Origin of the sequence: Legionella fallonii LLAP-10 (assembly GCF_000953135.1) — a bacterium.
In the GTDB taxonomy this organism is placed as follows: domain Bacteria; phylum Pseudomonadota; class Gammaproteobacteria; order Legionellales; family Legionellaceae; genus Legionella; species Legionella fallonii.
This window is the reverse complement of record NZ_LN614827.1, coordinates 230,687-288,357: the sequence shown is the minus strand read 5'-3', so window position 1 is coordinate 288,357 and position 57,671 is coordinate 230,687. Positions and strand designations below refer to the sequence as shown.

The following is a 57,671-nucleotide window of genomic DNA, read 5'->3' as shown; positions in this document are numbered from 1 at the left end:
ATTAGCGGCCTTAAATAAATTTAAGCAACTTTATGATGAAAATGCTTCTGTCAAAACATTACTACCCAAGCTTTATCAAGAACATCCTGAGTTTTATGAGCGTATGTCCATTCAAACATTAACCCAAAAGATGCATGACTTAATTAAAAAGCATAATCTACCCAGCATGATGTATCACGCCTTTGATTCTCTACCTCAAGTGATTATGACTCCACATCGCGCGTATCAAAAACTCATACGTAAAGAGATTAAACTGGTTCCTTTAGAGCAATTAAAGGGTGAGGTCTGCGCTGCCATGGTATTACCCTACCCACCAGGCATTCCCTTAATTATGCCGGGCGAACAAATTACTGACGCTTGCCATCCTATTCTGGATTTTCTACTCATGCTAGATGACATTGGCCAAGCTTTACCTGGTTTTTCAACGGAAATCCATGGTGTGATAACAGGAAAAGACGGTAAAAGATATGTGCAAGTGATTGATGGTCTATACTCATCTTAAAATTGCTAACTGTAATCTAAAGAACTGTGACTATTCTCAGTGAAGGAATAGGTCGGCTCCTCTTAGTGAGAAAATTGCTGACTATGTTTTTAGCCTGGGCGCAAACAAGTCGCAAATTTTGCGCTAAAATTCAAAATAAGATGCAATCTAGCGCAAAAATCATTTGACTTGAGGAAACTTTGTCTTAAATCCAGGAAGGAACGCTATGAGAAACTATGATCGTATTAATGCTCTGCCCCCCAAAGACATAGATAAAATGCACGCCTATATTATTGGTGGCGGTTTAGCAGGTCTTTCTGCGGCAATCTCCTTAGTGACTGATGCTCATATGCCCCCCGCTAATATCACCATTTATGACTCTCTCCCTCTCATGGGGGGCTCGATGGATGGCGCAGGAGATTCTATCAAGGGTTACACCTGCAGAGGGGAACGCGAGCTTGAAGCAAGGATGGAGTGCCTCTGGTATATTTGTAGCAAGGTTCCTTCCATTCAGACGCCAGGCATGACTGTTCTTGACGAAACACATTATGCCAATCTGCGTGAACCCATTTATTCCAAGTTTCGTCTGATGCATAAACAAGGACAACTCTACGATTACTCCGGGCCACTAATGTCCGTACACGACAGCAAACGAATGGTAGAACTCCTACTGACCCCAGAGGAGGAACTGGAAGGTCTCTCCGCGGCAGACTGGTTTAGCCCCGACTTTACCCAATCAGTCTTCTGGTATTGCTGGAGCACCATGTTAGCCTTCAGGCCATACCATTCTCTGATTGAAGTCAGAAGATACCTCGCTCGGTTCATGATGTACACCAGCTGTGTTACCCACTTGTCTAATATCTTACATACTGAATATAACGAATATGACTCAATTATTAAACCGATGCAGGTGTGGTTGAACTCTCTTGGTGTCAACTTTAAACCCAATACCACAGTGACTGATATTGAAATCATTGAGAACTCAGGCGAGACCGTTGTAACCGGACTGTCATTAACGGACTTAAATGGAGCAAGCAAGATTGATTTAAATAGAAGCGACCTCGTTTTTTTTACTAGTGGCTCACTAACACAAAATGCCGCAATGGGGGACACGAACTCAAGAGCCCAACTGAATAAAGATACGAAGGATAGAGGTTGCTTCACTCTCTGGGAGAAACTAGCTGCCAAGAATAAAAAATTTGGCAATCCATCTGCTTTTTTATCTGAGATTGAAAAAACTAATTTTGTTAGCTTTTTCCCGACAATAAAAGGCGATCGCACATTCTTTGATTTTATAGAGGCCAAAACAGGGAATGCCGCCGGGACGGGAGGAGCAATGACAATTGTTGATTCCAGTTGGAAATTAGCCTTTGTTTTGTATAACAAATATTTTCCCAACCAACCACAGGATGTGAATGTTTTTTTTGCTTACGGCCAATGCAGCGATGTCCCTGGCGATTTTATTAAAAAGCCAATGAAAGAATGCACCGGCACAGAACTGTTTACAGAACTTCTTTACCATTGCGGCTGCAACGAGGCTCAAATGCAACAAATACTGGCACACTCCAAGGTATCCACGGCCATGATGCCCTATGTCACCTCGCAGTTTATGCCTCGCAAAATTAGCGACCGCCCCAAAGTTATCCCTGATGGCTGCGTTAATCTGGCGTTCCTAGGACAATTTGTTGAATTACCACTTGATGTTGTCTTTACAGTAGAGACTTCCGTTCGTACAGCACTGATGGCGGTATGGGGACTAACTGGATTACAAAAACCCATGATCCCAGTTTATGAACCGACTTATGATATTCGAGTTATTGTCGACACGTTAAAAGCCAGTTTAGGTATAGAAGAAATCTCGCTTTCGACTCTTCCGTTGATTTTAAGCTCGGCACCATCGCTGACCTTGCTGTGGAGTAGACTCAATAACTTGCCAAAACCGCTGATCTGATCAAGATTTGCAATATGTAGAAATAAGTCAGGCGCAGGTTTTCTTTTCTCTACGATGTCGACGGAAAAAAGATTGTCTTCATCAAAATACGAGTTCAAATGGGTTAGAGAGAGCGTGTGCGTAATATAGGGTTTATCAGCATTGGAGGCGACACAAATTTTATAATCATTATTCACCAACATTTGCAATACTTGTTCAATTCCCAACACAGCCTTTAATTGAACTAAATACGCGTTTTCGGTGAGTGCTCGAATCCTATTCACATCGTCACTAGTTATTATTTTTGCCAGAATATTTTCTTGTCTAAGATAAAAAAATTGAATCGAATCGTCTATGCTGACAGAAATACCTTTGTTGGCAAAATAAGAAGCACATTGCTCATGCCATATCACCTCGCTATCAACTAACACTCCATCGTTATCAAAAATAATCAACTCAGGTTTGATATGGCGCTCAGAGTCCATACGATAGCCCTATAAAAATTAAGAAGCAATTATATTCTAGCTATAAAATTCATCGAAACGACATCAAGTCCCTGCTGAAAAATGCGGGGACAGGTCTATCTATCGAGGTTATGCAGAAGGACATATGCTGTTAAGACTCAGTTCAGGCTCCGGCTCTTTGTCAGAACACTCATAACCCGCCCTAAAGAAGCCAATACCAGAGGCAATGGAAGCCAGGCCAAGACCTCCTACAACAACTCCAGCCACACCCAATGTGGCTGCATTTAATGAGGTAAAAGCAACAGTCAGCGCAACAAGACCTAAAGCAATCATAAATCCGGAAGCAATACGAAAATCAATATAAGCAAACAGAATATCCAAGCACCCGATACCCCTGCCATTACAATTTTGCAGCGCCTCAGTAGGTTGAACAAACCATTCTGGTTGACTTTCAGGAACCATTACAACATGGGCTTCACTACCATCTTCGTTTATCATAGTTCCAGAAGGATACATGGATTTTGCTATTTTTTGGCTTTCAAGAGTCAACTCATAGCCAAAGCTATTGTCTTCGCGCTCTTGTAATTCATACACTAAATCGTTAGTTATCGCGGCACAATATCCTGTAACACTGGTGTAACGAATCCAGGCCTTCAGCAATGCGTTTTGCCATGATGCTTCTTGCCATGGTTCGAATTGATGGCCGCCACTTTGGCCATACAACTCGAGTTGTGATTCAATTGCAGTTCTATGGTCTTTGTCTGTTTTAATGGTAAGACGGCCGTGGGGAGCGCTCTCCGCAAAGGTTAATTGAAAGGTTACAAAGTATTGTTCCTCTTCATCTGGGTGAGACACGGAATACATTCCGCTACAACTTGCTAATATAGGTTTCATTAGTGGCCCATCCCTTAACGTTGTTGGATACTCCTGACGATAATCAGGAAGACTACTCTTCTTAGCGATTTTATCGTTAGAGTAAATGCGAAGCAAATTCCTATTAGCACTCTTTGTTCCTTCAGGAGTTACTCTATAAGCATCCATATTATAAATATGCAAAGTCACACTGGTGCCATCACCTACCCCTTTTCTGCGTTTGAGTTGATGCACAAAATTACTGTCTAAATTATCGCGATTATAATCCAAACGATGTCTATCGGCACTTCGGATTAATTGAGCCGTATTCTCTCCTGTAGGCTGATAATATTTTTCCGATATGGGTCCCTCAAGAACGATGACTGTTCCCTTATATTGGTGATCATGAATGGAAGTCTTTTGTCGTGGAGCAAAGGCAAATACCCATATGGAAAAAGGATTATCTTTATCAGGATGATCATAAACGAGATAACGGCCAATGCTGGTGGACTTATCTGAAGTAGGATCTAAGGGAGTGTAAATAGAATGGTCTAAAGTTAATTTGCCTTCTTGTAGTAGCTTTGGCAATAACTCGGAAACGCTATCATAATTCACCACAGTCAACTTATTAATTTCCTGCGTGATCGCCTCTTTATTTTTCTGCTCAGTCAAAGCAAATTGAATCACTTGATTTAATCGACAGACAAAGCGCTGGATGTCAGTAAATTGGGTATAACCATAATGAGCAGTAACGCGGATATTATTAGGTTTTCTGACATCAATCTCAAATTGACCAAGCTCGTTTTTCTGTTTTAATAACTCTTCAATTTGCTGTACATCAGTGACTCCGTTCACGCGAAAGACCAACATTGCTCCACGTTGTTTAGGATTGCCGGGAGTAATAAATTGAATTTTATCGCCTAAGTGTTCGTTTAAACTGGCTTGCAAGTAGCGGGTCAAACACTCTGACTTCACCATCAGTCTATCCCAACCAATGGCACTCATTTTTTTTATAAAGGATTGTATTGGTGCAATGGCTACTGGAGATACATTGCTTGTTCTAAATGCCCAAGCCCCTGATTGGTACATAATTTGAGGGTTAAAGCCATTAATATGAGCAAAGACCTGATTTGAAAGGGCAGCCTTCCAACCTTGAATGGGTTTATAACGTTGTAAATCTGCTTTCTTATTGACATAAAAGCCAAAACCACTACCGGCAGTACCACCACAATGTTTATAACCACAACCCACCGCATAAGTGACTAGAGGCAATGCGGCCAGATTAATCGTCCTATTGCCTACAGTGTGGGCAAAATCAAGTCCCACTTTAATATCGTAGCTTACAATTTCATCTTGTAATTGAGATAATATGTAGGGAATATCCAAGCGCTGCCCAGTCCCAAAAATGACATCAGATAAATGTAGTATTTGAATTTCATGGGCGTGTTCTTTCACCTCGGCAATAATCTTATCTTCTGAAAATAAGCCATTCTTATCAGGCTGAAGTTTGAGAATTAACGCACCGGGTTCCGGTTTTGTTTTGTCATCAAACACTTCAAAGCCAGCAGCATTATCAATACCTCGAGCAATAATTGAATGTACTATTGCTTGGTCTGAAAAAAACTCTGTAGCTAAATGGCAAATTTTGGTTTGTCCCCGCTGCCAATCTTTTAACAGGGGTTTGTAAAAGGTATCAAGTAGGTTAGCTAAGTTATCGGATAGACCCTTTTGGGTAAAAACAAACTCCGATAAATCAGCAAAACCTAACATTTTCTGCATGGCTAGCAGCGCTTCTTCATCTATATCACAATCAAACCAATTACCCCCATCAGTTTTAGTCTCGGGGAAATGGCCTGCATGTAATTTATCACGTTGCAGATTATACGTTTTTGCAATTTCTTCCTTAGCAGGTCGAAATGCAGGGCCTAATGAGTGCCCAGCAAATGCGGTGACTTCACCCAATTCGAAACAGTCTTTTAACTCGTCTTTAAGCGGATCTTGGGCATCCAGGTGCTTCGCAAACTCTAAAGAGAATCTCGATGGCTCCTCGTTAATCCTCCGCATAAATTCTTCAGCATCCAAACTCACTAATTGACTTAACTCTTCCTTATTAATCATAGTCGTTCCCAAAATTAGTTGTTTTTTACCACGAGCAGTATATTACTTATCCTGATGCCTTACTAATGTTGCTATTTGCTCTTAAATAAGAGCTTGAAATGACCTCATCCCGGAATAGACCGCTATCTTATTTCTAATTGGTTCAACTGCGTAGGTAATGGTAGATTGGTTGGGTTCTTTTACTTAAAACAAGTCCCTTCCTGCTGTATGTGACGACAAGGCATAGATTTTCTTATTAAATAAGCGGCAAAACTCAGCAAAAAACCCTCTCGCGACAACCATTGACTGGAATAAATAGAGCTTGGTCTGTGCATGAATGGTATGAATATCGTCTGGTTGTAAATGGCGTCGCAAATGCTCTAAATATTCTGGATGCTCTAACCAACGTCGCAGCAAGTGGACATCGACTTCCAAATGAAATTGCAGCCCAATGATATTATCACGGTGGCAAAACGCTTGAACGCACCGGCTGTTTTCCAAAAGGATTTTTGTTCCTGGGGCTATCTGGTTTGCAAATTGGTGCCATTGAAAAACATGTGTTGGCTGCTCAAATGGTCTAAATAACTCGTGTTCGCCACATTTGTCTATCTTTGTCCATCCAAATTCAGGTTTGTTTAAAGCATAACAGCGCCCTCCTAAAGCCAAATTCAACAATTGTGAACCTAAACATATGCCTAATATGGGCACTTCTTTAGCAATAGCTACCTGCAATAATTCTATTTCGTGAATTAGATGAGGGTACAAGTCAATCTCACTGGGATGCATGGCGCCACCGAGAACAACAATGCCATGATAACGATTCATATCGACTCGTTGATGTGGGTCTCTGGCAAAATTGACATAACGCACACGCAGCTTCATCCTCTTTAAGGTGTGAATAATGATACCCAATGGTTCATAAGGAGAATGTTGTACAACCAAAATTCGTGTCATTATCAAATTTTTTCAGTTATTTATTTTAAGTATAGCCTGATGTATATGATAAAGTTCAATACCTCACCGTCCCCCCTGGATTGCTCCGCTGTGCTCCCAAGCTACATTTTCCCATGCTCTTATCTCAAACTCACGTTAAGTTAACACCATTAAGACAGACAGAGCGTAGACAAATCTGAGTTGTTGAGTGTACAGTGAAGCATTATAATTTGATTAAATTTCCCAATAAATCATAACCCATACCCTATTATTTTGGCGGATCGATCGAATGAAATGGTTTTTGTGTCTACTGTCTCTTTTAATTTTTATTGCACAACCACTGCAAGCAGAGGGCGAACCACTTCGCGTCGCTGTAGACCCTATTAACCCGCCTTTTATAATGCAAGGGGCTAATAATCAATTCTATGGTTATGATATTTCGATGATGGAGTATATTTGCCACACGATAGAGCGCACCTGCCAGTTTATTCCGATTCGCTTTAATCAAATCCTTAATGCCGTCAATAGCAAAAAAGTTGATGTAGCTGCCAGCTCCATTGGCATCACAACAGAACGGGCAAAATTGGTTAATTTCTCATTACCTTATCTAGTAAGTTATGCACGCTTTATTGGCCCTAAGGCCTATGCACAGCAACACTTTAGCTTAGGCCTGTTCAACGACAAAAAAATAGGTGTTACTGAGGGCTCTGTTTTTCCAGAATTCATCAAAAAGATCGGTGTAAAAAAGCCAATTACCGTCCCATATACTAACTTAAATGACATGGTCGATGCCCTGTATCGTGGTAAGATTAATTTCGGCTTTATGGATGAACCCTCTGCACTGTATTGGCAAACTCAATCCTCGGGGAAACTCGTCGTGCTGGGCAAATCCTTTAGTTACGGTCTTGGTTTAGGTATTGCCGTGAATAAAGAAAATCTAATTTTATTACAAGCAATTAATAATGCTTTGCTAAAATATCGAGAAAGTGATGATTTCAAAAAAAATTATCATGCCTATATAGAACACGTCCATATGTAGATGAAGTCCCTAATTGGCTGGAGCAACTCTCCACCTCCCAACCATTATTCATCATGACAAAACGAAGTATGGCTCGCTTTTATTTATGAACAACAACATCTGCGCGCCAAGATCCTGAGCCAAAGCGTCGCGACAGTGCTGCGTACCCCCTCATCAAATCGAACGCTACGGACAAAATCAAATGCGTTTGTCTGCGTAAAGCAAGAGGATGGGTAGAGCGAGTAAATCATAATTTGTTGTTCCTAAATCAATTTGCTCAGAGCTATTCGGAACATTTCTCACATAGTTAACTATACTAAAATTTATCAAGTTTGATCTTTGTTTGGTCTTAAAGAACGCATGAATTAACCTCGTTACAGTACCTTTGTGCTTATTTATTGAAAAGCATCCAGCTCTAGGAGATATCTATGTCAACAATCCTAATCATTTCTGTCAAATTTTTCATGTCCTAGAACGTTTATGAAAAGATGCTTTTTTTGCGCCGTATCGATTTATTATTCGAAATATTCATTTTTAGGAAGAATCTATAGCTCTGTTTAAACGCCAACAAATATTCAAAATAGAGGCGGCCATTAATTATGTCTTAAGCTTTTATATGTATCATTTGTTGATAAAATATTTCCCTATCAGGACAAAATGAAGACTAAATCAGAAAAAAAAGTTGGCCTTTTTTATCATGCAACAGCGAAAGCAAATCTAAACAGTATTTTGTTGAAAGGACTAAGAATAGAGCAAAGAGGTAAGAATCCTTATGGCTTAGACACGGGTGTAGATTATGCCGAAGTCTATAACGGTTCCGCAATTATCGAAAAACCACCATGTATTCATTTAACTTCGTCATATGGAACAGCCAAAAGTTATAAGGAAATGATTGAAGACGGTACAAAATCAAAAGCGGTTATTATTAAAGTCAGGTTAAATTTAACAACGCATAAATTGATACCCGATCCAGAGTCAGATGAAAATTCTTTTTACTGTATAAAAGATATCCCTGCTGTATGGATATCAGTTAAAGAGAACAATATTTTGCGAAAAAGAAGTGCCCCTTCTAAGAATGCCCCCTCATCCACAGCCCATATGTTAGTGCATCTAAATCCATTGTTACCTCCAGTATCCTCACTACCAGAACTGCCCACACTGCCAACGCGTTCATCATCGCCAACAGGTTCATCATCGGCAGAACCTTTATCAGAGTCAGAACTTACATCTCCTCTAGATTATTTATCACCGCAAGATCTTTCATTTTTGCAAGATCAGTTATCTTTAACTGATTTTTTATCTCAGTTCGAGCAATCGCCAGATCAAGAGCGGTCATCAACGCTTTGCTTATAACTCGAATTAATGCCATATGACCGTAGGGAGTTGCTGAGGCAATTTCTGAAGGTCTTAATGAGCATGAGCTTGTCATATGGCCTGTATAACTTACCGGTTCCAGTTATGGCATAAGTCGCAATTTATTTTTTACCATATAATTTGCCGTACCGAAGAAATTAGGTCACCCACTAAATTCCAAGTGTCGTGAAAAAACGGCTTTGGCGAATTTTTTGACTCTTTAAAAAAAGCAATGCGAGATAATAAGAAATTTTTTTCTCTATACCGTACTTTTCGCACGGATAAAAACTCACTTAATAAAGCAAATTACCTCCATTTTAAGTCCTTATATTTCCCTCTAATTCGTAAAAAAAAGCGACACTAAGTTGTAAAATTATCTATATATTGTATAATTTGCAGCATATTGTTTAATTTTTGGTGCTAATTCATGAAATATTATGTTGTGATCGGTCATAAAAAGGGGGAATCCGTAAATGGTTCTTACGGGGAGAAATATGAGTGTGATTGGATTGAGATGATCGAGAGAAATGATCCCTATTCTCCCAATGACTATCCACCAGGCGCCCATCAGTTTTTTGGCTATCTAGACGTTAATTTTAATGAAAGCGTGCAATATGGACACAGAGCAACAAAAACCCAAGAGGCATGGCTAATTGGACGACATAGAATTACTCGTATGCTCGATTTTGGAAACTTCGGCTACCAGTTTGTTAGAAACGACTATACCAAACGGATTCAATTTCCAGACAGAATTACAATATCTTTTGATAAGAAAATAAACGATAACAGCGTTAATAGCCCATTTACCGATGCCCAAAGAGTTGATATTGAGCTCACCGAGCTCCATGAGCAGATCATCAATTGTTATGATAAAGAATGTGATATCGATCCCGTAGTATTTAAATTAGCAAAATTTGACAACTATGGTGATGCCTATATTGATCTACAAGAGATCAAGAATTACCAGGATTTTAAGCTGCACATCGATCATTTTATACACTTTATGAGGAATTATCCTAATTCTAATATCTTTTTAGTGTGCAAACGTGAGCATGAATTAGAAATAAAAAGTCTGTTAAGCAACATCATTAGAACAGAGCATTTAACAAACTATTTTGAATTTTGTGATCCCAATTTTGAACGCCGATCTCCTGGTTATAGAGGAGTAAAAAGCGGAGCGCCACTCTCAGAATACGATACATTTTCGGAAACAATCGATGAGTTTTTTAACGAAGCCGAGTTTGCTAAAAACCCCAATAATGAGAGAAATTTTTTTAACGTTCCCTTTAGAAAAGCGAAAATTACAATTAATAACAATTGGGATGTGTATAAGGCTTCGGAGAAATTTAAAAAATTTCTGCAACATAACCCTAATATCACGCTTGAAATTGCAGGAATTGTAGACCTACAACAACTTATCCAGTTTATTCATGATAATAAAATAAAAGCCAATATCGTTTTAACCAACTCACCAAACAATGAAGCATTACAAGCAGTAATCGCTCGCAATAGAGCCGATGAAATACAAGCCAGAATCCACCATCATGGCTATGATGATATAGAATCTCCTGTAGCAGAAGAACAAGAGAATGAAGAATATAGATTAATCCTTGAAAAATATCTGCCGCAAAAATTGAATTTAGCTAATGTGCAGAATCAAAATGCAGACCTGCAAGTAGGGCAAAATCAGAATCAAAACCAAAATCAAAACCAAAACCAACAACTTCGCCAAAGTAATAATGCTCCTTATGAGCCAACAAAACTGGAAATAAACAATAAGTCATCGATTCCTGACGTAAGCTTTGCAATACAAGACAGTCTATTAAAAAGCTTAATTGGGTTACCATTTCAAAGTCCAGACAACGCCCCTCAAACTGAAACCAATATCAACTACTTATTTGCGATAATGGAACAAATTATTGACGCCTCCCCTGCAAGTAAGGATTGTTATTGCCCTCTAAGTTATAGCGTTGAAGAGCTAGTCCCTGGAGCTTTTTATGTTCCCAAAGAAAAGGTAAGAGACATTCCACATCCTAGGGATGGTTTTAACGAGAACCGCAACACATTATTCTTTTCTCCGCCTTACGCCTCAATAGCGATTAAAAAAGACAAATATGCCTTTAAGCCCTTCCATCGTCCAACGGATACCAATGTTCCGGCGGTATCTTATGGATTAGCACCTGAAATTCAGCGCAACAAGTTTCTTACCCGATTACTAGGGAACTATGAAGATGAATTTCAACAAACAAGAATTAATCTATTGATCAATAAGTTACATGCGAAAAGGGGCCAAGCCGGTATAGATTTACTGACCAAATCACTTTATGCATTAAAGTTTAAAAATCCAACAACTTATCAGTCGCTAGTAGATCATTATTTACTCACCTCAAATGATTTTAGCGAGTTTGTGGATGATCATCGATATCTAGCAACCTTTGATGCTCTTGCGAAATTAAAAGATCAGAAAAAAATAGATTGGTGGAACAAGCTGGTAGAAGTTCAGTGCCGAAGTAACTCCCATTTTGACCTTAACCACTTGTTTTCTCAGTTCACCAGTTTCTGGGAAGACATGGACAAACTGCAAAAGTTTATCCCGATTCCAGAACAATTTCCATTTGATGATTTTGCCGATGCCGGTATTACTCTTGGAAAAATGTATCGCATCATGATCAAAGCACGAAATCGCTTTGAGCAAATCAAAAGCTTCGAAGGAGGAAATATTTCTCATGCTTATATGCTCTTTGACTTGTTCAATAGCTCAATGTACAGCAAAGAAATGGATAATTACTGTATCTCGTTAACAAAGCAACTGAGAGCAGAAGATGCTTTTGACAAAGGCCAATTGAAAGAAACCTATTTTTCTACGAACAAATTAGCAGAACTAGCTAATGATCGAAATGTATCCCTGGATGAACTAAAAAGTTACTTATACGTATTCGCTGCGGTTAATGGCAATACCGAAAAGCATAATAATTCAGATCTAGCATTTTATCGTGCATTATTTAACGCCATTGAAACAAGCATACAAGATAAATACTTTTCTGCTGAACAAAAGAAAGTACTTTACTCAACCATCATGCTGTTTGCTGCATATGGCAACAACAGCACCAAAGAGCGCATGACTCAAGATATTAGAGCGCTTATTAACCAGAGCAATCCTATTAAATGCTGTGAAGACATTTGGGGCATATTTAATGGAGGAGCCGTCAGTAAGTTTTTTAGCACCCAAGACAGCAATGGCAAGATGGTCAATAGTGACGTAATGCCCTCTTTACATACCATAGTAACGCTTACTCAAAAAGCCCCAGACTATAGAGCAATAATACAGCAAGCTACGGGCTTAATCGTAGAAAATAAAGCGCTATCACCTGCTTTACAAAAGATAATGAGGGATGCTCCTGAACGCCTTAAGTGCTTTGACTATGATCCTGATTACTTAGCCAATCCGCAGAATGACCGAGAAGGCCTAATTCAATCCCTATTTTTAATCACTGTTGCGCTTAATCAAAACTATAGAGATTCATGCTCGCAGGAAGAATACAATCAATTTGCATCCAAGCTGCGCTCATTAGATATGACTCATTTAAGCTATTTGAATCAGTCATTCCTTGATATAGATTTTACTCAATTCCCCCAAGATAGCGATTTGTTTAATAGAAAGAGTTGGGATGACGAGTTCTATGTCAAAGCATTAACAGCACAGAGCCTTGATGATGTAATATTTGCACTTCAAGATTGTGGAGCACACTTGGCAACAATAAAGCCAAGTGAAGAGGGTTTATTGTTACGCATAAAGGAACTCGAAAACAAGTTATCATCTCAAGAAGTTAAGAAACTTTATGTAACTAATTATCACACACTGATAGGAAAACGCCTCCGTCGTGCCCTCGGTACCACCGAGCTGACTGATACTTTTTATAATCAATTTGTTAGCGTCGTAGATTCGTCTTTCTCACCACAAGTACTCAAAGCGAGTTATGAGGCTCTTGTGCAAATCATTGATACAACGAAAAAAGACAATTTGGAAAAAATAATACCCATATTACAAGAATTCCCAATAGGAAATACCCAACATAACATCGCTCCTGCTCAGTTATTAAGCGTAACTTCTTTATTGTTGAAACATATCTATCCTATTGAAAGCATTGTAAGTTTCTTAGAGAGCGTCCAAGAAGACTCACCTCAAAATGCCAATGCGAAGCTTCGTTATTTACAAAGTATTTTCGAAAAAACAGTTCAAGAACCGACGTGTCATGAAGGAAATGATACCAAGAAGAAACTAAGTAAGAAAACAACGAATCAAATTAAAGCGTGCATGGAGCTAATGAGCGTCATCGACACTATTGATGCTTCGTTATTTGATAACTTATTCGCTAACTCACAAAGATCCGTGATACCGAAATCTCTGCTTACCATGCCACAATACCTACAATTCCTGGGGGCTTTAGCATCACCAACTAATATTGGCAACGACTTGGTAATCAATGGATTTACAGAAATTAATCACACCCTAGCAGAGCTATTGCTGCAATATCCCAATAGTTTTTCTGATTTACTCGATATAGCAACCTTTGATGCAGAACTGATAATTAAGCTCTCTTTTAGCAACCGCAATGAACTCAGTTTAATTGCAAAAATTTGCAAAAATGAAGTCTCATTGAATTCAAGAAAGACGGAGCAGCCAGCGGAACACTATAAGCAAGAATTTGCCCAAAACATACAAATTCTGCTTGATAAGCAATTAGATTTAGATCCGTTTTATAGTAAAGCTCAATTAGCTCAGCCATCTGCTGATGTTTTGGTTCAATTATTGAATCGTTATAATGACAACGTCGCTAAAGCGCTTCACCACTATGAAAAAGATCCGTGGTTTAAACGACCTCACAAAAAGAAAGATCTCTTTGGCAATAATCAAGTAGATGATAAAGAATTAGCCTATCAAACTGGCTTCTTTGATATGAGTAAACAGAATGATGTATTAGATCAAATTACTCGTAAAGACTCAGGATTTGAAAAGTCAGTCAGAAAAAATTTACTGTTCACTCTCTCTTCTTACATCAACGAGTTAGGTTATCGTCTACCAGCGTTTGAACATGCTGAGGCTGGTCGATTGATTGATGTACCAGTAAGAAAACTCTCTGACGAAGAATTAAAAACTGAGTTTGAACAAATAAAACATGACATTGCTCGCTTGAGGCATCAAAAGCAAGATAACATTTGGCAAGATAAAAAATATCAGCGCTCCGTTTGTAAACTGTTAGCCATTATTAGAGAGGCAATGTATAGAAATGGGGAGAAAAACGCCTATTCAACACAGGTAGATGCGATCCTTCTCGCACTGCTTGCTGGCGATTATCAATATGCCATGCAAATCAACACCGGTGAAGGAAAAGCCATCATCGCAACGGCGATTGCGATCGCTTTGCAAACCACTACAGAGAAACAAATCGTTATCACGACATCCAACTTAAGTTTGGCGGGTAGAGATGCAGGAGTTTATAATCGATTCATCGAATGGTTTGGGGTAGCGCACGAAACCATCTCTGCAACCACAAAAGACAAAAGCAAGTTACAGGCAAAAATCATTCATACCACTGGAAATGATTTTGCTCTATGTCATGGTAAAGACGTAGTAATCAATAACAGCAATAGAATCTACCTCAATGATGAGTATGATTACACGATGTCTCATTTGACACCGGCAATCAATTCACAGTCAAAACCTAATGAAGAAGAAAATTGGTGGATCTATGAGGAGATTCTCGCTTACGTCGCCAAAATGGATAAGAAAGAGGCAAAAAGAAAACCAGAGCAACAAGTTCAGGGAGTGATTGTAAAATTACTCCAGCAATTTGGTGATAAAATTCATGAGATTGAACGAGAACTTGCACACAGACTATTTGAGGTAGACCAAAACGAAGAACACCTCTCACCAGAAGAACAAATGGTAAAAAGGGAAGCTGTTGAAAAAGAGTGTAATGAACGCATAGAGTTTTACGCAAAACGTATTGCCAAACTCAATGATGCTAAAACAGAGGAACAATTTGATATATTAATTGACTCGGCAATAATTGCACAATTTGTTCTGAAAAAAGGAGAGGGTTACGAAGTCATCGATCAGCTTGAAAACGGGAAACTTTTAAAGAAAGTAGTGCCAACCGAAGGCGGAAAACCGATCACTGAAGGCGATGTACTGTATATGTATGGGATCCATCAATTTTTAATTCAAAAAACAATTGTGGAATATAAGGAAGCTGGCGATCCCAGTGAATTTATAAAACCATCAGAACTTGAGTCAACCACTTATTTTAACAACTATTCGACTCAAGCTGGAAGTAAATCAATTGGCATTACAGGAACCGTACCTAAAAACAAATATAAGATGTATGAAGCGCTTATCGGTGGAGGAAAATCAGACGTTATTCCACCTCATCAAGTAAGTCAAAGAGTAGATGCGGTTCCATTCGAAAAACTCAGTGATATAAAAGTTGGTCATGATCATGTATGCCAAACTGAAGAACAATTAATAGCGAAACTAATCAGGGAAATTACTGCTCATAATGGCCCTGCGTTAGTGTATTGCAATAATAAAAATGTCTGTGAAGTACGACGTGATGCACTTATCAAACAATTGGAGAAGCATGGGTATACCGTGCAAATGGTTATCCCTGGAGTCACTGAAGACTTCACTGATGGGGAGAAATTAACCCATGTCGGACGACAAGCTCAAAATCCAAAAACAGTAACGTTAACAGTTGGCGACGGACGAGGGATTGATATAACACCCAAAGGACAAGATGGTCTTCTAACAATCTGTTCGTTTGTACCGGAAACTCCTGAGAAAGTATTACAAATTTATGGTCGCTCTGGAAGAAATGGAAAACCTGGTAAAACCAACTTATTCATATTAGAAAGTGAACTTACAAAATATGGAATTAAATTCAACAACTTAGATGAAGAATTTAAATTCTTAGATGAGCTTAGACATAAGGAATTTGATTTTGCCATCAAGAAAATTGGATTCATGCAGTATGAAATTCAAAAACAGATTAGAGATGAGCATAAAAAGACCACGATCATTGGTTATATGGATGATTTATATAATAAATTATTGCTAAGAGCCGTCGCTGATAAAGTAAAGGGCAAGCGAGGAAATCGAATAGGAGATCATCGAGTTTCTGGTCGATGGGAACCCTTTGTCATGCTCAATGATGAAGAACTAGAAGAGATCTATGAGGAGTTTTGTCAGTCTACTACAGAGAAATTGCTGGATATGCAACTGTACAACATCGATATAAGGAACATTAAAAACTTACAAGACGAATATCACCAAGAAGCCATAGAGGCTATCCAAACAGAAAAAGCTGCTCAAAAAGGCCTTGATAGAGAATTGGCTCGAAGGAAAATAGCACTGCATGCTGAAAAACAGAACCGCAGACTCTCGGGAACTTTACACGATACGGTCGAATTAGCCGATGGTATAGAAATTGATATCACTGATAGACAGATCAGAGACACCTACCGTCAGTTTGCAGTGAATTTAGGCCAGTATGATAAAACAGTATCCATGATGCAAAAATATCTTGGCAGTCATATTGGAGTCTATGGATTTATCAACGAAGACATCTTTGTCCCCTATGAGCGAATATATCAAATATTAGAACAACAAAAACAAATTATTAAGGCATATAAAAAAGAGGAAACGGAAACCTTCTATGAGTATTTGATGTATAATGAATCCTTATATGCCATCGACTTATTGCTTGAAGACATCAATTCAGGTTCGAAACAACATCAAGCGATCGTTGAGAAGCATTTTCAAAATGCAGAACGCTATAACCAGATGGCCAAGAGGGGTATAACCATAGGTGATTACACGCTAGCTCAAATTGAAGAAAAGGCGTTGAGTTATTATAAGAATGGTTCGAACTTATCTTATTGGGAGACTCAGCCTTTTTATGAGCTACAAAGTATTCTCGATAGAAAAGCAGAGCAAACTCAAGAAACCATTGAACGTAGAAAAGAAACAATAATCGATGAATGCGAGACAATCTATCAAGGACTACAAGACAAGATATATACTCATGGAGCACAACCTCTAGGTCAACTCGCAGACAGACCAATGAGCAAAAATGACTCTAAATTAGCGCTCTTATTTTCAATGCTGCAAATGGTAACCAAAGAAGAAAGGAATTCTGAACCGGTCAAAAGAATAGTCAGCGAGATTTCACAAGAAGTGGGTCCCATAGTTGATGAATATAATGGACAGGTCAAAAAGTATAAAGAGATCATTAAACAGCAACGTATTTGTCTCGAACATTTAAAACTAAGTCATAACACAAAAGATAAAGTACATAAGTATGATGAAATGGTCCGTTTTGATGATATTGCTAGCAAAAACATGGTGGCATTTTATCATGATTACGAGAACGTACCCACTACCCTTCATGCCTTAAATGAGGATATAGGTAATGAGCAGCTCTATTTAGCTCAATTAGAAGCCGAAATAGAAAGAAGACGATTGGAAGCAGAGGCAGAGAGAAGGAGATTGGCAGAGGAACGACGTCAACAGGAAGAAAGAAACAGAAGAGGACTGCATATCCATATGGTGCGCAATAAAATAACAACAGCACTGAATGTCCTTAGAGGAAGGATTAATGAAATTGATCATCCTCTGACAGAGGCAATTGACGTCGCCAATACTTTATTAGCTCGCTTAGAAGAGACACAAAATAGCTATTTAATGGATCTTGGACACGCTTTAGAACGTCTTGATTTAACGGTAATAGATTTCACTAATGATCCGAGTATCAATGAGGTTAACCAAGCCTATATACAAGCATGCGAAGGATTGATAAATGATGAGGATACAAGACGTGTATTGGAAAGAGACCTGCATTGGGGACCATTCCTAAATAACCTGCTGAAAACTATTGTGAATGTAATCATTTCAATTGTTACGTTCGGAACAGTGAACAACTTCTTCACTTTAGATAGATCGGAAACAATTCGCACAATTGACGAGGTAGAGCCTAGCTTAAAACCTAATATAGGATGATGAGCTTCAATGGTTGCAAATAAGGGGCTTTAAGGCCCCTTGGTTCATGGAATTAAGCCAATGCCAATTTAGTGGAGGTATATGGCGGGATTATCGTCTATAACGTCTCAATTATATAAAACTAGTAACTATGGGCGTTGTAGTGCAGGCTTTTGCTGAGCCGTCCAATTAGCCTTAAGTTTTAGTTGACCACCAAAGCCTAATTATTATAAAAATACGTTTTATATAAATTCATATAACTATTATCAGCCTCTATTTGCTGTAATAACTTATTGATACGCTGTATCAACTCTTCTTGCCGTGGTAATGCCATAATTGCTATACCTTCGCCAATCCTAACAACAGGGCCTACGGTTTTAAATAGGTCACCACCATTATGATTCCAGTAGTTGGTATCTGAACGATAAAGGAAAACAGCTGCTATATTATTATTGTTTAAAGCAGCAAACATATTTTCTACCGTATTATATTCATTAATCTGAAATTGTCCCTGGTAATGATCTACTAAATATTTATGGTAAATCCCCCCACTAAGATCATCGTGAATAACCCCCACAGTAGTCCCCTTTAAATCATCTAGAGAATGGATTTTACTGCGCTTTAACGTTAAAAATTGTCCTTTACTAAGCAGATACGGCAGACTAAAAATGTAATTAGTTTTCCGTAAAGGCGAAATAGAAATTCCACCAATTGCTAGATCAACTGTTCCATCTTGCAATGCCTGATATAACTGTTCGCCATCCATGTAGAGCAATTGACAGTGCTGTTGCAAGCGTGTGCACAGTAAATGAATTAAATCGATATCAAATCCTTGGCTTGGTGAGATAATAAAAGGAGGATCATAATGAAGCGTACCAATCTTAATATTGCTGTAACCAGAAATCGAAAAGAAAAAGGAACAAGCGAATAAAAGTGTTTTAATTTGCTTCATTATTTAATCCATTATAAAAATTTATCGTCAATGAGATCATATTACTGGAATTATTTGAATTAGTTTAGAGCTAAAACTCGTTTGTGACATCAGTACGCGATCCATCTTGAGTACAACCTTGTCCATCCTCGATCTGTTCGAGCTGAAGAAGCGCTTTAGCGCTTCCTGGTCTTGGTGTAGAGGCTTCGAGACGGTGTTAACGTCTCGAAGCCTGATCGGAATTTTATTCATCATTCAGTCCCTGTAATGAGCAAAAATCCCTTAACCTGACGACTCACAGCCATTAAGTTAAGATACTTCGAATCCCCGTGGCGTCGACCACGGGCCCCATGTGTGACTTCAGTTATGGACACCGCGGTAATTCGACATTAAATAATCCCTTAATTTAATGGCAATGACCTGACTGCTATGGGTATAAACCCACCAACTTAGCACGAGCTATTACGACATAGTTGAGTATGAAACGTCTTGACAGTTCATTTAAAAATTTGGTTTGACGAACCAACAGGAGCAATATTGTCGTTACTATCTGCTTGTTGAAATTGCGACTCGAGTTTCCAAAACATACTTTTGAGTTGGCTCTCAGGAATAGTTGGAATTTTTCTTAGGGTTTTACTTCCAGTCTCAATATCAACAGCAAGAAGTATGTCAATTAATTTATCACCTGAACTTGTTTGGGGAAGACGTACAGCCGCATATCTGGCAGATAATCTTATTTTTTCATTGTCAGGCTTAATCTCTGAAAAATAATATTTTGAACGTTCTTCAAAATTAAGTTCATCGGTTTTAGATGATTTTAAATAACTACTAAAGCACAGATCATCATCCGTCTCAAGAAAAACCATGATATCAAATTTTTCTCGTAATCTTACATCTAATAAAATCTTAGCGCCATAAACAATAATATCATCCTGTTCCCCATCGATGCTCTTTATTAACGACTCAATAGAATCATGAGTAGAACTATCAATTAATATGGCGCTTTTTGCTTTTAATAAAGAATAACATCGTTCACTGAACGCTTTAAAATCGCTACCTATAGGTCCACAAATAGCCAATATTGTCATAGTCATTGCCTTAATGAATAAAATAGTAGCAATTATAGCCCTTTGCTAATCTCTTTAAAACGGTTGAACCAAATTATAATTAGAGTGCTGTACTTTTATATCGCCTTGTTGCGAAAGAAAGTAATAAGAAGAAACCAAGAATCCATAACCTACTTGTTAAAACAATATAACGGGAAGAGTCAGCTCTAATTATAGATCACTCCAGATATGCTAAAATAATATACACGCAATCTAATACATTGACTTAGTAGAAAATGACATTATTCACTTTTAAAAGGATTTCCACATGAAAGCAGTCATGATACTAATTGTTTTTTTATTTTCTTTTCAACTAAATGCACAAACCGCTTGCAAATGTAATTGTGACCCTACAGACCGTCGGCTATGTGCCAGCCTAAATGATCTGGAGCATCCTTGCCAAGGATTATGTGGCGCGCCAGCCCCGGGTTTAGGGCCTATGCTTACAGCATGTCCTGTCACAAAAGTTACCGATCGAGCCACAGGAGTTACTACATGGGTCAGTCTGTGCCATTAGTCTCCCATTAAGTGAAGTGACGTCGATCAGACAACCAATCGCCCAATGGCGCTACCTTAAGTTTTTGTAGCCTGGATGAGCGCAGCGTAATCCGGGATTTCAGTGCACTGAGCCAGAGTATTCCCGTATTATGCTGCACTAATACGGGCTACGATTTTTTCTTCCTTTTATTAAGGTAGCACCATTGGACAACCAATCGCCCGACCGACAATAACCGACCTCCACGTTAATATGGATTAGACAACTGACATCCCAGTCCAAAGCACCCCATACTTGAAGGTGGTGGGCTAGTACAACTAACTGGGGAAAAGGTTATCGACGCCGGAGAGGCGGTAACGGCTGTCGCCGTTGTAGTACAGGATTGAGTACTTGATGACACCGTTATTTGTGCGCCCTGATAAACCAGAAACTGCGGCCATGGAGTAACCGTCGAATCACTTCCCGAGTTTGCTGGAATTGCCACATTAATGTTGGGATGCTGCCCTGAGGAATAACTGATTTGGACATTAAATGAAGGCTGATTCGGAGGCGTTGTTCCATTGATAGTTAACAAAGTTCCATTAGTATAGCCCTGACATCCTGTTGCTGTAACCATAGCATTATTTGGTACCATCCCGGCGGCCTTTTGATTACAGTTGCTATCAAACAAACCATAATTCTGCTCTGCGGTAGGACCTGGTTTTGCCGGTTCGTCATAGGCTTCAAATGCTAAGACAGCAATGTTATATCCCGATGTGGCAACAAAATTACTAGTACCTGTTTGATAAAGAGACTGTAGATAGCTTACGGCATTGGCAACAGAAGGGGCACAAGGACCTGGCGAATTGCATGCGTACCCTGAGGTTGTTCCTGCCGTTGCCCAGCCCGTTTCTGCGGCTAATAACACCCTTCCTGGTGTATAGAAAGGCTGGGGTGATGCAGTTGGTAACGCCGGCGGTGTCGTTGATCCAACTACTTGGATGTAATCCCAGGCTAAAGAGTTGGTTAATTGCGTTGTAGAGCTTAACGGCTGCTCCCACACTGCTGCGTTGACCGGAGAAACACCAAACTGAAATGGGTAAGGATCGAATCCTAATGGAGCGCCAGCTGAATAGCTTCCAATTAATGTTTGCATGTCCGTAGCAATAGCAGCACTTGGTGTCACCAGATTGCCACTAACAAGCGCCGAACCAACAGGAATATTCACTGTCTGAGAGAATGACGACAAGGTAGTTTGCAGTGAGGTAACGGCGCTTGTTAGATAAGATACATTTGATGTCACTGGATTGTTACATGGCGACGTAGTATTACCTGCCTCACAGTAGTTTTCATGTCCAGCGAAAACCAAAATTACAGTATCCGCAAATACCGCCGGGGTTACCTGATTGATTACAGCACTAAGCGTTGCCTGGGCACAGGGAATATAATCCTGAGCACCAACTGGGCAAGTAGCATAGTTACTATCGCTTGGTTGTTGTGGAATGACTGCCTCATAAATCACTTTCATTCCCAATGCATTAGCCTGATTAATAATGTCAATCCAGCTATAAGGCTCTGTTTGATAAGAGCGAACCGTTGAAAAACCTGCATTTTGCAATTGTTGTAATTCCGCATAGACATTGCTAGCCGCAGGATTATTTGCGGTGCCTGTATAAAACACGTCATGAAAATTAAATAAATATGAATTGGAATAATGATTAGGATTATAATCAACGCCAATGAGCTGATTCATTGAAACAGCAGCTAACGAGGTTGTTGTGGTCAGAGTATTAGAGCTAAGTGTTCCAACCAATTTTGCAGTCAGGTTAAATGAACCACTGCTGGGGGAGTTAAAGATTCCGATGATACTACACTGCGCACCCGGCGCTAACGTACCTGATGTTCCTGAAGGAATACAGCTATTACTGGTAATAGAAAAATTGGGATGCTGTGGATTATTATTTTGTGTAATGAGTTGAGTAAAACTAGTTGTGGTCGCACTATAATTGGTGAACGTAAAGGTTAACTTATAATTTGTATTTATAAATGCTTGCCTGGGTAATGGGGTTGCTGTGGGATAATCCACTGTTCCTAACAGACCGGCTGGCGCAGCCACGGCTGTTGTCGTTAGTTCCGGAATTTGTACTACGTTATTATCATAACCACCATAACGTACCGCTACGGTCTTTTGACCTGTTGAATTAGGCATTAAAGTAAGACTGTAAGTACATGTTTGATTGGGTTGCAGCATTTTCCCACTGCATTGATCATTATAATTTAACTCTGCAGCAGTAACAGTGCAGCTCTGAGTGGCAGCAGGGCAAAGTGTGGCTCTCACCCAAAAAGGCTTTTTAAACGGAATGGGAAGGTTATTTTTGAACGTGTACGTGGCGGTGACAGCACCGCCAACAGTGGATATCTGTGCGGGAAAGGCGGAGTCCAAATTAAATGAAACCGGATTACCAGCTACTCCCTGCCCCACCAATAAAAATAATGCACTCAAAATTGCATAATGATTCACGTTCACTCCATTGATGCTTTAAAAAAATCCAGCCGTGAATCATTACATAAATAATTTTTCGTTACTAGTTCTTAGTTTTCTAAAAGCCCTCTTTGTTAATAATACTCCGAGGGAGCAAAAGATAAGTCGGCCGAATGATTTTCAGATATTTGGGCAATGATGCTTTGTCGGGCAATTTGTTGCCCGACATTATTAGACGGTAGAGGAATCTAGTCTGTCCTTAGGCTCTCGCAGAGCATCAGGACTATCAAGGGTGGGCTATTAACCCGTTATATAGTTCTTCGTTAAATCCCATTGCAATTATTTTACCATCTTGTTCCAAAATAGGTCTCTTAATCATTGAGGTATTGGCGATAATAAAGTCTATTTTTTCCGGTGTACTCAACGCCTCATAATGATCTTTATATTTGCGGTAGGTCGTTCCTTTTTTGTTGATTGGCAGCTCACCTGAGAAATCACTCCATGCTTGGATTTGTGCTTTTGTCGGAGGAGACTTCTTGAAATCAATAAATTCATAATCAATTTTATTGGCCTCTAAGAAATTGCGAGCCTTTTTTACGGTATCACAATTAGGGATTGCAAACATTGAAATCATTTTTTTCCAAAGGGTTCGACGACTTTTACACAGAGCGACATCTTATAATGCCGCACTAATTTCTTCTAGAAAAATATTACATTCAAACCACGCTATTCATCACCTGCCTTGTAACAGAAACAATCTGTAGTATGATCATTGACCATCCCTACGGCCTGCATAAATGCATAACAAATGGTGCTACCCACAAATTTAAACCTGCGGCGTTTAAGATCTTTGGACATTTGATCTGAAACTACAGTTTTTGCAGGAAGACAACTGATATCAGGCCAATGATTTTTTATTGGCTTGCCATCAACAAAATGCCAAATATAATCAGAAAAGGTATTCCATTCGTTGATTACTTCAAAATAAGCCCGAGCATTGGTAATAGTAGATTCAATTTTTAAGCGATTACGAATAATGCCAGGATTCTCTAGAAGTGATTGAATTTTGTTCTGATCATAAAGCGCTATTTTTTGTGGCTCGAATTCATCAAAACAAGCACGGTAATTATCGCGTTTTTTCAATACAGTTATCCAACTTAAACCCGCTTGCGCCCCTTCCAAGATTAAGAACTCAAATAACTTCTTATCATCATAAATGGGTATACCCCACTCATGATCGTGATAATCAATATAAAGTCGATCATCCGAGACCCATGCACAACGAGTCTTATTTGCAGCGATATTGTTTTTTTGCTCTTTTACATCCATCTTCCATTGCCCTTAAAATATCGAAATGAATCATGTTGGCGCTAACTCGCTAGTGCGAGTCACACCTAATGGGCATATTAATTTACATTAACTTATATTCATACCCCCTCTCTTCAATGACGATAAATTACACATGGTCAACCTCAATTGCGATTTTGTATAGTCAGAGCACAATCTTCGCCGCGAATATCTTCTTCCTGTACGTTACATAATCGTTGATGATAACGATTCAAGTATTTTCCCGGCGTAGTAAAAATAGTCTTGGAGAAGTGCATGGAACGTACCTCATCATTGACAGTTTGTCTTGCAAGCTCCTCGTACAAATCCAATAGTTGAGGTGAGTCACTAGGGCAAACTAAAATATCATCTAATTGTAATCGCTCAAAATCATAAACAGTGCCCCATTGTTTCATAAACTCAATGACTCGATTACATACAAGGACACTTTCATTGTTTAGCGCTCGAACTGAATTACCCTCTTTATAAAATGATACAGCACTCTCGTGACGGCCAGGTGTTACATCAATTTCTGAATGACACGTTGTTGGTAGTGCCGGCAAAAGTGGAGCGAAGCCATAAATATCAGGCAATGGACGATTGGCAAATAAAGCCAGCATATTCGCAATATTGTTACAAGTGGTTAAATCTGCCACAGCTGCCGATAGCGTGCTTTTCGTGCCGAAGAACATATCACCACAAACGCTTACAATAAAATTAACGGGAACAGGATCGACCGTCGCTACGTTTATCGTTAGGCGCTCAGGAGCAATTTGTTTCAATTCTTTGCATAAAGAAAATGCGGCTATACCACCTCGACTAAAACCGTAAATATTTAAAACAATGTCGTCCTCGCTCTCATCAATAATGTCCTTTATTTCTTTAGCGATTTTCAATACTTGCTTTTGTAGGTGAAAGCCAAAGACTACGCCTAAATCACGAATATCGCGGCTTTCGACTCCACAGCCATTGACGCAAAATGAATAGTTATTAACATCATTAATAGTGATGTGAGCAAGCAAAGTTGCGAGGCTAATACGACCTTTTTCTGGCACATCATTACGGTCATTGGTTCCATTAAAGTAAACGCTTATAATTTTAGTCATTGTCACCTCATCCTGCATTTAAAATTCAAAGTCAAATATACCTATAAACCAATATGTACCCAAACAGAATCTTAGTAAAAAAGCATGTCCAAATTTTGGACTATGTATAGTAACTCATTATTCCATTTTTTTATAATAGGACGCCCATAAGCAATAGTGGCCTTCGTTAATCTCAAAACATAAAACAACCAGGTTATGATTGACGCATTCTATTTCTTACACAATTAGATAAAAAACTTTAAACTAAGAAAAAAACGGATTATCTTTATTTGACGGCTTATAATTTGTATTATTGAGTTCATCTAAAAATTGATGATTTCAGACAATAAATAAAGGGTGTTATTTACTCTACTTGTGGAAAACCATGAAAAAATTACTCTCATCTTTAATTGTATTAATCCTTTCTTGTTTCTTAACAGGATGCTGGACTGTCCAAAAAGGAGAAAAATCCGGAATTATTGTCAAAGTTGCAAAAGAAGGAAATTTTTGGGGAACGTATGAAGGAGAAATGATCTTAGGAGGCTTGGAGAATGCCAGTGGTGTTAGTGGTCGAGCATTCCATTTCACTTTAGGCCAATTTAAATCAGAACTGGTCAAACAAGCCGAATTCGCTATGCAAAATAATAAACACGTGGTGATAAACTATCATTGTGACGCTTATACACTTCCTTGGAGTGGTGAAACAAAATGTTTTGTAACTAAGATTAATACGTTGCCTGATAAATAAAAAACTTAACCTGATTAAACTTAATAGATGTTAGACAACAATGCCGGATAATTTGTTGCCCGACCTTGTGTCATCCAGAGCATAGCGAAAGATGACACGAGCATAGGGCAGAACTGTTCTTTTACAATATCTCTTCTTGTAGGGCATTTAGGATTTAGCTCTAACTAGGTTTAATACAATATAGCGTGTCAACCTATTAGCCATACCATTAAAGCTCAAATTGTTATTTAACGGTTAAGATGCAGGCGGTAAGTAGGCAACTCCAATCGATATTAGCTTTCGAGAATGCTTACGCCAAGATAATGTGAGTTTATCTCCCAATTGAGCCTCTGGAAATTTATTCGCTAGCGTTTTAGGTATTGCGTATACATTCCTATCATCTTGTATCCAAATGAGCATTGCCCCATACTTTTTGACCTCTAGTGGGTTAATCCATAGAGACTCTTCCTTTCGACCATTAATCCATACATGTGGGCGTTTGCTCTCCATACTATAAAAAGCAGCGTTTCCAGCGATCCACGTATTACCAATAATGTATTGTAACGGTGCTTTAGTTTTTGAGTGCCAAAAGGCATCAATTTTTTTTGCAAGTTCCGGTCCTGGAAAATCAGTGCGATGGGGGCCAAAATTATTATATTTGGAATTAAGCAAATCCAATCCAATATAAAAAGCAATCTGGAATATAAATATGGCCATCCAAACAAAAACAAAAATTTTAACCCGATGCGCTCGTAACTTAAAATAAGACAAAAGAGCGAGGGGAATAAATGTTAAATAAGGCATCCCATACATGTCATTTAACTTATGTGCGCTAGCAAGACTAAATATACTTAATAGGATGATAGGGCCATATGCTAACCACTGAACAATTGTTTTTTTATAAAATTCATCAAGTTGGCTATGACATCTAGTTCTTTGGAATGGATATAACAATAAACAAGCACTTAATAGAGCAAAAAAAGAATCAAGTAATTGTACTCCCCAAAAACGTAATAAGTAATATAAACTTTCTTTGAAGGTTAGCACCGCCCCCAATCGTTCTTTAATGTATTTTTGAGGCAAGAAATGATTTTGGATTAACCAGAAAATGTGAGGGATATAGAGCATAACGCAAATGAACAAAGTCAGATAAGGTCCACTTTTCATTAGATTTTTGCGCGCTTTAGATTGAACAATAAGAAATAACAAGAACGCAATTGCTTGAATTAATGTTGAATATTTAGAGTAAAAACCAGCGGAAAAGGAAATACCCAGTAAAATCCAATATATTAAATGTTGACGTAATAAAGCAATTGCGAATAAATAGCTTGTAATTGCCCCCCAAAGCATCTGTAGCACATTAGGATTAAATTCAGTTGATAGAAAATTAAAATAAACGATATTTTGTGCTAATGCCGCAGCGAGCAATCCATGGAGAGGGCTAACCAGTAAAACTCCTGTTCGGTATATCACCCAAAGAGTAATTCCACTAGACAAAGCAGATAACCCATAAAAGCCTATAGGAGAGCTCCCAAACAGATAATAAGTAATTTGGAGCAACCAAGCCTGTAATGGAGGATGTTTATAAGTGCCAATTGGCCACTCATTCCCCCAAACGAATCCTTCGCAGACATCGAGTGGAGTATTGGGTTGAAAAATAATAGGTAACAACAACCAACAGCAAAAATGTAAAAAGAAAAGGAACCAGAAACATTTTGCAATTTGTTGTTTAGAATTTAAAAAAATGAATTTAATTCCTTATCCATATGTTTTGATATTTGTTAACATTTCATCCATATAAAATATTACTATTGATGCAAATAGAAAATTAATGTAATTCTTTCACTTCATTATTAGGCCGATATTATTCTAGATTCAAATATTGTTCTAGAGATATTTTGTCCAAGGCAATCATAAGCAGCAAGCGTAGGTTGGGGCGCGGAATGCTTTTAGATCTTTTTAAGTTCCAAGCCCAACAAAAGAGCGGTTTTGCCTTTCTCAACATCTTGGCTGATAAGATAAACACCATGGGCGATGCACCTTCCACCGAAGATATCAATCCTCAAGTTTTTGATTTGACTTAGCTATATTCTTGTAAAATAATCCAAAATCATCGATTTATTCGACAATGCCTCCTTGTGGTGTCAATAATTTAAGGAAAGTTATGATTGTTATCTTCGTTCATGGTTGGAGTGTCACACATACCAATGCTTATGGAGAGCTTCCTCAATGGCTTGAAAGTCAGAGCAAAGACGGAAAGCTGAACATTCAAGTTGGTAATATCTATCTAGGGCACTATATAAGCTTTGACGATACAGTAACAGTCGATGATATTGCACGTGCATTTGATCATGCAGTGCGTGATGAAATTGCTGATAAGCTGCAAGATGGGGAGCGTTTTGCTTGTATCACTCACTCAACCGGTGGCCCCGTAGTTCGTAAATGGATGGATTTATACTTTAAGAATAATCTTGCAAAATGCCCATTAAGCCATCTTATCATGCTGGCTCCCGCCAACCACGGTTCTGCGCTTGCTCAACTGGGTAAATCCCGGTTAGGCCGTATAAAAAGTTTTTTTGAAGGTATTGAACCGGGACAACACGTACTTGATTGGCTTGAACTCGGAAGCGATATGAGCTGGCAGCTTAATGAAAATTGGCTTGATTACGATTGTACTGCTAATGGCATCTATTCCTTTGTACTTACAGGCCAGAAAATTGATCGCCAACTTTATGATGCAGTTAACTCCTATACAGGAGAGGTTGGATCTGATGGAGTTGTACGCGTAGCTGCTGCAAATATGAATTACAGTCTATTAAAGTTACATCAGGAGGGGAGTAACGGTGAAAATCTTGTTGTCGCCAAAATGATACGGACACAGCCAATGGCATTTGGGGTTCTGCCTGGCTGCGCGCATTCAGGTAAAAAAATGGGAATCATCCGCAGTGTTACTATGGCCAACGCCGCCACTCATCCTACGGCTATATGGGTCTTGCGATGTCTCCAAGTAAGAAATCGTGACTCCTATAATACATTGGCAAAAGAGCTAGATAAGATTACTAAAGAAACCCAGAAAAATGAGCATGCAGAACTTGTGAAGACGCTTATCTATAAGCGCGAATACATCACTAATCGTTACTCGATGATTATATTCCGACTTATTGATGACCGGGGAAATCATCTTGACGATTATGATCTTTATCTAACTGCTGGCCCCAAATATAGCGAGGACGCGCTTCCTGCAGGTTTCTTCGTAGACCGCCAGAAAAACCAGCACGCTCGAGGAAAACTGACTTATTTTCTTGACTACGATATCATGGAAGCCGGAATTAATACGCCAAAAATGCAAGGTAATCTAGGGTTTCGTATTAAGGCACAACCTGAAGCAAGCGACCAAGCCCTTGCCTACTACAGGGTACTTGATTTTCATTCCACGCTCGCTGACATTAACAAAATTCTTCATCCGAATGAAACAGTAATGGTCGAAATCATGCTTCAGCGACGAGTAGATAGAACTGTCTCCCGTATCACCAACAACCTTACTCCAGCAAAAATCAGTGGAAAACCGACAGGCAAAAAGGTAGATTAACATTTAACGTTTCTGAGGCTGTTATTGCCCGCACTGATAAATCCCCATTTTCGCACTTCTGGGTGTAATTTCTAACACTTAGTCATTCTAATTAGACTGAGTGCATAAGTATTTCATACCGCTTATTACCTCCCCTCTGCTAAATAAGAAGTAATCTTCAGAAAAAGAAAACCTTTTATTACCCTTAAGTTCTATACGTGTAAATTCTATACTGTGCCTATTAGCAAAACATTTCCATTTTTGTTCATTATTAACATATTGAATAGCAACAAATGAGACTCTCGAAGGAGTTAATTGTATTTAATAAGTTACTAGGTCAGCAATATTAACGACTGTTTATTATTTACATTAACTAATCAATAAGCAAACATGCTCTTGCTGCTATTTTGCATCAGAACTTAATTTCCGCGCGCGAGACCATTAAGTTGAAGATGGTTTTAAGCCGTTATGTTTGAATAATTTAATCAATCAACTAGTGTCATAGTGGTTGAATTTAATAAAGCTCCAGTCTATTATTTATATCACTTGCTCAATAATTAACCTATTGGATGGATAAATGTATACTTCAGATTTGTTCATTAGTACAACAGAGTCATTAAAACCCAATAACTTAGGAAAAAATATTTATCTTGGTATCGGGATCTGTTCCCGAAGTTCACTGAGTCTTGCTATTCCCTTTGATATCATAAGCTTAATTCTTTGTGCAGAGAGTTTTAGACGCAAAATTAACGCTGAGAAAGTTTTTTATATTATTGCAGATACTCATTCATTGCTTACCGGACATGAGCCTCAAAAAGTTTTACCCTATACCCTAAATCTGTCCTATTTTCTGGATGGTATATTCAAGGAATGGAGTATTCCTCACATTGGTCTTATTTCAAGCTTCATAAACGATATCGATTATTCAAATGCATGGAACGCTAATGGAAATAAAAAATATATGTGTGCAGAACTAACCGATATGTATTATTTCATTGAAAAATATAATGTCGGTTATAAACTGGGTTGGAAATACAACAACTCTTTATCACGCAGTAAGATACCTGTTGGTTTTGATGAATGGCATTTTGATAAGCAAGCAAGAAAGATGAATATCCCTCTAGATTATTGCTATATCAAATCTGGCCACACAATGAGCACTACAACCAGCATGGTTTCACCTTACATCTGTTTGGATTTAAAAAATAGAATATTATTTAAAGATATCCAGTTGAAAGAAAAATTAACGGCTTTATTAGGTAGTCATGAACTATCAGCAAGGAGATATAAACAATATATCACACAAATTCAGCTTTTATATTGCGCGTTATTTTCCAAACCAATAAAAGGTACCCTGCCTTTTGTTTTATCTATGAGCAAGCGTCTTTCTTAATTTGGAGATAGACTGATGGATATTAGATGCATTGATAATAGCGATAAGTATCTCGATACGCTATCAAATTATTTTAGATTATTTTACGAAAAGGAGCCATGGGGAGATTATCAAGGCTGTGACAATTGCTATGCTTCACTATTAGTAAGCGAAGCGCCTCGTTTTGGACAAGATGAGAAAATTTGCAAAAATTGCGGTAAGCCTCTTGGACCATTCTGGAGTGTATCTCGTTGCAAATCAGCCGTGGAGGAAACTAACCTAGCCGTAGGCTATTTTGAAAATGATGAACTAAAAGGATGGATTATCGCTAAACCAGTCTCTGAAACAATTTTGGCTATTAATTTTATGGGACTTGATTCTAAGTTTCGACGCAACAAATCAAAAATTATTCTAATGAAAGAAGCCCTTTATACATTAAGTTTAATGCATATTATGAAACGGTTAAGGTATTTAAATCAGTGGGCTTACAATAGGTTATTGAAAATCCCTATAGTCAGTTTACAACTGTATTGTTTTTTTGAAAATCAGGCAAAAAAAATGGGTTATACAACCATTCAATCCACTACTCATAAGAATGCAAGAAATATTTTTAATGCATTGCGCTCGGTTGGCTTTCACTTAGACAGTAAAAATTTGCCAAACGATAGAGTGTTATTTACCAAAAAACTATACTAAATCGCTTGCCCTATCAAACGTAGAATTAGAAGCTGTATCAACTCAAGAACTTAATTCAATGCCTTATGAGGAATTTCAAATGATAATGGATGCTCCACCAGCCCCGATGTAGCATCCCCGTCCTCTGTTCAAATGGGGTTAGCTGCAAGTCCGGAGTGGGTTATTTCTTGACAGATAGGGATATAAAAAAGTAGAATGCGTTTAATTTTATCAAATGGCTTAACAATATGTACACAAAATCAGATTCTACTTTAACATTTCAAGATAAGCTCCAGCAATTAACTCAATTCAATCAAGCATTAGTCTATGGTTTTGACCCTGAGGGTTCCCCTAAATTTTTCCTTGGCTCCACAAAGTGGGAAGATCATTTATATCCTGCTGCTGGTCAATTTGAAGATATGCTAGAAGGATATTTATTTGCTCAAAATATGCTGGTACCAATTTTTTCTAGAATGGAAGATGTGGATTTCAATGAAACGGTTTTTATAAATTACATTAAACAATTACATGGTTTTATTGGCAAAACGCTTTTAGAAATAGTAGAAGAAAAATCCGGGGAATTTGCTAAGCAGCAAATTATAAGATGGAATCCTTCTACTGAGACAGATAGATTGACTTTTTTCATCTTGACAGGAATGAAGCATCCAAGCCTACAAGGCAAAAATCCCACAAGTCTCCTTATAGAGCTTTTAACGAAAGAACTTAGCCTCACAAAAAATGAAGTACTTCAATTTGTTAATTTATTAGAGCGCTTAAAAAAAGATCCCTCTATAAAGCCACGAGCCTCTCAATTAAAATATTTAACTAGTAATGATATAGCAGCACTTACAAAGGAAAAATTAGCGGTAGCATATTTAACTAATTTACTTAGCCACGAAGAAAAAATATTGGTTGCTAAAATTGCAACAATTTGTAAAGACCCAGCTGATATACCTACAGCGATGGAGGATTTTGCAAAGACAGCTACTGCTAAATGGAGGAGTTGCGATAAGCAGGATTTGCGGGCTGTTTCGGAGTTTCTTGCTGAAATGTTTTATCAGTTCACTGATATCCATCCTTTTGGCAATGCAAATGGTCGTACTGCAACTTGTCTAGTAAATATTTTTTTAAGATCAATAGGCTTACCTAGTATTTTAATGCGCAATCCAGGAGAAAGAGATATAAGCTCCTCTTCCTATTCAATGGCTATCGAAAAAATTAATGAAACAAGGGCTCCTCTCGCCAATCATATACGTCGACGAATTTTGGATACACAAACTAATCCCTTTGCTGATGCAAAACTTGCAGAAACTATTACTTTGCGTTGCAATATGGCACGTCAGCTAAAAGTATTACAATCTAAAAATCCTACACTTGATATCAACGATTATCAAAGCGTGATGAGTCAGTTTTTCATGAGAGCTGAAATACTCGGTTTTTCTACTCAGGAAGACGTAATAATATTTACTCTTAAAGGAATGCTTAACTTTCTTGTTAAAGAAGAACTAAAGCTAGATCAAGTTTCAAAACAATTACCATCAATTAGGTCTAGCTTTATCACAACAACAACGTTGAATAGTGAACAAAAAGATCAACTAAAACTCGATTTATCTACATTAACTAAGGTAAATGGTTGGAAAATTAATCCAAAAAATAATTTAGAGTGCTGGATAGAAATCCCTATAATGGATGAAGCAGAAAAAGTCGCCACAATACTGCGGGAAGCTGGGGTAGGAGATGTACTTTTATCAAGGAGAAAAGATAATCAAACACCCGTTGTTAAATGCTCAAATATTAATTTAGGTGTATTAAAGGATAAAATTAATCTAACCAACGATATACGCTCTGATGTTACTTATAGCAAGTAATTAATTAGTCAAGATAATAAGGCTACTCTAGCGAGTACTTTATTTCCATTTTGATGGAAAAGTGCTTGCTAGATTATTAAACTAGAGAGGCTCATTTTTTAATGATTATAGCCTAAGGGCAGACTCTGAGGGCTCCCCACAATCATATCGGGTCTCTTCCTTTCGCAATTAATGCCTCGTTCAGCTCATTTTTAATCTCACCGCTGATTTCTGCTTATGAGATAACTTCTAATATTTGTAGACTTACAAAAAAATTGGCTCACCACAACACTAAAATAAATAGATCATTAACTTGGCTGTGTCTTCTGGAAATTTCTCAGGTAAGTCAGTTTGAGCCAGACTTAAAATTTGAAAATCTTGGGGGCAGGTCTTTATTTGTTTCTAACTATTCTGAAAAAGCCCATTTATCTACAGAGATTGTAAACGACCGCATCAAAGATCAAGGCCATACCATGCTAACAAATCCCGTAAAAGTTCGATTTAAATGTAATGAATGGCACCTTTGGAACGCTAAACCAAATAACAAATTAAATTGCTCGGGATTGCCCGGGGGGATACTTATCGGACAATAATGAACGTATGGCAGGCTTCAGGCCTAGTATTTACAAGAGTTTATGGATGTTATTGGAGTATCTTAGATGGTTAATTGGGGCGGCGGCTATTTAATTGATTAATCAATGTATTGTATTTAAAGGATTATTTTTATAGTCGATAAAAATATACCCCCAAATGTACCCCCAAGCATATACAGTATAAGAAAGTTTGGGGGGCAATAATTCTCTCAATTCTAGCAGGAGGTAGATAAAAATGCGCGATCCGGCTTTATCGTTTCTAATCTCTTTAACGCGATTGAAATAGCATGTGCATCAAATAATCGCATTTTTCTTTTAACAGCTGTAGATTGCTTCCAATTCTTCAATCCAGTTAGAAGACTTTCAACATCTGGCGAACAATGATCCACCTCAATCAGCCAATCAACAGTAGCAAGTAACTCCATTTCAAAAGGAGATTCAAAACCGTCAATTAGCTTCGAAGTAAATTCAAGAGCTTTTGCATAAGGTTCCATCTCTTTACTTTCAAGATAAGCTTGTAATGGTTCTTTATAGCTATCATTCAGCCAGATAACATCTAATGGTGCTGCATCATTAATTCGTTTTTCGGAGCATAGATAATTACCATCCAAGGCTCCTAATAAATAACGCAAGTTATCTGCATAAGGGCCGTAATAATGGGGCTTAAATTTAAATTTCAGTGATAGCTCAGGAGAAAATAATTTAATAGATCGCTCTAAAAACCAAGCTAATTTCTGTATTTCTAATAAGCTACATTCTACTCCCAAAATCCAATAACGCCGTACCAACTCAATAATCAATGCTCGCGCAGGTGTAAGTTTAATTAACCTTGTTTGTTTAGACACATTTTGATATTCAGCCGTAGGTTCATACAACTGAATGTCTACATCTTCTAAATCACCCAGAATTGCCTCAATTTGTTTACGTACTGCTTGCCATAACAACCCACCATTTCCTGCGCCTAATGGAGGAATAGCAATAGATTTAATATCATTGGTGACAATAAACTCTCGTAAATCTTTTAATCCACTGACTATCCATTCCATTTTTGAAGGATTGCGCCAATGTTGTTTTGTAGGGAAATTGATAATCCAACGCGGTTGGGCTGTCTCACATTGTGTTATAAACATTTTACCAGTTTGAACTTGGTTAGCGTGACAGGCGGCTTTATAGCTCTTCATGTTATCAGGAAATTTTTCTTTAAACATTAAAGCAATACCCTTACCCATAACACCCAGGGTATTAACTGTATTTACCAAAGCTTCTGCATTAGCGGTAAGCAAGTTACCTTGTTTATAGGTAATCATTAAAAATACCACCTTGGTTTTGTTACAACGGTTAACGACAAATTCCGCATATCTATTTCATTCTCTATTTGTAATTTTAGCTCATCTGTATAACAAACAATACCTTTCAAACTATTAATAGGTAAATGATTATATATTAGAGCTTCAGCTTGATAGCGATCAAATTTCTCAGGATCTTCGGGATTTAGCCTAAAATCACGCTGCTGCAATGACAACCAATCAATTTCTGATAATGAATCTAAATTATTATAATAATTCGCCCGTTGTAAATAAGCATGGCGATCAGTAAATAAAAACTCAAGGTTATTTTCTTCAACTAGGCGTAAACTAGACACCAATATGAGCAGCTCACTATTGTGGTATTGTTTAACCCCTCGACCTGTGTGTATGTTATACATCATTGGGGAAAAATGAGTAAAATAAAAGGGTATGTAATCACTCAAAGTACCCCCTGGATGGAGTGAAACTATCCGGTTTTTTCGCTTTCCAATTAATTCAATGTTACCAATAGGTGTATAACAAGGTATTTGAATAGGCGAATTAGCGCAATATAGACCATTATCCAAAATGCCGGATATATTATCCTTATGAGTTATACGCCAAATCAATGCTTTTTCAGCGTTTAAATGTGAATACGTCATACAAAAGCCTCTGTTGACTTAATAGCGTCATTTTAACGATAACGTTTCCCAAATCAATGAGAAAAATTAATTGTGTTGGTATTCTTGCTCAGAATTAAGAAGTAACACATTCAAGTTACCTCTAGACCTCTCCAGCAACACCCAGCTTCTTAGGTCTTAATATTTCAGTTATTTTTTGCGCAGCAATTTGTTTTTCTCTAGAGCGGCCAGAGCGAATTGCATCAATTAATGTTAATAAATCATAAAATAGCGGATCTGGATATTTTGTCACCGACTCAGGCACTGAGGAATATAAAGGCTTTAATGCCACCCCACGATCACGTCCCTCTCCATATGGCCATACAGGAATAGGATCACTACCCGTAACAATTTGGTCGCTTAAGCTTGGACCTGCGTAGCTAGTGGGAATACCGCGTACTAGCTCGCCTAATTTAGCAGGAAAGACATATTTTAATCCATGAAGAAAAAACTCTTCGCAGGCCTGAATAATAGGTTGTGGTTTTTTTGGGGGATGATATGGCGTAATCAGTCCTACGACAACTAATCGTTTGAATGCACTATTGATTTGAGAAGGGCTCAAACACAATTCAAATGCAATACTATTTTGAGACCAGTTTTTATCTGCTTGATATGCTAATAGTTTGGCCAGAACTACGATGTCTTGTGATTTAATCATAAAACATAACCCTTTATTCCATATTCTAGAATTTAGAATAAAGAATGTTCTTAGTCAACTATACATTGATATTATCTAGCATTGATACCTTTCTCAACACGAAGTTTTTGCTTATTGTAAGATATATTTCCTCTGTAACGAGTCTTTAATTTTACGACTATGCGACAAGGAACTTGTGTGGTTAAACCAGCATTATATTCTTGAATGGCTGTGCCATACTCCCATTTGATTCTTTTTCTATCGAGAACTTCTGTACAGATTTGACTAAACCCTCCTTTAATAATAGGTCTGTTAAGAATTTCATTAAAATAAGCTTTAGCGTAAATGCCCGATCCAATTTTAATTAGCTTACTTGCATCAACCAGCTTCTTAAAAACACGGCTAACCTGACGATAAGAACCCAGATCCGTAAGATCTTGGCGCAAAACCACATTGCTACGCATCTTTTTAATACGTTGAATAGCCTTGTATTCTATGCTGTCTTTATATTTTACAGCCATTATGATTCGCCTATTTGGGACTTATTTGAATTATAACCCACAGGAATTTAGCGTCAATTTAGGACATATTAAATGTAAGAAGTTCCCTCTCAAATTAAGGAACTTAGTTTAGATTGCTCTGTCTTAAGCAACAATTTAGCCAGAATTTTCAGATTCTGTATTAAGAAAGAATCTCGTGTTCCTTTTGCTAAAGAGCAGCACCATGAATTTGAACAATTCCTTCTTCGCCTGCCCTCATCATATCGTGCAGACTTTTTTTATTGTGCAATGGCACATTCATCATTGGTGAGATCAAGCATCCGCTAGCGTAATTATCATCCTGCCAACTGCGGCTTACCACTCCCTTCGTGAGGATGCCTCCGCCAACTAAAATTGGGCTGCCGCTCATTTTTCCTGGAATTTTTGCATCAAATTCGAAATTCGGCCCTGGCGTTGAATTATGCTTTTCAGTTATGTTGTCGGTATGTATATTTGTCACAGACCCAACGGAAACAATCAATTCTGGCTGATAATCTTCACCAAATTGAATATTTCTCATTTCGGCATAACCGATTGCAACTGCACGATCACCCACCTTGAGATTATGCAAGCCTATATTCAAAGGCTGATATGGACGACCAATGTTTTCTTTTACTTTGCAAATTGCAATATCGAAGTTAAGCTCAAATTTTGGTCTTTCATGTAAAAGTGGGCTCTCGATTTCTTTTCCCCAGTGTAGCGCCCACTCAAACGGATACATGAACCATTGTGCAGATCGTATTGCTGCATCAATTTTGAAGGGAGAGTTAGGAGCATTTTTCATAGCTGGGTTTGCAGGAATCAAAACACCATAACGTAACGACTCGTCGAACGTAAATGTCTTCTCACCGACTTGGGTCATCTTAGTATATTTTTCATCAACAGGGTCGCGAAGAACGTGACCGGCTGTCATTAATATACCAGATGCGCTGATGAAAAAGCCTGTACCAATGCATTGCACTTCTTCATCACCATCGTTCCAAGCAATCACAGGTACAATGCTTTGTCGAACTAGAAACTCTGTGGTGCCAAACGTAGCAAAGAAATCTTCCATAATAGGCCCTGGCTTTGGGGTCATCATGTTCCCCTCATTCTTAATTTTGAAATAATCTTTCTTAAAACCTTCTTGTGGTTTTAGATCAATGCCTTGAATGTCGTGCACCATCCAAACGCCCGCCTCATTTTTTTTCCAAATTGATTTTAATATTCCAATGTCATCATTTTGTGCTCTGTCCATACAAGCGACTCCATTTGTGCGCTGCTCTTATATGTTAAGTTTCTGGAAGCTCTTTACTTAGAGCTGCTGTTTCAGCGATGAATTTATTGATACTGATGATATTTCTGATGATTAGTAATGGTGGTGACTGGTGAAAATTAATTAGGGATTATAAATGTGTTGGAGTAATACACAAGCTTTCTGACTAGTTATTTTTTATCATTAAATACTTAAATTTAGAGGTCATTAAATGCACTATAAAGCAATGGCACTGACCCCTGGTTCAATATTCTCATTTATGAATACCCGAAAAGATACCCCTAACGTCAGTTTCCTGAAGTATTCTGGGTAATCTCAATTGAATTAATACCATCTTGTTTGGTAATTTTATACTTTGAGTCAGGTAATGAATTAATTTGAAATATTTGCATTTTATTGTCCATGGCCACGATAATATTGCCGATATCTATGCTTTCTCCTTCATTAGTTAATGCAACAATATCTATTGTACATTTTTTGTCATCTCCACAGCCGTTCAATGCGTTATCATTTCCTAACTTACTGTAGCTTCTTGAGTAAATTGGATGTGCCGCATCAGTGATTTCTATTCCGTGCGAATACATTAATATTGCTGTCGAAGTTGTACTATTAAAAACACCTAGAGCGGACATGCGAGTAAAAGGACATCCGATTCTGTCATAGCCAGGATAACAATTAGCAAGCGTAGCCCGTATTAGCGCAGCGTAATACGGGAATCTTTTCTCATCACATCATCCAAATGTATCAATCCCGTTTGATACAACCAAGAGACTTGAATAGGCTGGTCTAATGATTATAGAAATTAACTAAAGCTGTTGACGCAAGAATGATCCCTGTATTACGCTGCGCTAATACGGGCTACGCTTGCTATGTTTGCTTGTTTCAGAATACATATCATCCCTGTTTTAAAGCATGCACTTATGCACCAACCAATTTCGTTCCAATAAAAAATTGTCTAAAGTTTGCTGCAGTGACTCAGGATATATACCCTCTTTTTTAGCAAGGTTGATAGCTTGACCAAGAGTATAAGAGTGATATTTATCTAAATGCTTATTAGCCATTTCGAAAGGTATACTACGAAGTTTTTTAACATCCCTTGTCAATGTTATTGAATGGCTGATCGCATCTTTTAAATGTTGTACCATACATAAAGCCTCTCCCATTAGGCAATACAGAGTGATTTCATCTTGACTCGCAGGCTTCATTTTAAATTCTGTGGGGACTTTCTGAAAAACTCAGATGTCAACGCCAGATACCTTTACAACCGCCTGCCAAAGGGCGTCCTGATTTACTTGGTCATGGAGGTGTTCATGGCACATGATCTCAATGGGACCCGTCATCTTTTTTGGAGGCGAGCAAAAAAACTTGCCAGAAACATCGACGCCAAACTTCGAGGCTGCGAGATATCTTTTGGCCCCTTCATCAACTGAATGTGACATTCCAGGAATAAGTTTCACGATCGGCATCATCACGTGCTTCATTACAAAACCTAGATGACGAATCGCCTGGGTATCTGGAGCGGCGCCAGGTGCAACTGCGTATACGGCCATGTTTGCAGGAATCTTTCGCGCAAGAGCCGCGACCCACCACGCGATAAATACTTTAGCGTCAGTGTAAGCCGTGTTAGGATTGTATTTTACATTAGGGGAGCTGCGCAAAATCGCTTCTATGGCTGAAACTCGGTCGCCTTTGTACTCTTTCGCGGCAAATGCAGCCAAGTCGGTAAAATGAAACATTGGCACATCACCTCGTGCAGGTTCCGCACCGGCAATAACGATACGAGCGTCCGCCGCAAGAAGTCCTGCTTTTAAAAGTCCCATCGTTAACTGGTGATGGCCGATCAGCGGCGCTTGCGAAGACTCAATATTCTCACTGGTCACGACACGTTCTTTACCCGGCATCAAACCAGCGTTAAGAAGAAGAAAATCTATAGGTGCGCCTCGCTTTACTAGCGCGGCGAGAACCATCTTCACGCTGGCAGAGGAATTAAGGTCTAGGGCAATACCAGTAAAATTTTGCGTTCCGGTCTCTGCCTTCAATCTATTAACGGCTTCTTCCACCCCAGGCTGGCTGCGCCCAGTGACGATAACGTGATTCCAACCATCTTGGACAAGTTGCTTAGCAGCCGAATATCCTAAACCAGACGTAGTGCCGGTGACGAGTGCGAGATTTTTTTTCATATGTCCTCCTCCTTGAAGTTTGTGTTTGTTACATTAATTAAAAATAGAATTCATGGTTGTTTCGACCATTTGCTCCAACGTTCGAACATCTTGTATATTCACTCTCGCCATCACGTTCATGCCCATTGATGTACCCATAATTGCGGAGGCCAAAGCCGAAGCGTCTTTTACATGAGGTATTTCCCCGGCTTTCTGGCCTTTTTGAATTTGAGAGAGAAAAAGAGCGTGCATTTTATCCACTGACTTCCGTATTTTTTTTGCCAACGGAGGAGGCACATTATTAAGGGAGATAGCAGTGTTAACCAAAAAGCATCCACCAGGGAACTTCCGGTCAGTACAACAGCGAATTTGCTCAGCAAAAAAAGCCTGAAAGCCAGCTTTCACTGAGCTCGCATTAACTAGCATTTCAACCTTTGAAAAGGCGATCTCTTTTACGTAAAGATCAATTGCCTCTTCAAAAAGTTTCTTCTTGTCGCCAAAGGTATCGTAGAGGCTCGATTTACTTAGTCCCATCGCTTCTAAAAGTTCCGGGAGATTCGTTGAATCAAACCCGTGGGTCCAAAATACTTCAATGGCCTTACGCAATACTGTTGTGCGGTCAAATTCTCGGATTCTTGCCATTTCTACAGCATACTGATTCCGGACCATTTAGTCCAGATTAATCTTTACAGGTGTCGTGCTTCTGTTTAGGGTTGTAAAAGACAAATTAATTTTCAAGGAAAATACAATTATGAGCATTCGTCTAAAAGGAAAAATTACAGCGAGGTAGCAACTGTCTTAAATATAAATATTCAAGACAGTTGCTACCATGCTGTAAATAAACCCGCAATAACCCCACAGATTTTTGGAGTATGTTTACAAGTTAGTTAGCTTACTGTAGGCCTGCCGAGGGTCGTTAGGAGTTTTAGGAAACGCCATTACTAATAATTTAGACTTAACAAGGCCAGACAGATACTGCCGTCTCAATGTCTCGGGTTGTCTTTTCAAAATGCCTGATAATGCCGAAATTGTTATATACCTATTTGTGCAAATATTAAGGATAATTTCATTTAAGGCCTCAGGATCTACTCGCTTTTTATCTCTTACTGGCTTAGCCAACAATAATAAAGCATCTCTCAAATGTTCAGATAAATTTTCAAGAGAATCTATAATTGGCAACTCAATATGTCCGCTAATGAGACATCCATCTTTATCTCTATTGCTATCACTATTCCGGGAGCTTTCTTCGTTATTACGGGAGCTATCTTCATTATTACGGGAGCTATCGATATTTTGGGGAAGCAAAGAATCATCAAAAACATCTTCAGGATTAGGAGTTTCAAATCCTGGCAAATGATATACGGAGCCCCTGCTAGTACCTGTTTGGTAAAGAAGATGCTTCCTAACTAAACCTCGTAATATGTGACTTAAATAAGCCGCATGCAATTTAGTATGAATTTTCAGCTTTTCATGCGTTACGGTTCCTTCAGAAGCCGCTATAGCAAGTGCAACCTGGGCTGCATGTTCAAGCTCATCATACTCACCACTAAATAATGTACGCAGTTTTTCCACTATCCCTGCAGGAAATAAATCAATCATTCACATATGCAGTATAGTCTGATCAAAAGGTTCCCGTTGCTCTACTAACTCAGGCGATCGCCAATGATTGTCTTGCCAGCCAGACATGATTTTAGGAATCCCTGACCCCGCTTGATCACCAATACCTACATATCTAAACATTTGATGTAGTAATCGATTGCGGCAATCGTGATAACCACCCTCTAATGCAGCGTCTAAGGTTATACGCATAAGGCCCGGATTTCTAAAACCGAATAAATCTGGGCGCTTCACTACAAGTACGGAAGCTCTTTCGGTGTAATCTGCATGAACCAGAACATTTACCAAAGCTTCTCTGATCGCGACATGCACAGAAGTTTCATCTCGTCGCTGATCGCCATCTAAAGTAAATGGCACTTTAAGATTATTTGTTAGTTTTAAATAGACCTTCCTGTAGAAATCATATAAATTTCCTGACCAACTACCATCCAAGGTAACACGATCAATCCATCTTTTTTCAGTTTTTGCCTCTGGTCGCTCTTGATAATCCAGCATGTAAAAAGGTAGTACTTCTTGAATAACCGGATGTGTGCCAAACATTAAAAGACCGACAAGTGTCAATCCTTCTTCATGAGTTTCGCGATCCTTTCTCCAAGCGCCTATTCGTTTTAAAAAGTTCAAATCAGGTTCCTGATTCCAAGGATTATCTGGTGTCCGATTAGAGAAAATCTGTCGATAAGCCCTTAACGTAGGCTCAGGAGTTTCGTTAAAACCAAAGCCCTTCAAGATTCGATTATCTCTGCTATCCTCAACTTGTTCAGCCAACATTCTTTTTACGGCATCATCGCTAATTTTTTGATCCGCTTCATGTAAGCGCTGATAAGTATTTCCTCCTAATGGATTTCCGTTTAAATAAACAGGCTTTTGTTGGCGCGATGCTCGTGGGATATAAATCTGTAAAATATTTTTGCCATCAATGATTATCTCTTTTATGTGCGTATTGGATAATAGACTTACACTAACCTTGTTCTTATTATTGGCTGTATCAACTAATTGCTTATGAACCTTATGTATGTTTTTCAAACCATGTAATGTGAATGTATCTTTTTTCTGTTCTATGCCCAGTAAAACATATCCTCCAGATGTATTTGCCATAGCAGAATAAGTTTCTCAAAAATCATTTGGCAGTTGACCATTTCCATCAGACCCTGCTGCTTTTTTGCATTCCAGCTCTTCAGATTCTCTCAATAAATCAATATCATCAAGAGTATTAATTTCAAAAATCACAATTTTCCCTTAATAGTCTGTTTAATATGAGCTCAATGTAATTGAGACGATTATAACTCAATTTACAAAACAAAATCCCGCTTCTTTCAGCCTGTTGCAAAAGCATGTGTAATAAACATACAGGATCCAAGAAATATAGTCGCAGATCCTATGAATAAAAATAAAACAAATTTCTGAGATTTTTTCGAACTCTCATTAGCTCGAACCAGCAAGTCAGAAGTTATTTTTTTCAGTGTTATTATAATTTCTTCAGCAAGGTTGGGTTACAGCTAACCCAACCTACATCGCTGTCTTTAAAATTGGGGCTTTTTTGGGATATTTTGGAGACAAAAAATTACTATGAAACAGGGTATTAGATAAATTGATAATCTTAAATTATTTATTATAAACAATGAGTTATGAATTATAATCTATAAAAAGGAGGTAAAAATCAGCGGGAACAAATTAATTAAAAATTCGTTATAAATCAATAACTTGGTGGGGCGGCGTCAATCACATTTAGAACATAAGCAATTGATTATAAATTATATTTTCAATGTGGCTTTCAAAAAAGCCCCCAATTAGGCCCCTAAAAATACTGCACTGATGCTGGAATCGAACCGTGCTCCGCGCACTTTACTATTCGTGATTCGCGGCATTTAATTGTCTCAACAGTGGTATCGTTTTGCCGATATCAGCAAAATGATAAGCAACTCACATTAAAATAGATTCATTTTAATATCTATAGTGCTACACTACAAATAATACGGCTCGCTCCTCTTCATTGAAAAATGTACGAGTGGGTTTTCTTTTTTATAAATCAAAGATACGTTTTTGAATTTAGCTCCATGGAATTGACCGCCCCCACTGCTCTACTAGCTTAATTTATAAATCCAAGCTGCCCCATAGAATCACCATCTATGAATACAATTGTGAGATTGATACTCTGGAGGTGCTAAAGTCCCATCTGGAAGAATGGCACAATAATAACTTTTAGCAGATTTCAATTGCTCTTGAGTTAACTTTGCCCCAATTAAAATACTAAAATCAAGATTAGCTCCTTTTAGAGAAGCATTAGTAAAATCAGCAGAAGAAAGATTGGCTGCTTTAAAATTCACCTTACTTAAATCAGCATTTTGAAAATTTGCACCACTAAAACTCGCTTGATAAAATTTTGCATAATTGCATCTCGTCTCGCTGAAGTTAGAAACCATAGCTTTTAAACTAGAAGCATTTACTTGAGTAAGGATACTGCCAACAAAACTTGAACCGATAAACTCCCCATTTAATATTGCAGAAATTAAATTAGAACCATCTAGGATAGATTTCTCTTGTCCCTCAAGATAAGCACCCGAAAGATCACATTTCTGACATGAGTGATATTGATTGTATTGATCAAGATCATTATCAGAGTATGAGATTTTGGCATTTACAGACGTACTCAGCAAAAGACAAAATATTATTGCAGAATTAATATTTTTTTTATTGATCACAATCAATTTCTCCGTTTTCATCATAAACTGAGCCATCAGGCAATGTTGCACATCGATAAGAGATCAATGAATCTAATTGTTTCTGAGTAATATTTGATCCATATAAATTTGCTCTCGATAAATCAGCTCTGCTTAAATTTGCACCTAAAAAATTAACATTCATAAATTGAGCATGAAAAAAAACTCCTTTCTCTAAACTTGCGCCTGATAAGTCTGCATTAGTAAATTGAGCATATTCAAAATTAACTTTATAAAAATTACTGTTTTTGAGTTTCGTATTTTTGAGTGAGCACTGTTCACATTCACTATTAGAAAAGTTGCTATCAGATAAATCAGCCTCATCAAAAATAGTTTCAAACATTCTTGAAACTACAAAATTTGAATGAACAAGACTTTTCTTTCTAAAATCAACTTTTCTCAGATAGGCTGCTGTCCAATATGAATGGTTTAACTTTTCGGCTAGAAAAGTCTGTTTTTGATAATTATCGACAATATATTCCGTAATATCACACTTTTGGCAATTATCTGATTTATTTAGTTTATCGATATCAGAAGGTATATAAGCAAAAGAAATTATTGGCATTAAACTCCAAAAGCCAATTGCAAAAAGATTTTTTTTCATTCTTACATCCATTTTATTCCCTTTTAAGGGCGTGATTACATCATAAATAACCTATTTATCAAATAGCTAATTATCAATTTCTGCTTGATGAAACCAATAATTTACTCAAATTGAATAATAACAATGTAAAGCAAGCGAACCACCATGTTAGAATTGCTGCAACAAGTTAGGTGAAATTCGCATCTTGTTTTTTTGTAGTGCTATTATTAATTAATTATTTAAGGAACTTTGCGATGGATAAAGATTTAACAAAATCGCCACATGCGCGTCAAAATATCTTAAATAATCGTTATGCATTAGATCAAGCAGAGATTCATTTGGCACTTGGAGGCGTTAAGTACCAAGGTGAAACCGTATTCACTAAGCGGCAAGTATTAGATTTATTTGAGATTTCTGAGAGAACGTTGGAACGTTATCTTTCAGCTAATGCAGATGAGTTAAAAAATAATGGTTACCTGTTACTTCGGGGGAAAAACTTAAAAGATTTCAATGAAATAGCTTCTGGTGCCGCCACAAATGACGGTACCAAAACGACAATATTGGGCATCTTTACTTTTCGTGCAGTTCTTAATTTAAGTATGTTGCTCACAGAAAGCGAGAAAGCCCAAATTATTCGCTCACGTATTTTAGATATCGTAATTGATGTTATGGCTGAGCGTGCCGGAGGCCATACCCGGTTTATTAACCAACGGGATCAAGATTACCTTCCTGCTACTTATCAAGAATTTAGCTACCGGCAAGAATTTACGAATGCTTTGCACAATTATTTATCAATGGGTGATTTTAAGTATGCTGTTTATACCAATAAAGTATACCAAGCTATTTTTCATGAAAATGCCAATGAGTATAAAAAAATTCTAAAGCTAGCGGAAAAAGATAATTTACGCGACACATTTTATGCTGAGGTATTACGTGCTATTGCCAGCTTTGAAAGTGGCCTTGCTGCTGAGATGAAAAAATTCTATGAAGATCATCAACGTATGCTTGAACCTGCAGAACTAGATAGTTTAATAACACAGGCAGCTCTTAATCCTTATCTAAAACCAATGATTGATGATGCACGCACAAAAATGGCAAGTCGGGATTTATGTTTTCGCGATGCATTGCATGACAAATTACAAACTTATATTCAATCTGTTCCAGAGGTTGATTTTGAAAGATTTTTAGGTGAGACAAGTAAAACACTTGAAGAAAGATTAAATGATCCAGAAACACTTGCTGTTTTCAAACGATTAAAGGATCGTTAATAATGAATCAAAAAGCTAAACTACCCTTCTTTTATTTTGATATTCAACATGCTGTTGAAGTACAGGCTTGGATTATTGAAAATTCAGGGGGATTACCTGGTGTTAAAAATTTAAATGAATTGGAAGGCCCTTTATCACATATACAAAATGATGATTATTATCCTGAAATAATGCATAAATTAACACATCTGGTATTTTCTATTAATAAACATCATGCATTCAATGATGGCAATAAACGTTCTAGCATTGCTCTTGGAGCCTATTTTTTAGAATTAAATGGTTATGATTATGCCGTTTCACGTTTTGTGAGAGAAATGGAAAATATAGCTGTTTGGGTAGCCGATAATGTTATTTCAAAAGAATTATTAATGAAGATAATCCAATCATTGATTTATGAAGAAGATTACTCAGAGTCAATCAAACTTGCTATTATTGATAGTCTCAATAAAACAGGAATTTCATAATATAGCAAGCGTAGCGATTCTGGCATTAGCCCCTAACATCACGTAGTGACATAGCTTTAGAAGCAATTCCCTCCCTATTAGCTATACTTTACAACATGAAGACTTGATAGTGCATTAAAGGGAAACCATGAGGGTTTCAAAGTTAACGAAATCAAAATTCAGACTAGCATGTGAATGCCCAACAAAACTCTATTACGTTGATAAACCACAATATGCCAATCAATTGGTGGAGGACTCCTTTTTAAAAGCATTAGCTGAAGGTGGTTATCAAGTAGAAGCTTTAGCACGATGCTATTTTTCAGAAGGCATATTCGTAACTACAGAAAAAAACCAATCAAACCTTGAGGCAACAAAACGCTTACTAGGAAATGAGGCTATTACGCTTTTTGAAGCAGAAATTCAGTATCAAGGATATTTAGTCCGCACAGATATTCTCATCAAATACCAGAATCATTTAAAATTAATTGAAATCAAAGCAAAATCTATCAGTAACGAAGATCTCAAAAAAATTGTTAAAAGAGACGGAACCATTAATGCTGAATGGAAACCTTATATTGCGGACGTCGCATTCCAAAAATGGGTGCTTCAGCATGCCTATCCCAATTGCAGTATCTCAAGCTATTTGATGCTCGTTGATAAGGACAGTATTTGCCCTACTAACGGATTGAACCGCAAGTTTTTGCTGACAAAAAATCAATCAAGCAAACCAAGTGTAAAAATTCTGGATCCACTAACACCTGATGATTTATCAGTTCGCTTGCTCAGAGAAATTAATGTTGATCATTTGACTGATAAAATTTGGGCTGAGTGTGATGCAACAGGAAGATCTTTCACTGACAGATTTCATGAGCTTAGCCAACAATATTTTAGCGGATTAAAACCACCCCCGATCCCTAAAAAGGAATGTGCAACTTGTCAATTCAAAACCCTCACACATAATGAATCAAACATGTTATCTGGGTTTAAGGAGTGTTGGACTGAAGCTCTTGGTTATAACGACAATGATTTTCTTGATCTCACAATTTTAGATCTATGGAACTTTCGTGACAAGCCCAAATGCTTGCAAAGAGGTTTAATTAAACTGCGGGATTTCAATGAAGATGATTTATCTATAAAAGATGATGGCCAGCCTGGCTTATCCATGAGTCAACGCCAATGGCTACAGATTGAGAAAGTGAAAAACAATGACAACACCGTATGGATTGATGAGCAGAATTTGTGCGCTGAAATGCAATCTTGGATATATCCATTACATTTTATCGATTTTGAAACTGCTATGCTACCGATTCCATTTAAAAAAGGAGCGCATCCCTATCAAGGTATCGCCTTTCAATTTTCCCATCACATGATGGATGAACAGGGGCGCGTGTCTCACGTTGGCGAATATTTGAATACTGTTCCTGGTATTGACCCATCACTTGATTTTATTCGAGCATTAAAATCGGAACTTGAAAAAGATTCAGGCACCATTTTTCGTTACAGCAGTCATGAGAATACATACTTAAACATGATATTAAAACAATTATTCGAATTACCAGAGTCACCCTCTAATTTGGATGACTTAGCTACATTTATTAAATCAATTACCAGGTCACCGTCTGACAGCAAAGAAAAATGGATAGGTGATCGTTGCATGGTAGATTTATGTGAATTGGTGAAACGATATTATTATGATCCGCTAACTAAGGGTTCAAATTCAATTAAAAAAGTGTTGCCTGCTGTTTTAAACCAATCCAAATATCTACAACAAAAATACAGTCAACCAATTTATAGCGGCAAAAACTTCACTAATCAGCAATGGCTCATTTATGAAAACGGAATAATTAAAGACCCCTATTTGCTTTTAGAACCAATCAACAAAGAAGTACCCGATGAAGAAATTGAACTACTGTTTGACGATGAATATTTAAAAGAAGGCGGGGCCGCAACCATCGCATATGCCAAATTACAATTTACTCATATGAGTGATTTTGAGCGAGAAGAGCTTAAAAAAGCTCTTCTAAAATATTGTGAACTGGATACGTTGGCTATGGTTATGATTGTTGAGGCTTGGCAGGATATAATAAAACAGGGGCTACCCTAATAACTGTATGAACCTCATAAAAACTTATTTAAGATGAATAATCCTCTGCTCCTCTGCTAAAAGAATACGTTGATAAGCTTCATATTTTTCACATAATTTTATAAATGTTCGCCAATGCATTCCTTTCGGTTTATCTTCTAAGCAATCCAAAAGACTATCAGTCCAGTTGAATTTTTTATGTATTTTTCGTGCACCTCTGAATGCTCTATCAATAATCGTTTCGCGTTGGCTTTGATAAACCAACTTAAGACAATGACGACACATGAAAACGGGACCACCATATAAAATAGCGACGCGCCGACCACATGTTTTTAAAGGACATATAAACCAGGGACGTTGACCACCAAAATGACAGTCAAGCCATGTAAGACCAACAACATATTTGATACATTGTGGCTCCTCTTCTTGGTTTGCATTCTGCCAACGTAGAATCAGTGAATCAAGATTAGAGACCACTTCAACCTGAATAGAAAACGTCACTTTTCCATCATATAACCATAGCCGATTGAATGAATTTTTCCCCTGCAACAGTTTCTCTCGATTCCATCGCCTGATGTCAATACATCTGTAACCATTAGTTGTTGATTTTGAACGATAATGCTGATTTTGCCCGCTGCCATAACCACCCATTTTCTACTCCTAACTTTTTACGAAATCAATTGGGAAATTATTTATTTTTGACGCGTTTCATATGGCTTTTTTAGTGATGACAATTTTTCCATATGAAACATCAAAAACTGATAAAACCTATGAAACCGCTTCAACATACCATTTTTCTGCAGAGCTATTACTACGATATCGAGCAAAGCGAAAACCATCAACAATTTGCCCTTCATGTCGCTGGATCCATCTCCCTAATCGACGTCGATTAATCTGACCACGTTCATCAGCAATATCATGCAGTATTTCGTTAAGTTCATTATTTTCATCAGTTATTGATTTATTTACTGCATCTCTCACCATTGTAGGTACATTAGCAAAGATAGCCTGCCAAGCGATTAAAAGTCTTCCTAGTAGCTCTCGATCGGGATCCTCCTTTATCGCCTCAAATATTGAAGCCGCTGGATCTGCGCAGCCAAGCCATAGCAATGAATGACGGCAAAGGTCAGACCAATCATCAAAGCCCGCAAAAGAATTGCATTTAGCTTTTGGTTTTCCTGCGACAATCCAAGCGCGAATAATAGTAATTGCAGCAGATACATAGTGCCCTCGTTCCTCAAGTACCTCTTGAATCAAGTTTGGGCGCTTAAATATTCTTGCTGCCGGAATTTCAACTTCAGGATTAAGATTGATACTGATGCAACGCCTTGCCATGTCTTTGATTGGCGTAACATTATTACCACTAGATAAGAAAAGTGTTCTAGTACTTACCGTTGCTGTTTTAGACCGTCCCAATATTCGTCCCTCAAAAAACTCAGAGGTCAATACGGTACATAAACTCTTATGCGGTAAAATATCACTAGTGAGATTATCAAACTCAATGACAGCAGGTGAACGCAAGAGTGCTGCCAATAACAATTTTCTACATTCCTCATCATCTGAAGGAAAAGACGTTGGTGTTCCTTGTTGAGGCGTTGCAAATGCTGTAATTAACGCACAAAGATATGATTTTCCTGAGCCAACAGTATGGGCACGTACATGCATCATAGGCGCATTGGCCAGACTTGGGCGAATCGCAGCAGTTAAAATAGCCGAGAGAGCGGCAGCTTTATCTTCCTCTGTAGCAAAGCAAAATTCTTTCAAAAGTTCGCTTAACAATGCCAATGCTGATTGTGCATCCTCAAGTGCCGGTTTATCTAGTATTGAAAACTGCCGACTATCAAACACCCCAAACATTCCCGTATCCCTATCATAATCAGCTTCCTGCATTAAACTGCCATCTGAACGGAGATATGGCTGATATGTCAAACCATTAAGCACAAATAAATGGCGATAACTATTTGAATCAAAAAGAATAACTACATAGCGTTCCGGAGGATCTATACGTACGTATTTTTCAGAACGTTTATCAAATTGTTCCCATGTCGCAACTCCAGAAAGAGCACGTACCAGAGCAGACTTAGAGACCTCTTGTACTCGTGTTTGATTAGTGTTGCTGTCTGTATAGAAAGAAACAATAATTCCTCCTCTTTGATAATATTGAAGTGTAGTCGCTAACTCTTGCTCTGCAATATCAACAATGCGTTCAATTTCTCCTTTCACTATGCGGATCACGGGCTTCATACGCGCCAATTGCACATCTACATCAAGAAGCCGTAATAAGTCACTAATGTGCCTATCACTACAATGACCGTGCATGCATTTAAAACCACCAATAGGGTAATTATAATCAGGCTCAAAGTAAGCACAGCCCCCATCGATTTTAGCAGTATGTTCATTAACCCATGGGCAGGTAATATCATGCTTTCCTTCACCCAATGGTGACTTGTATAGAGCCCGCGCCTTTAATGTGACAAGCACCAGATTTTCTTTAGGACGCGGAATCCATATTTGTTCGCTATCTACTTCTCTAGTACCTTTAGTTGGAGTGTCGTGGTGTGTTATTTCTGTTTTATTAATCAGTTTCAACTGAAAAGCCTCGATCAAATCCTGACATGTATATCGATTATCAGGCATCCAAAAGCGCAATTGGCAATGAAATGAAAGATTATGTTTTCCATTCACAGCCACAGGAAGCCTAGCTAATCGAGCGGTTAGACCATTGGCGCCAGGATCAGATAATCCAGCCTTAACAATGGCATTTATAAGCTGATCAGCAACTTTGTAGTCATTAATTGGATCTGCCAATATGTAACCCACTTGAAAATTATTAAGAGAAGTTTCTAAAATCCAGCTTGGCTCTAAAATGATGCGATCAGTCGCCACTTTACTGCCAACATCATCTAGCATCACTGCACCTAACTCATGAAATTGTGCTTTTTTACGCCTATATTCATCATTTTCATTTGGCTTAAAACGAGCCAAACTAAAATAATTGTTCGCCTCACAAGATAATGCCAATTCAGAAGGCTTATTCCATGGCTTTGCAGACCAATTTTGCTTACCAGCTGGGTTGCCTTTAAAACTAACAATCATAGGATATTCATTATAATTTGATGGATCGCCAAAAATTGCTTGCAAAAAATCATTGTTACTTATTTTGGCGCTTTTGGCGCTTTTAGCGCTTTTATCGCTTTTATCGCTTTTATCGCTTTTATCGCTTTTATCGCTTTTATCGCTTTTATCGCTTTTATCGCTTTTATCGCTTTTATCGCTTTTATCGCTTTTATCGCTTTTATCGCTTTTATCGCTTTTTAACGAGTCAAACGTGAAATTTGTCAATAGAGTAGTCATTATATGCCCTCCCCATTGTCTGACTGTCGGCTTTCTTCAATGTGTTGCTGTAACCACTCATTAACTTCAGCTTCGATCCAACCAACAGCTCTTCCGCCTAAAGAAATAGGACGAGGAAAACAACCTTTTGAGACACGTAGATAGATGGTACTTCGAGATAGCCCCGTACGTTCTTTTACTGCATGTAGTCGTAAGATGTTTGTAACCATGTTAAATCCTCCTGGGATTTCATTGAACACAGTTACGAGAATAAAAAAATTTGAATAACCTGCGGCCGAATTCGGTTTTTAACTTAAGCGATTCGGTTCATTTGATTAAAATCAGCTAATTTTTTATATCCAAAACAATATCTTTGGCCTCATCTAAATAGGCCTTAATAGTCTCATCAGTAACGCTGATCCCTGATAGAGCTAAGCCTGCGTGAATACTATTTTTTTTGCTACCAGTCGCTGCATTTTGTTTCGCTGCCGGATCATACGCATATTTATGCATAGCCATGCCTAAAATCATTTTTAACAAGGTCTTACGCCCTAATTGTTGTTGATTACTTTCAAGATTAGATAATGTTTCAATCTGCTGATCTTTCTCTGTGAGAAGCTTAACCGCTTCATTATATTGCTTATTTAATTGCTCGTATTGTATTTTCCAATCAACATGTTTCCCAAGACTAAGTAAAGTTTCTTTTAATCCAATCGGAATATCTTCAAGTTGCAATTGTTCTGCCCATGTTAATAAAGCGCTGGGAGGAATCTGATTTTTTAGCTCTCCACACCACATATACCGTGAAAGCAAAGAAATTAATCTTTTAAATTTGACGGTAAAAGCATCTAAAGGAAAGCGTCTTTGGTATTCTTCCAGCTTAAATTGACCAACCTTTTCAGGATCTTTGCCTAGTAGAAGCAAAGCAGATTCCCAAATGCTCCAAATCGGAACTCTACACCAGTAAAGGTAATCTGCATCATTCTCTGACTGATCGAGCCAATTAGCTAAATCTTCTTTATGGTCGTCCGTACACTTATTCAGAAAACCCCAAGCATCTTTTTGAAGTTGAGAATGTACTTCTCGAAGCTGTTGAACGGATTTTTTGTGTAATTCATCATCAGAGAAAAAACGAGCGTAATTCCTCCTAAAAAAACTCGCACCAAAGACCTCGACTTCCGATCGTATGGCCTTGATCAACGTTTCTTTATCTCCAGTATCATATTCCATAATACACTCTGTGATAAATTTTTCCAGATAAGATCATTATGGTTAAGCCATGAGGAGTTTGCAAATTCAATAAATTACAAAAATTAGCATTTATTGAAGATTATTCTACACTAAATAGATACTACTAATCTGCACAGGGATAGGCAGTATCTATAGTCGCTTCTAAGGACAGTTATTCACTGCCCTTTACTGAGTACTACTTTCCCCCAAACTAAAGGGGATGAGATAGATGACTACTATTAATGACCTATTAGTAGATTTTTCTAAATCTTCACGTAACAATCGTGATAAAGGCACGCAATTTGAAAGATTAATGGCTAAATATTTAATGACGGATCCACAGTATGCGGATCGATTAGAGGATGTTTGGCTATGGTCAGACTGGCCAGATCGGGATGGTACAGATGTAGGCATTGATTTAGTTGCTTGTGAAAAAGGAACAGGCGAATATTGGGCCATTCAGTGCAAGTTTTTTGACCCTCACCATTCACTACAAAAATCCGATATTGATTCATTCTTTACAGCCTCTGGAAAACATTTTCGAACACGTGATGGCAAGCGTCATGGTTTTGGTCAGCGAGTTATTATTTCAACAACTGATAAATGGAGTAAAAATGCGGAGGAAGCTCTAAAAGATCAATCGATTCCTGTTGCAAGAATATGGTTTAAGGACTTAGAAAAAAGTCCTATTGCTTGGGAAAAATTTGAACTATCAAAAATAAAAGATCTTCATCTTAAACCTAAAAAAACCTTACTAGAACATCAAGATGAAGCTATTTCAAAAGCACTTTATGCTCTTAAAGATTATGACCGAGGCAAACTTGTGATGGCCTGTGGCACGGGTAAGACATTTACTTCTTTACGTTTAATGGAACAAATGCTGCCAACTGCTGGGCGAGTATTATTTCTAGCCCCGTCAATATCACTTGTATCTCAATCATTACGCGAATGGACAGCGGAAGCTATCAAACCCATTCATGCCTTTGTAGTTTGTTCTGACACTAAAGTTGGGAAAGAAGAAGAGGATATTCCACTTCATGATTTGGCCTATCCTGCCACGACAAACCCTGAGAAGCTTGTACAAGCATCTAAGATGCGACCTCAAGATAGACCCACAGTAATTTTTTCAACTTATCAATCCATTCAAGTCATCGCAGATGCTCAAAAACTGGATTTAGGCGAATTTGATCTGATTATTTGTGACGAAGCACATCGTACAACAGGATTAACCATGCTAGACAAAGATCGCTCTGACTTTGTTAAAGTGCATGACAATGACATTATACGTGGTAAAAAGCGTATCTATATGACAGCAACCCCTCGAATTTACTGCGGCAGCTCAAAAACTAGAGCCAATGAAGCAAACGCATCATTAGCTTCGATGGATGATGAAGCGCTTTTTGGTAAAGAGCTGTATCGATTAGGCTTTGGTAAAGCAGTTGAGCATAATTTGCTTACCGATTACAAAGTCTTAATTGTTGCTGTAAAAGAAAGTGAGATGGCCAATCTCACAAATAGTTTTAATGCATATAAGTTCGATGAAAAGAAAGCTATTGATGTAAATTTTGCCACTAAAATCATCGGATGCTGGAAAGGACTTTCAAAAGATGGCTTAGTGACTATCAATGAGCAGGAAGCCCAAGAGCTTACCGAAGATATTTTACCCATGAGGCGAGCCATAGCCTTTTCACGATCAATCAAAGACTCTAAGCAAAAAGTCGAAATTTTTTCAGCCTTATTGGAAAGATATCATCAATTACCAAATAACCAACACTTAAAAATGGTTCCATGTGCCGTAAGACATATTGATGGAAGCATGAACTCACAAACCCGAAAACAGGAGTTAGATTGGCTAAAAGAAGAATCGGATGAATGCCGTATACTCTCCAATGCGCGTTGTTTATCAGAAGGTATTGATGTGCCAGCCCTTGATGCCGTCGTGTTTTTTGATACAAGGGAGTCTATTGTTGATATCGTTCAATCGGTTGGACGTGTGATGCGTAAGACGGATGGAAAAAAATATGGCTATATTATTTTACCAATATGTATCCCCTCCAAAAGCGTTAATGATTACAACGAGTATATTGAGCATGATCCTCAATTTAAAAGCATATGGAAAGTCATTAAGGCATTGAGGGCACACGACGAATCTTTAGTTGATGAAGCTCAATTTCGTCAAAAGATCAAAGTGATTAGCGATAATAGCAAACACAGTGATCATGAAAATGATGACTCGCAATTTCCTCTTAACTTCCCAGATCTGCCATTAGACGCAATTAACGACGCAGTGTATGCAGCGATTCCTCAAAAACTAGGGGATCGAGAATATTGGAGCGAATGGGCTAAAAGTATTGGACAAACGGCGCAACGATTAATCCTTCGCATAAATGACCTAATCAAAAATTCTTCAGATCTTTCCCAAGCCTTTACTGTTTTTCATAAAGGTCTTCAGGATACATTGAATCCATCGATTGCCAAAGAAGATGCTATAGAAATGCTGGCACAGCATATATTAACGCTACCAGTATTTAAGGCTTTATTTGAAGGAGAGGCTTTTCCAGAAAATAACGTTGTTGCTAAAGCTCTAGAATCCATTGTGAAGAAGCTTGAAACGGCTTCTTTAAGCTCTGAAACCGAAAGTTTGGAACAGTTTTATGCCAATGTCAGAGAGCGAATTAGCTATGCAAAGAGCGACAAATCAAAACAAGACGTTGTTCGCAACCTATATGACACTTTCTTCCAAAATGCATTCCCACGTATGTCAGAAAGATTAGGGATAGTTTACACTCCTGTACCTGTTGTTGATTTTATTCTTCACAGTGTACAAGCGACTTTAAAGAAACATTTTGATTGCAACATCAGCGATAAACAAGTACAAATTCTCGATCCATTTTGTGGCACAGGAACATTTTTAGTCCGATTAATTCAGTCTGGCTTAATTGATAATAAAAACTTGCCTTATAAATATTCAACCGAATTACATGCTAATGAGATCATATTACTCGCCTATTACATTGCCACCATAAATATTGAAACAGCCTTCCATGCGGCTACAGGCAAATATGAAGCATTTAATGGTATGGTTTTAGTCGATACATTTCAAATGAATGAAAAACACGCTGCAGATAAAATTGTACTTCCAGAAAATAATAAACGAGCTGAACGCCAAATAAATCAACCCATCAAAGTAATCCTTGGAAATCCACCTTATTCAGCACAACAGGGAAGCGAAAACGATAATAACAAAAATATTAACTATCCAGATCTTAACAATAGGATTGCAAAAACATACGCAGCAAAATCGAAGGCCAAACTACTAAAAAATCTTTATGATTCTTATATTCGTGCAATTCGCTGGGCATCTGATCGAATTTCAGATAACGGTATCATCGCTTTTGTTACTAATGGTTCATTTATTGATGCTAACAACATGGATGGATTACGCAAAAGCCTAACCGAAGAATTTAGCCATCTGTACATATTTAATCT

The 57,671-nt window shown here is 38.0% G+C and carries 43 protein-coding genes and 2 pseudogenes (2 of these 45 running past the window's edge); 17 read left to right on the top strand and 28 right to left on the bottom strand.

What is annotated here, in order from left to right:
• Positions 1-502, top strand: partial view of a lysine decarboxylase LdcC gene (gene ldcC / locus LFA_RS01095; protein WP_045094554.1) — the final stretch only. 1,649 nt of this gene lie to the left of the window's left edge; the window shows 502 of its 2,151 coding nt (coding positions 1,650-2,151); the start codon falls outside the window, past its left edge; its stop codon occupies positions 500-502.
• A 205-nt stretch (positions 503-707) separates the two neighbouring features.
• Entirely contained in the window at positions 708-2,432 is a 1,725-nt protein-coding gene (locus LFA_RS01090; RefSeq protein ID WP_045094553.1) for an oleate hydratase, read from the top strand.
• A gap of 14 nt (positions 2,433-2,446) precedes the next feature.
• Here the strand turns inward: LFA_RS01090 and LFA_RS20570 are convergent.
• The 3 genes and pseudogenes from LFA_RS20570 to LFA_RS01080 all read right to left on the bottom strand — a co-directional run.
• Positions 2,447-2,896 (bottom strand): annotated as a pseudogene (locus tag LFA_RS20570) (HAD family hydrolase); the annotation flags it as partial.
• Between the two features lie 108 nt (positions 2,897-3,004).
• Complete coding sequence (locus tag LFA_RS20120; RefSeq protein WP_065814352.1) at positions 3,005-5,845, bottom strand: kynureninase/PvdN C-terminal domain-containing protein; 2,841 nt, start codon at positions 5,843-5,845, stop codon at positions 3,005-3,007.
• Positions 5,846-6,028: 183 nt separating this feature from the next.
• Complete coding sequence (locus LFA_RS01080; RefSeq protein WP_231865883.1) at positions 6,029-6,778, bottom strand: type 1 glutamine amidotransferase; 750 nt, start codon at positions 6,776-6,778, stop codon at positions 6,029-6,031.
• Between the two features lie 268 nt (positions 6,779-7,046).
• Here LFA_RS01080 and LFA_RS01075 point away from each other — a divergent pair, with 268 nt between their 5' ends.
• The 3 genes from LFA_RS01075 (at position 7,047) to LFA_RS01065 (ending at position 18,186) form a co-directional block, all read left to right on the top strand.
• Complete coding sequence (locus LFA_RS01075) at positions 7,047-7,796, top strand: transporter substrate-binding domain-containing protein (RefSeq protein ID WP_045094552.1); 750 nt, start codon at positions 7,047-7,049, stop codon at positions 7,794-7,796.
• 636 nt (positions 7,797-8,432) lie between these two features.
• On the top strand, positions 8,433-9,128 hold the full coding sequence (locus tag LFA_RS01070; RefSeq protein ID WP_045094551.1) for a hypothetical protein: 696 nt from the start codon (positions 8,433-8,435) through the stop codon (positions 9,126-9,128).
• 427 nt (positions 9,129-9,555) lie between these two features.
• Complete coding sequence (locus tag LFA_RS01065; RefSeq protein ID WP_045094550.1) at positions 9,556-18,186, top strand: hypothetical protein; 8,631 nt, start codon at positions 9,556-9,558, stop codon at positions 18,184-18,186.
• 199 nt (positions 18,187-18,385) lie between these two features.
• On the opposite strand, the gene LFA_RS01060 is transcribed toward LFA_RS01065, so the two are convergent.
• Both LFA_RS01060 and LFA_RS01055 read right to left on the bottom strand, forming a co-directional pair.
• Positions 18,386-19,117, bottom strand: a complete 732-nt coding sequence (locus tag LFA_RS01060) for a transporter substrate-binding domain-containing protein (RefSeq protein ID WP_045094549.1) — start codon at positions 19,115-19,117, stop codon at positions 18,386-18,388.
• 476 nt (positions 19,118-19,593) lie between these two features.
• The gene (locus tag LFA_RS01055) at positions 19,594-20,184 is read right to left on the bottom strand and encodes a nucleoside/nucleotide kinase family protein (protein ID WP_052673804.1); all 591 of its coding nucleotides are present in this window, start codon (positions 20,182-20,184) and stop codon (positions 19,594-19,596) included.
• Between the two features lie 286 nt (positions 20,185-20,470).
• On the opposite strand from LFA_RS01055, the gene LFA_RS01050 reads away from it, so the two are divergent.
• Complete coding sequence (locus LFA_RS01050) at positions 20,471-20,719, top strand: hypothetical protein (RefSeq protein ID WP_045094548.1); 249 nt, start codon at positions 20,471-20,473, stop codon at positions 20,717-20,719.
• Between the two features lie 226 nt (positions 20,720-20,945).
• On the opposite strand, the gene LFA_RS01045 is transcribed toward LFA_RS01050, so the two are convergent.
• The 4 genes from LFA_RS01045 to LFA_RS01030 form a co-directional block, all read right to left on the bottom strand.
• Positions 20,946-23,198 (bottom strand): glycosyl hydrolase family 17 protein, encoded by a 2,253-nt coding sequence (locus tag LFA_RS01045; RefSeq protein ID WP_045094547.1) that lies wholly within the window; start codon positions 23,196-23,198, stop codon positions 20,946-20,948.
• Between the two features lie 247 nt (positions 23,199-23,445).
• The gene (locus LFA_RS01040; protein ID WP_045094546.1) at positions 23,446-23,793 is read right to left on the bottom strand and encodes an arsenate reductase family protein; all 348 of its coding nucleotides are present in this window, start codon (positions 23,791-23,793) and stop codon (positions 23,446-23,448) included.
• A gap of 92 nt (positions 23,794-23,885) precedes the next feature.
• A complete protein-coding gene (locus tag LFA_RS01035) occupies positions 23,886-24,488 on the bottom strand; it encodes a DNA-3-methyladenine glycosylase I (protein WP_045094545.1) in 603 nt (200 codons plus the stop codon).
• Between the two features lie 143 nt (positions 24,489-24,631).
• Positions 24,632-25,591: a hypothetical protein gene (locus tag LFA_RS01030; protein WP_045094544.1), complete on the bottom strand. Its 960-nt coding sequence runs from the start codon at positions 25,589-25,591 to the stop codon at positions 24,632-24,634.
• A gap of 364 nt (positions 25,592-25,955) precedes the next feature.
• Here LFA_RS01030 and LFA_RS01025 point away from each other — a divergent pair, with 364 nt between their 5' ends.
• Entirely contained in the window at positions 25,956-26,318 is a 363-nt protein-coding gene (locus LFA_RS01025; protein WP_045094543.1) for a hypothetical protein, read from the top strand.
• Positions 26,319-26,552: 234 nt separating this feature from the next.
• Here the strand turns inward: LFA_RS01025 and LFA_RS18685 are convergent, their stop codons facing one another.
• Positions 26,553-27,968, bottom strand: coding sequence for a glycosyltransferase family 39 protein (locus LFA_RS18685; RefSeq protein ID WP_052673803.1), 1,416 nt, complete (start codon positions 27,966-27,968; stop codon positions 26,553-26,555).
• A gap of 272 nt (positions 27,969-28,240) precedes the next feature.
• Here LFA_RS18685 and LFA_RS19675 point away from each other — a divergent pair, with 272 nt between their 5' ends.
• The 5 genes from LFA_RS19675 (at position 28,241) to LFA_RS01000 (ending at position 33,780) form a co-directional block, all read left to right on the top strand.
• The gene (locus LFA_RS19675) at positions 28,241-28,381 is read left to right on the top strand and encodes a hypothetical protein (RefSeq protein ID WP_157010240.1); all 141 of its coding nucleotides are present in this window, start codon (positions 28,241-28,243) and stop codon (positions 28,379-28,381) included.
• An 80-nt stretch (positions 28,382-28,461) separates the two neighbouring features.
• Positions 28,462-29,886, top strand: coding sequence for a phospholipase PlaB (gene plaB / locus LFA_RS01015; protein ID WP_045094542.1), 1,425 nt, complete (start codon positions 28,462-28,464; stop codon positions 29,884-29,886).
• Between the two features lie 556 nt (positions 29,887-30,442).
• A complete protein-coding gene (locus tag LFA_RS01010; protein WP_045094541.1) occupies positions 30,443-31,258 on the top strand; it encodes a hypothetical protein in 816 nt (271 codons plus the stop codon).
• Positions 31,259-31,273: 15 nt separating this feature from the next.
• On the top strand, positions 31,274-31,933 hold the full coding sequence (locus LFA_RS01005) for a hypothetical protein (protein WP_045094540.1): 660 nt from the start codon (positions 31,274-31,276) through the stop codon (positions 31,931-31,933).
• A gap of 227 nt (positions 31,934-32,160) precedes the next feature.
• Positions 32,161-33,780 (top strand): Fic family protein, encoded by a 1,620-nt coding sequence (locus LFA_RS01000; protein WP_045094539.1) that lies wholly within the window; start codon positions 32,161-32,163, stop codon positions 33,778-33,780.
• A gap of 787 nt (positions 33,781-34,567) precedes the next feature.
• Here the strand turns inward: LFA_RS01000 and darG are convergent.
• The 14 genes and pseudogenes from darG to LFA_RS19280 form a co-directional block, all read right to left on the bottom strand.
• A complete protein-coding gene (darG, locus tag LFA_RS00990) occupies positions 34,568-35,659 on the bottom strand; it encodes a type II toxin-antitoxin system antitoxin DNA ADP-ribosyl glycohydrolase DarG (RefSeq protein WP_045094537.1) in 1,092 nt (363 codons plus the stop codon).
• Positions 35,659-36,300: a type II toxin-antitoxin system toxin DNA ADP-ribosyl transferase DarT gene (gene darT, locus LFA_RS00985; RefSeq protein ID WP_045094536.1), complete on the bottom strand. Its 642-nt coding sequence runs from the start codon at positions 36,298-36,300 to the stop codon at positions 35,659-35,661. Before darT ends, darG begins: the two co-directional genes overlap by 1 nt.
• A 121-nt stretch (positions 36,301-36,421) precedes the next feature.
• Positions 36,422-36,976, bottom strand: a complete 555-nt coding sequence (locus LFA_RS00980) for a hypothetical protein (protein ID WP_045094535.1) — start codon at positions 36,974-36,976, stop codon at positions 36,422-36,424.
• Positions 36,977-37,047: 71 nt separating this feature from the next.
• The gene (locus tag LFA_RS00975) at positions 37,048-37,476 is read right to left on the bottom strand and encodes a DUF6088 family protein (RefSeq protein WP_045094534.1); all 429 of its coding nucleotides are present in this window, start codon (positions 37,474-37,476) and stop codon (positions 37,048-37,050) included.
• 187 nt (positions 37,477-37,663) lie between these two features.
• Complete coding sequence (locus LFA_RS00970) at positions 37,664-38,731, bottom strand: S1 family peptidase (protein ID WP_045094533.1); 1,068 nt, start codon at positions 38,729-38,731, stop codon at positions 37,664-37,666.
• 305 nt (positions 38,732-39,036) lie between these two features.
• Entirely contained in the window at positions 39,037-39,381 is a 345-nt protein-coding gene (locus LFA_RS00965; protein ID WP_157010239.1) for a hypothetical protein, read from the bottom strand.
• A gap of 273 nt (positions 39,382-39,654) precedes the next feature.
• Positions 39,655-39,954, bottom strand: coding sequence for a hypothetical protein (locus LFA_RS00960; protein WP_045094531.1), 300 nt, complete (start codon positions 39,952-39,954; stop codon positions 39,655-39,657).
• A 30-nt stretch (positions 39,955-39,984) separates the two neighbouring features.
• The gene (locus tag LFA_RS00955) at positions 39,985-40,929 is read right to left on the bottom strand and encodes an SDR family NAD(P)-dependent oxidoreductase (RefSeq protein ID WP_045094530.1); all 945 of its coding nucleotides are present in this window, start codon (positions 40,927-40,929) and stop codon (positions 39,985-39,987) included.
• 33 nt (positions 40,930-40,962) lie between these two features.
• Positions 40,963-41,550, bottom strand: a complete 588-nt coding sequence (locus LFA_RS00950) for a TetR/AcrR family transcriptional regulator (protein WP_172653444.1) — start codon at positions 41,548-41,550, stop codon at positions 40,963-40,965.
• Between the two features lie 234 nt (positions 41,551-41,784).
• Positions 41,785-42,507 (bottom strand): hypothetical protein, encoded by a 723-nt coding sequence (locus tag LFA_RS20115; protein WP_197541198.1) that lies wholly within the window; start codon positions 42,505-42,507, stop codon positions 41,785-41,787.
• Positions 42,508-43,020 (bottom strand): ATP-binding protein, encoded by a 513-nt coding sequence (locus LFA_RS20540; protein ID WP_331709339.1) that lies wholly within the window; start codon positions 43,018-43,020, stop codon positions 42,508-42,510.
• Positions 43,021-43,329: 309 nt separating this feature from the next.
• Positions 43,330-43,623: pseudogene (locus LFA_RS20535) on the bottom strand (AlbA family DNA-binding domain-containing protein); the annotation flags it as partial.
• Between the two features lie 1,019 nt (positions 43,624-44,642).
• Entirely contained in the window at positions 44,643-45,224 is a 582-nt protein-coding gene (locus LFA_RS00940; RefSeq protein WP_172653443.1) for a pentapeptide repeat-containing protein, read from the bottom strand.
• On the bottom strand, positions 45,214-45,846 hold the full coding sequence (locus LFA_RS19280; protein ID WP_052673801.1) for a pentapeptide repeat-containing protein: 633 nt from the start codon (positions 45,844-45,846) through the stop codon (positions 45,214-45,216). The genes LFA_RS00940 and LFA_RS19280 overlap by 11 nt, the downstream gene beginning before the upstream one ends.
• A 233-nt stretch (positions 45,847-46,079) precedes the next feature.
• On the opposite strand from LFA_RS19280, the gene LFA_RS00930 reads away from it, so the two are divergent.
• From LFA_RS00930 to LFA_RS00920, 3 genes are all read left to right on the top strand, one after another.
• Positions 46,080-47,093, top strand: coding sequence for a hypothetical protein (locus LFA_RS00930; protein WP_045094528.1), 1,014 nt, complete (start codon positions 46,080-46,082; stop codon positions 47,091-47,093).
• Positions 47,094-47,095: 2 nt separating this feature from the next.
• On the top strand, positions 47,096-47,557 hold the full coding sequence (locus tag LFA_RS00925) for a type II toxin-antitoxin system death-on-curing family toxin (protein WP_045094527.1): 462 nt from the start codon (positions 47,096-47,098) through the stop codon (positions 47,555-47,557).
• Between the two features lie 127 nt (positions 47,558-47,684).
• Positions 47,685-49,640: a DUF2779 domain-containing protein gene (locus LFA_RS00920; RefSeq protein ID WP_045094526.1), complete on the top strand. Its 1,956-nt coding sequence runs from the start codon at positions 47,685-47,687 to the stop codon at positions 49,638-49,640.
• A 24-nt stretch (positions 49,641-49,664) separates the two neighbouring features.
• On the opposite strand, the gene LFA_RS00915 is transcribed toward LFA_RS00920, so the two are convergent.
• Both LFA_RS00915 and LFA_RS00910 read right to left on the bottom strand, forming a co-directional pair.
• Positions 49,665-50,270: a hypothetical protein gene (locus LFA_RS00915; RefSeq protein ID WP_045094525.1), complete on the bottom strand. Its 606-nt coding sequence runs from the start codon at positions 50,268-50,270 to the stop codon at positions 49,665-49,667.
• A 117-nt stretch (positions 50,271-50,387) separates the two neighbouring features.
• The gene (locus LFA_RS00910) at positions 50,388-52,715 is read right to left on the bottom strand and encodes a hypothetical protein (protein WP_197541196.1); all 2,328 of its coding nucleotides are present in this window, start codon (positions 52,713-52,715) and stop codon (positions 50,388-50,390) included.
• Positions 52,716-52,754: 39 nt separating this feature from the next.
• On the opposite strand from LFA_RS00910, the gene LFA_RS19670 reads away from it, so the two are divergent.
• A complete protein-coding gene (locus LFA_RS19670) occupies positions 52,755-52,937 on the top strand; it encodes a hypothetical protein (RefSeq protein ID WP_157010238.1) in 183 nt (60 codons plus the stop codon).
• Positions 52,938-52,972: 35 nt separating this feature from the next.
• Here LFA_RS19670 and LFA_RS00905 read toward each other — a convergent pair whose 3' ends face one another.
• Complete coding sequence (locus tag LFA_RS00905; protein WP_045094524.1) at positions 52,973-53,182, bottom strand: helix-turn-helix transcriptional regulator; 210 nt, start codon at positions 53,180-53,182, stop codon at positions 52,973-52,975.
• A gap of 115 nt (positions 53,183-53,297) precedes the next feature.
• Positions 53,298-54,182, bottom strand: coding sequence for a hypothetical protein (locus tag LFA_RS00900; protein ID WP_045094523.1), 885 nt, complete (start codon positions 54,180-54,182; stop codon positions 53,298-53,300).
• A gap of 229 nt (positions 54,183-54,411) precedes the next feature.
• On the opposite strand from LFA_RS00900, the gene LFA_RS00895 reads away from it, so the two are divergent.
• Positions 54,412-57,671, top strand: partial view of a DEAD/DEAH box helicase gene (locus tag LFA_RS00895; RefSeq protein ID WP_045094522.1) — the 5' portion only. The gene runs 1,504 nt beyond the window's last position; the window shows 3,260 of its 4,764 coding nt (coding positions 1-3,260); the start codon lies at positions 54,412-54,414; its stop codon lies beyond the right edge, outside the window.

What these genes read in the sequence shown, in the direction of transcription:
- LFA_RS20540 (WP_331709339.1), bottom strand. Translation starts at nt 43,020, where the DNA reads ATGCTGGATTATCAAGAGCGACCAGAGGCAAAAACTGAAAAAAGATGG.
- LFA_RS00915 (WP_045094525.1), bottom strand. Translation starts at nt 50,270, where the DNA reads ATGGGTGGTTATGGCAGCGGGCAAAATCAGCATTATCGTTCAAAATCA.
- LFA_RS01060 (WP_045094549.1), bottom strand. Translation starts at nt 19,117, where the DNA reads ATGAAGCAAATTAAAACACTTTTATTCGCTTGTTCCTTTTTCTTTTCG.
- LFA_RS00960 (WP_045094531.1), bottom strand. Translation starts at nt 39,954, where the DNA reads ATGAAGCCTGCGAGTCAAGATGAAATCACTCTGTATTGCCTAATGGGA.
- LFA_RS01030 (WP_045094544.1), bottom strand. Translation starts at nt 25,591, where the DNA reads ATGACTAAAATTATAAGCGTTTACTTTAATGGAACCAATGACCGTAAT.
- LFA_RS00930 (WP_045094528.1), top strand. Translation starts at nt 46,080, where the DNA reads ATGGATAAAGATTTAACAAAATCGCCACATGCGCGTCAAAATATCTTA.
- LFA_RS01055 (WP_052673804.1), bottom strand. Translation starts at nt 20,184, where the DNA reads ATGACAATATTGGCTATTTGTGGACCTATAGGTAGCGATTTTAAAGCG.
- LFA_RS01065 (WP_045094550.1), top strand. Translation starts at nt 9,556, where the DNA reads ATGAAATATTATGTTGTGATCGGTCATAAAAAGGGGGAATCCGTAAAT.
- LFA_RS01075 (WP_045094552.1), top strand. Translation starts at nt 7,047, where the DNA reads ATGAAATGGTTTTTGTGTCTACTGTCTCTTTTAATTTTTATTGCACAA.
- LFA_RS20120 (WP_065814352.1), bottom strand. Translation starts at nt 5,845, where the DNA reads ATGATTAATAAGGAAGAGTTAAGTCAATTAGTGAGTTTGGATGCTGAA.
- plaB (WP_045094542.1), top strand. Translation starts at nt 28,462, where the DNA reads ATGATTGTTATCTTCGTTCATGGTTGGAGTGTCACACATACCAATGCT.
- LFA_RS01070 (WP_045094551.1), top strand. Translation starts at nt 8,433, where the DNA reads ATGAAGACTAAATCAGAAAAAAAAGTTGGCCTTTTTTATCATGCAACA.
- LFA_RS01035 (WP_045094545.1), bottom strand. Translation starts at nt 24,488, where the DNA reads ATGGATGTAAAAGAGCAAAAAAACAATATCGCTGCAAATAAGACTCGT.
- LFA_RS01000 (WP_045094539.1), top strand. Translation starts at nt 32,161, where the DNA reads ATGTACACAAAATCAGATTCTACTTTAACATTTCAAGATAAGCTCCAG.
- darT (WP_045094536.1), bottom strand. Translation starts at nt 36,300, where the DNA reads ATGACGTATTCACATTTAAACGCTGAAAAAGCATTGATTTGGCGTATA.
- LFA_RS00905 (WP_045094524.1), bottom strand. Translation starts at nt 53,182, where the DNA reads ATGGTTACAAACATCTTACGACTACATGCAGTAAAAGAACGTACGGGG.
- LFA_RS00980 (WP_045094535.1), bottom strand. Translation starts at nt 36,976, where the DNA reads ATGATTAAATCACAAGACATCGTAGTTCTGGCCAAACTATTAGCATAT.
- LFA_RS01040 (WP_045094546.1), bottom strand. Translation starts at nt 23,793, where the DNA reads ATGATTTCAATGTTTGCAATCCCTAATTGTGATACCGTAAAAAAGGCT.
- LFA_RS00955 (WP_045094530.1), bottom strand. Translation starts at nt 40,929, where the DNA reads ATGAAAAAAAATCTCGCACTCGTCACCGGCACTACGTCTGGTTTAGGA.
- LFA_RS19280 (WP_052673801.1), bottom strand. Translation starts at nt 45,846, where the DNA reads ATGAAAAAAAATCTTTTTGCAATTGGCTTTTGGAGTTTAATGCCAATA.
- LFA_RS01025 (WP_045094543.1), top strand. Translation starts at nt 25,956, where the DNA reads ATGAAAAAATTACTCTCATCTTTAATTGTATTAATCCTTTCTTGTTTC.
- LFA_RS01005 (WP_045094540.1), top strand. Translation starts at nt 31,274, where the DNA reads ATGGATATTAGATGCATTGATAATAGCGATAAGTATCTCGATACGCTA.
- LFA_RS00950 (WP_172653444.1), bottom strand. Translation starts at nt 41,550, where the DNA reads ATGGCAAGAATCCGAGAATTTGACCGCACAACAGTATTGCGTAAGGCC.
- LFA_RS01090 (WP_045094553.1), top strand. Translation starts at nt 708, where the DNA reads ATGAGAAACTATGATCGTATTAATGCTCTGCCCCCCAAAGACATAGAT.
- LFA_RS00910 (WP_197541196.1), bottom strand. Translation starts at nt 52,715, where the DNA reads ATGATTGTTAGTTTTAAAGGCAACCCAGCTGGTAAGCAAAATTGGTCT.
- LFA_RS20115 (WP_197541198.1), bottom strand. Translation starts at nt 42,507, where the DNA reads ATGATTGATTTATTTCCTGCAGGGATAGTGGAAAAACTGCGTACATTA.
- LFA_RS00965 (WP_157010239.1), bottom strand. Translation starts at nt 39,381, where the DNA reads ATGTCCGCTCTAGGTGTTTTTAATAGTACAACTTCGACAGCAATATTA.
- LFA_RS00900 (WP_045094523.1), bottom strand. Translation starts at nt 54,182, where the DNA reads ATGGAATATGATACTGGAGATAAAGAAACGTTGATCAAGGCCATACGA.
- LFA_RS00925 (WP_045094527.1), top strand. Translation starts at nt 47,096, where the DNA reads ATGAATCAAAAAGCTAAACTACCCTTCTTTTATTTTGATATTCAACAT.
- LFA_RS01080 (WP_231865883.1), bottom strand. Translation starts at nt 6,778, where the DNA reads ATGACACGAATTTTGGTTGTACAACATTCTCCTTATGAACCATTGGGT.
- LFA_RS00970 (WP_045094533.1), bottom strand. Translation starts at nt 38,731, where the DNA reads ATGGACAGAGCACAAAATGATGACATTGGAATATTAAAATCAATTTGG.
- LFA_RS01050 (WP_045094548.1), top strand. Translation starts at nt 20,471, where the DNA reads ATGAAAGCAGTCATGATACTAATTGTTTTTTTATTTTCTTTTCAACTA.
- LFA_RS00975 (WP_045094534.1), bottom strand. Translation starts at nt 37,476, where the DNA reads ATGGCTGTAAAATATAAAGACAGCATAGAATACAAGGCTATTCAACGT.
- LFA_RS19675 (WP_157010240.1), top strand. Translation starts at nt 28,241, where the DNA reads ATGCTTTTAGATCTTTTTAAGTTCCAAGCCCAACAAAAGAGCGGTTTT.
- darG (WP_045094537.1), bottom strand. Translation starts at nt 35,659, where the DNA reads ATGATTACCTATAAACAAGGTAACTTGCTTACCGCTAATGCAGAAGCT.
- LFA_RS01010 (WP_045094541.1), top strand. Translation starts at nt 30,443, where the DNA reads ATGTATACTTCAGATTTGTTCATTAGTACAACAGAGTCATTAAAACCC.
- LFA_RS00920 (WP_045094526.1), top strand. Translation starts at nt 47,685, where the DNA reads ATGAGGGTTTCAAAGTTAACGAAATCAAAATTCAGACTAGCATGTGAA.